The sequence below is a fragment of the Shewanella morhuae genome (assembly GCF_900156405.1).
In the GTDB taxonomy this organism is placed as follows: Bacteria; Pseudomonadota; Gammaproteobacteria; order Enterobacterales; family Shewanellaceae; genus Shewanella; species Shewanella morhuae.
The window spans coordinates 173015-230685 of record NZ_FTNN01000006.1; the positions used below are offsets into that span (position 1 = coordinate 173015).

Annotated in this window: 59 protein-coding genes, 1 other RNA gene and 1 pseudogene (2 of these 61 running past the window's edge); 19 read left to right on the top strand and 42 right to left on the bottom strand. The window is 43.7% G+C overall.

The genetic code is table 11. The features are described 5' to 3' along the window. The 3 genes from BW947_RS09360 to BW947_RS09370 form a co-directional block, all read right to left on the bottom strand. On the bottom strand, positions 1-401 hold the 5' portion of the coding sequence (locus tag BW947_RS09360; RefSeq protein WP_076498856.1) for a cyclophilin-like fold protein. Its footprint begins 79 nt before the window's first position; 401 of the gene's 480 nt are visible here — the first part of the coding sequence; the start codon lies at positions 399-401; the stop codon falls past the left edge of the window. A gap of 67 nt (positions 402-468) precedes the next feature. Then, positions 469-1518, bottom strand: a complete 1050-nt coding sequence (locus tag BW947_RS09365; protein WP_076498859.1) for an NAD(P)-dependent alcohol dehydrogenase — start codon at positions 1516-1518, stop codon at positions 469-471. Between the two features lie 15 nt (positions 1519-1533). After that, complete coding sequence (locus tag BW947_RS09370) at positions 1534-2766, bottom strand: MFS transporter (RefSeq protein WP_076498862.1); 1233 nt, start codon at positions 2764-2766, stop codon at positions 1534-1536. 138 nt (positions 2767-2904) lie between these two features. Between BW947_RS09370 and BW947_RS09375 the strand changes: the two genes are divergently transcribed. From BW947_RS09375 to BW947_RS09390, 4 genes are all read left to right on the top strand, one after another. Then, a complete protein-coding gene (locus BW947_RS09375) occupies positions 2905-3795 on the top strand; it encodes a LysR family transcriptional regulator (protein WP_076498865.1) in 891 nt (296 codons plus the stop codon). Positions 3796-4910: 1115 nt separating this feature from the next. Next, on the top strand, positions 4911-6083 hold the full coding sequence (locus BW947_RS09380) for a dsDNA nuclease domain-containing protein (protein ID WP_076498868.1): 1173 nt from the start codon (positions 4911-4913) through the stop codon (positions 6081-6083). Next, the gene (locus BW947_RS09385) at positions 6080-6559 is read left to right on the top strand and encodes a hypothetical protein (RefSeq protein ID WP_143562224.1); all 480 of its coding nucleotides are present in this window, start codon (positions 6080-6082) and stop codon (positions 6557-6559) included. Before BW947_RS09380 ends, BW947_RS09385 begins: the two co-directional genes overlap by 4 nt. Continuing rightward, positions 6556-8316: an ATP-binding protein gene (locus BW947_RS09390; protein WP_076498871.1), complete on the top strand. Its 1761-nt coding sequence runs from the start codon at positions 6556-6558 to the stop codon at positions 8314-8316. The genes BW947_RS09385 and BW947_RS09390 overlap by 4 nt, the downstream gene beginning before the upstream one ends. A gap of 318 nt (positions 8317-8634) precedes the next feature. Here BW947_RS09390 and gcvP read toward each other — a convergent pair whose 3' ends face one another. The 6 genes from gcvP to BW947_RS09420 all read right to left on the bottom strand — a co-directional run bounded on the left by gcvP (position 8635) and on the right by BW947_RS09420 (position 16776). Next, on the bottom strand, positions 8635-11523 hold the full coding sequence (gcvP, locus tag BW947_RS09395) for an aminomethyl-transferring glycine dehydrogenase (protein ID WP_076498874.1): 2889 nt from the start codon (positions 11521-11523) through the stop codon (positions 8635-8637). 122 nt (positions 11524-11645) lie between these two features. Next, positions 11646-12035, bottom strand: coding sequence for a glycine cleavage system protein GcvH (gene gcvH, locus BW947_RS09400; protein WP_076498877.1), 390 nt, complete (start codon positions 12033-12035; stop codon positions 11646-11648). A gap of 32 nt (positions 12036-12067) precedes the next feature. Beyond that, the gene (gene gcvT, locus BW947_RS09405; RefSeq protein WP_076498880.1) at positions 12068-13162 is read right to left on the bottom strand and encodes a glycine cleavage system aminomethyltransferase GcvT; all 1095 of its coding nucleotides are present in this window, start codon (positions 13160-13162) and stop codon (positions 12068-12070) included. A 276-nt stretch (positions 13163-13438) separates the two neighbouring features. Beyond that, a complete protein-coding gene (locus tag BW947_RS09410) occupies positions 13439-14662 on the bottom strand; it encodes an FAD-dependent oxidoreductase (RefSeq protein WP_076498883.1) in 1224 nt (407 codons plus the stop codon). A gap of 99 nt (positions 14663-14761) precedes the next feature. After that, entirely contained in the window at positions 14762-16021 is a 1260-nt protein-coding gene (gene ubiH, locus BW947_RS09415; protein WP_076498886.1) for a 2-octaprenyl-6-methoxyphenyl hydroxylase, read from the bottom strand. A gap of 179 nt (positions 16022-16200) precedes the next feature. Further along, positions 16201-16776: a UPF0149 family protein gene (locus BW947_RS09420; RefSeq protein ID WP_076499054.1), complete on the bottom strand. Its 576-nt coding sequence runs from the start codon at positions 16774-16776 to the stop codon at positions 16201-16203. A gap of 234 nt (positions 16777-17010) precedes the next feature. Here BW947_RS09420 and BW947_RS09425 point away from each other — a divergent pair, with 234 nt between their 5' ends. The 3 genes from BW947_RS09425 to BW947_RS09435 all read left to right on the top strand — a co-directional run bounded on the left by BW947_RS09425 (position 17011) and on the right by BW947_RS09435 (position 18294). After that, the gene (locus tag BW947_RS09425; protein WP_076498889.1) at positions 17011-17313 is read left to right on the top strand and encodes a cell division protein ZapA; all 303 of its coding nucleotides are present in this window, start codon (positions 17011-17013) and stop codon (positions 17311-17313) included. Between the two features lie 128 nt (positions 17314-17441). Further along, positions 17442-17623: non-coding RNA, 6S RNA (gene ssrS / locus BW947_RS09430), on the top strand. A gap of 8 nt (positions 17624-17631) precedes the next feature. Next, positions 17632-18294, top strand: coding sequence for a 5-formyltetrahydrofolate cyclo-ligase (locus BW947_RS09435; RefSeq protein WP_076498891.1), 663 nt, complete (start codon positions 17632-17634; stop codon positions 18292-18294). Positions 18295-18319: 25 nt separating this feature from the next. On the opposite strand, the gene folM is transcribed toward BW947_RS09435, so the two are convergent. Beyond that, positions 18320-19066, bottom strand: a complete 747-nt coding sequence (gene folM / locus BW947_RS09440) for a dihydromonapterin reductase (RefSeq protein WP_076498894.1) — start codon at positions 19064-19066, stop codon at positions 18320-18322. Between the two features lie 271 nt (positions 19067-19337). Between folM and BW947_RS09445 the strand changes: the two genes are divergently transcribed. Then, positions 19338-19736: a thiol-disulfide oxidoreductase DCC family protein gene (locus BW947_RS09445; RefSeq protein WP_076498897.1), complete on the top strand. Its 399-nt coding sequence runs from the start codon at positions 19338-19340 to the stop codon at positions 19734-19736. A gap of 95 nt (positions 19737-19831) precedes the next feature. Here BW947_RS09445 and mdh read toward each other — a convergent pair whose 3' ends face one another. Continuing rightward, entirely contained in the window at positions 19832-20767 is a 936-nt protein-coding gene (gene mdh, locus BW947_RS09450) for a malate dehydrogenase (RefSeq protein WP_076498899.1), read from the bottom strand. 294 nt (positions 20768-21061) lie between these two features. Here mdh and argR point away from each other — a divergent pair, with 294 nt between their 5' ends. After that, positions 21062-21532 (top strand): transcriptional regulator ArgR, encoded by a 471-nt coding sequence (gene argR / locus BW947_RS09455; RefSeq protein ID WP_076498902.1) that lies wholly within the window; start codon positions 21062-21064, stop codon positions 21530-21532. Positions 21533-21622: 90 nt separating this feature from the next. Here argR and BW947_RS09460 read toward each other — a convergent pair whose 3' ends face one another. Both BW947_RS09460 and ggt read right to left on the bottom strand, forming a co-directional pair. Continuing rightward, entirely contained in the window at positions 21623-22558 is a 936-nt protein-coding gene (locus BW947_RS09460) for a Dyp-type peroxidase (RefSeq protein ID WP_076499057.1), read from the bottom strand. Positions 22559-22786: 228 nt separating this feature from the next. Further along, positions 22787-24498: pseudogene (ggt, locus tag BW947_RS09465) on the bottom strand (gamma-glutamyltransferase). Positions 24499-24736: 238 nt separating this feature from the next. Between ggt and prmA the strand changes: the two are divergent. From prmA to ric, 4 genes are all read left to right on the top strand, one after another. Next, positions 24737-25618, top strand: coding sequence for a 50S ribosomal protein L11 methyltransferase (prmA, locus tag BW947_RS09470; protein ID WP_076498904.1), 882 nt, complete (start codon positions 24737-24739; stop codon positions 25616-25618). Positions 25619-25791: 173 nt separating this feature from the next. After that, positions 25792-26760: a tRNA dihydrouridine synthase DusB gene (gene dusB / locus BW947_RS09475; RefSeq protein ID WP_076498907.1), complete on the top strand. Its 969-nt coding sequence runs from the start codon at positions 25792-25794 to the stop codon at positions 26758-26760. 16 nt (positions 26761-26776) lie between these two features. Beyond that, positions 26777-27082 carry a DNA-binding transcriptional regulator Fis gene (gene fis / locus BW947_RS09480; RefSeq protein ID WP_006083371.1) on the top strand — a complete coding sequence of 102 codons (306 nt, stop codon included), beginning with the start codon at positions 26777-26779 and terminating at the stop codon, positions 27080-27082. A 416-nt stretch (positions 27083-27498) separates the two neighbouring features. Further along, positions 27499-28242 carry an iron-sulfur cluster repair di-iron protein gene (gene ric / locus BW947_RS09485; RefSeq protein WP_425272274.1) on the top strand — a complete coding sequence of 248 codons (744 nt, stop codon included), beginning with the start codon at positions 27499-27501 and terminating at the stop codon, positions 28240-28242. A gap of 491 nt (positions 28243-28733) precedes the next feature. Here ric and BW947_RS09495 read toward each other — a convergent pair whose 3' ends face one another. From BW947_RS09495 to flgB, 22 genes are all read right to left on the bottom strand, one after another. After that, positions 28734-29168 carry a pilus assembly protein PilZ gene (locus BW947_RS09495; RefSeq protein WP_076498912.1) on the bottom strand — a complete coding sequence of 145 codons (435 nt, stop codon included), beginning with the start codon at positions 29166-29168 and terminating at the stop codon, positions 28734-28736. 25 nt (positions 29169-29193) lie between these two features. Beyond that, positions 29194-30123 (bottom strand): flagellar motor protein MotB, encoded by a 930-nt coding sequence (locus tag BW947_RS09500; protein WP_076498914.1) that lies wholly within the window; start codon positions 30121-30123, stop codon positions 29194-29196. Next, a complete protein-coding gene (motA, locus tag BW947_RS09505; protein WP_076498917.1) occupies positions 30123-30980 on the bottom strand; it encodes a flagellar motor stator protein MotA in 858 nt (285 codons plus the stop codon). The genes BW947_RS09500 and motA overlap by 1 nt, the downstream gene beginning before the upstream one ends. 23 nt (positions 30981-31003) lie before the next feature. Further along, positions 31004-31720 carry an RNA polymerase sigma factor FliA gene (locus BW947_RS09510; RefSeq protein ID WP_076498919.1) on the bottom strand — a complete coding sequence of 239 codons (717 nt, stop codon included), beginning with the start codon at positions 31718-31720 and terminating at the stop codon, positions 31004-31006. Between the two features lie 5 nt (positions 31721-31725). After that, positions 31726-32193: a flagellar basal body-associated FliL family protein gene (locus BW947_RS09515; protein WP_076498922.1), complete on the bottom strand. Its 468-nt coding sequence runs from the start codon at positions 32191-32193 to the stop codon at positions 31726-31728. 15 nt (positions 32194-32208) lie between these two features. Beyond that, a complete protein-coding gene (locus BW947_RS09520) occupies positions 32209-33453 on the bottom strand; it encodes a flagellar hook-length control protein FliK (RefSeq protein WP_076498925.1) in 1245 nt (414 codons plus the stop codon). Further along, entirely contained in the window at positions 33443-33769 is a 327-nt protein-coding gene (locus BW947_RS09525; RefSeq protein ID WP_076498928.1) for a hypothetical protein, read from the bottom strand. The genes BW947_RS09520 and BW947_RS09525 overlap by 11 nt, the downstream gene beginning before the upstream one ends. Next, positions 33738-34118, bottom strand: a complete 381-nt coding sequence (gene fliS / locus BW947_RS09530) for a flagellar export chaperone FliS (protein WP_076498930.1) — start codon at positions 34116-34118, stop codon at positions 33738-33740. Before fliS ends, BW947_RS09525 begins: the two co-directional genes overlap by 32 nt. A gap of 13 nt (positions 34119-34131) precedes the next feature. After that, a complete protein-coding gene (gene fliD, locus BW947_RS09535; RefSeq protein WP_076498932.1) occupies positions 34132-35478 on the bottom strand; it encodes a flagellar filament capping protein FliD in 1347 nt (448 codons plus the stop codon). 314 nt (positions 35479-35792) lie between these two features. Beyond that, complete coding sequence (locus tag BW947_RS09540; protein WP_076498934.1) at positions 35793-36599, bottom strand: flagellin N-terminal helical domain-containing protein; 807 nt, start codon at positions 36597-36599, stop codon at positions 35793-35795. Between the two features lie 317 nt (positions 36600-36916). Continuing rightward, entirely contained in the window at positions 36917-37930 is a 1014-nt protein-coding gene (locus BW947_RS09545) for a hypothetical protein (protein WP_076498937.1), read from the bottom strand. A gap of 20 nt (positions 37931-37950) precedes the next feature. Further along, the gene (gene flgL / locus BW947_RS09550; RefSeq protein ID WP_076498939.1) at positions 37951-38868 is read right to left on the bottom strand and encodes a flagellar hook-associated protein FlgL; all 918 of its coding nucleotides are present in this window, start codon (positions 38866-38868) and stop codon (positions 37951-37953) included. An 11-nt stretch (positions 38869-38879) separates the two neighbouring features. Beyond that, complete coding sequence (gene flgK, locus BW947_RS09555) at positions 38880-40253, bottom strand: flagellar hook-associated protein FlgK (RefSeq protein ID WP_076498942.1); 1374 nt, start codon at positions 40251-40253, stop codon at positions 38880-38882. Continuing rightward, positions 40250-40657 (bottom strand): rod-binding protein, encoded by a 408-nt coding sequence (locus BW947_RS09560; protein WP_076498945.1) that lies wholly within the window; start codon positions 40655-40657, stop codon positions 40250-40252. The genes flgK and BW947_RS09560 overlap by 4 nt, the downstream gene beginning before the upstream one ends. Continuing rightward, positions 40657-41775: a flagellar basal body P-ring protein FlgI gene (locus BW947_RS09565; RefSeq protein WP_076498948.1), complete on the bottom strand. Its 1119-nt coding sequence runs from the start codon at positions 41773-41775 to the stop codon at positions 40657-40659. Before BW947_RS09565 ends, BW947_RS09560 begins: the two co-directional genes overlap by 1 nt. 14 nt (positions 41776-41789) lie before the next feature. Then, entirely contained in the window at positions 41790-42452 is a 663-nt protein-coding gene (gene flgH, locus BW947_RS09570) for a flagellar basal body L-ring protein FlgH (protein WP_076499058.1), read from the bottom strand. A gap of 10 nt (positions 42453-42462) precedes the next feature. Beyond that, on the bottom strand, positions 42463-43248 hold the full coding sequence (gene flgG / locus BW947_RS09575; protein ID WP_076498951.1) for a flagellar basal-body rod protein FlgG: 786 nt from the start codon (positions 43246-43248) through the stop codon (positions 42463-42465). Between the two features lie 11 nt (positions 43249-43259). Continuing rightward, positions 43260-43994, bottom strand: coding sequence for a flagellar basal body rod protein FlgF (locus BW947_RS09580; protein WP_076498954.1), 735 nt, complete (start codon positions 43992-43994; stop codon positions 43260-43262). A gap of 14 nt (positions 43995-44008) precedes the next feature. Then, positions 44009-45196: a flagellar hook protein FlgE gene (flgE, locus tag BW947_RS09585; RefSeq protein ID WP_076498956.1), complete on the bottom strand. Its 1188-nt coding sequence runs from the start codon at positions 45194-45196 to the stop codon at positions 44009-44011. 21 nt (positions 45197-45217) lie between these two features. Beyond that, positions 45218-45880 (bottom strand): flagellar hook assembly protein FlgD, encoded by a 663-nt coding sequence (locus BW947_RS09590; protein WP_076498959.1) that lies wholly within the window; start codon positions 45878-45880, stop codon positions 45218-45220. 1 nt (position 45881) lies between these two features. Next, a complete protein-coding gene (flgC, locus tag BW947_RS09595) occupies positions 45882-46298 on the bottom strand; it encodes a flagellar basal body rod protein FlgC (protein WP_076498962.1) in 417 nt (138 codons plus the stop codon). Positions 46299-46306: 8 nt separating this feature from the next. Then, positions 46307-46657: a flagellar basal body rod protein FlgB gene (gene flgB / locus BW947_RS09600; protein ID WP_076498965.1), complete on the bottom strand. Its 351-nt coding sequence runs from the start codon at positions 46655-46657 to the stop codon at positions 46307-46309. A gap of 95 nt (positions 46658-46752) precedes the next feature. On the opposite strand from flgB, the gene flgA reads away from it, so the two are divergent. From flgA to BW947_RS09615, 3 genes are all read left to right on the top strand, one after another. Continuing rightward, positions 46753-47490, top strand: a complete 738-nt coding sequence (flgA, locus tag BW947_RS09605; RefSeq protein WP_076498968.1) for a flagellar basal body P-ring formation chaperone FlgA — start codon at positions 46753-46755, stop codon at positions 47488-47490. A gap of 109 nt (positions 47491-47599) precedes the next feature. Continuing rightward, positions 47600-47884, top strand: coding sequence for a flagellar biosynthesis anti-sigma factor FlgM (gene flgM / locus BW947_RS09610; RefSeq protein WP_076498971.1), 285 nt, complete (start codon positions 47600-47602; stop codon positions 47882-47884). Further along, entirely contained in the window at positions 47874-48329 is a 456-nt protein-coding gene (locus BW947_RS09615; protein WP_076498974.1) for a flagellar protein FlgN, read from the top strand. The genes flgM and BW947_RS09615 overlap by 11 nt, the downstream gene beginning before the upstream one ends. A gap of 71 nt (positions 48330-48400) precedes the next feature. On the opposite strand, the gene BW947_RS09620 is transcribed toward BW947_RS09615, so the two are convergent. Genes BW947_RS09620 through BW947_RS09650 form a run of 7 tightly spaced genes read right to left on the bottom strand, consistent with a single transcriptional unit; the run spans position 48401 to position 55198 of the window. Continuing rightward, a complete protein-coding gene (locus BW947_RS09620; RefSeq protein WP_076498976.1) occupies positions 48401-48823 on the bottom strand; it encodes a hypothetical protein in 423 nt (140 codons plus the stop codon). Next, positions 48804-50150: a FliI/YscN family ATPase gene (locus tag BW947_RS09625; RefSeq protein ID WP_076498978.1), complete on the bottom strand. Its 1347-nt coding sequence runs from the start codon at positions 50148-50150 to the stop codon at positions 48804-48806. The genes BW947_RS09620 and BW947_RS09625 overlap by 20 nt, the downstream gene beginning before the upstream one ends. Further along, positions 50128-50838 carry a flagellar assembly protein FliH gene (gene fliH / locus BW947_RS09630; RefSeq protein WP_076498981.1) on the bottom strand — a complete coding sequence of 237 codons (711 nt, stop codon included), beginning with the start codon at positions 50836-50838 and terminating at the stop codon, positions 50128-50130. The genes BW947_RS09625 and fliH overlap by 23 nt, the downstream gene beginning before the upstream one ends. Then, entirely contained in the window at positions 50838-51824 is a 987-nt protein-coding gene (locus tag BW947_RS09635) for a flagellar motor switch protein FliG (RefSeq protein ID WP_244153238.1), read from the bottom strand. The genes fliH and BW947_RS09635 overlap by 1 nt, the downstream gene beginning before the upstream one ends. 16 nt (positions 51825-51840) lie before the next feature. Further along, positions 51841-53508 carry a flagellar basal-body MS-ring/collar protein FliF gene (fliF, locus tag BW947_RS09640; protein WP_076498986.1) on the bottom strand — a complete coding sequence of 556 codons (1668 nt, stop codon included), beginning with the start codon at positions 53506-53508 and terminating at the stop codon, positions 51841-51843. A gap of 12 nt (positions 53509-53520) precedes the next feature. Next, on the bottom strand, positions 53521-53859 hold the full coding sequence (gene fliE, locus BW947_RS09645) for a flagellar hook-basal body complex protein FliE (RefSeq protein ID WP_076498989.1): 339 nt from the start codon (positions 53857-53859) through the stop codon (positions 53521-53523). A gap of 28 nt (positions 53860-53887) precedes the next feature. Then, a complete protein-coding gene (locus BW947_RS09650; RefSeq protein ID WP_076498992.1) occupies positions 53888-55198 on the bottom strand; it encodes a sigma-54 dependent transcriptional regulator in 1311 nt (436 codons plus the stop codon). A 1069-nt stretch (positions 55199-56267) separates the two neighbouring features. Here BW947_RS09650 and BW947_RS09655 point away from each other — a divergent pair. The 3 genes in view from BW947_RS09655 to fliP are tightly spaced (at most 4 nt apart) and all read left to right on the top strand, a layout consistent with a single transcriptional unit that may run on beyond the window. Beyond that, complete coding sequence (locus tag BW947_RS09655) at positions 56268-57137, top strand: FliM/FliN family flagellar motor switch protein (RefSeq protein WP_076498994.1); 870 nt, start codon at positions 56268-56270, stop codon at positions 57135-57137. Between the two features lie 4 nt (positions 57138-57141). Continuing rightward, entirely contained in the window at positions 57142-57501 is a 360-nt protein-coding gene (gene fliN, locus BW947_RS09660) for a flagellar motor switch protein FliN (protein ID WP_076498996.1), read from the top strand. Continuing rightward, positions 57498-57671, top strand: the 5' end (the start) of a protein-coding gene (gene fliP / locus BW947_RS09665) for a flagellar type III secretion system pore protein FliP (RefSeq protein WP_076498998.1). Its footprint extends 558 nt past the window's final position; the window shows 174 of its 732 coding nt (coding positions 1-174); it begins with the start codon at positions 57498-57500; its stop codon lies off the right edge, out of view. Before fliN ends, fliP begins: the two co-directional genes overlap by 4 nt.

Consider the following 57671-nt stretch of genomic DNA (forward strand, 5'->3'; position numbering starts at 1 on the left):
CCATCTATCTGACCAAGGCGGATCAGTCCGCGCGAATAACCAAAGTCTTGATAGAAAAAGGCAAGGTTTCCCCACGGCGCAAAATACGCAATGTCGCCCACTTTGGGGGTATAACCGTCTGGCGCTGCTTTATTCGATAGCTTTGTCGGTAAATCAGCAATTTTCTCGGTGCCGTTATAATCCTCGAGCATAAGATCCAAAGGCAGCTGCTTGACGAAATCCCGAGCCGCCTGCGTGTTTTCAAGCGTTGCGGTTAATGTTGTGTCTGCGATGATAATGCGGATCTTTACTTCACTCTTTTTTGCAATCGGCATAGCCATAGACTCATTGTGTTGACTTGCTGACGCAAAGGTCGCAGCGGATGCGACCTGTATGCCAACCATTAACAGCCATAAAACCATGGGCATCCGTAAGGCCAAAATGCTTAAGCATCGCATACCCATAATTCACACTCAGGTTAAGGTTCAGCTAGCGTGCTAACGTGGCGTTGTCGATAACAAACCGATACTTCACATCGCCCTTCAGCATGCGCTCATAGGCGGTGTTAATCTCGTCGGCGCGGATCAGTTCAATATCCGACACTATGTTGTGCGCAGCACAAAAATCGAGCATCTCTTGGGTTTCACGGATCCCACCTATCATTGAACCCGCAAGGCTGCGGCGTTTCATGATCAGATTAAACGCATTGGGCGAAGGATGGTTTGTTGCTGGCGCGCCAACTAAGGTCATAGTGCCGTCGCGTTTTAATAGGCTTAAAAAAGCGTCCAGATCATGGGGAGCTGCAACGGTATTCACAATCAAATCTAAACTCTGCAGATGCTTGGCCATTTCATCGGCATTTTTAGAAACCACCACTTCGTCAGCACCCAAGGCTTTGGCTGCATCACGTTTAGATTCTGAAGTGGTAAACGCCACAACATGAGCCCCCATTGCATGGGCAAGCTTAATTCCCATGTGACCAAGGCCACCAATGCCAACAATACCGACTTTTTTACCCGGTCCCGCATGCCAATGGCGCAGCGGAGAATAGGTGGTGATACCCGCACACAGAAGCGGAGCCACTGCCGCTAATTGCGCTTGCGGATGACTGATACGCAGCACATAACGTTCATCAACCACGATTTGCTCCGCATAGCCACCGAGCGTATGCCCAGGCGCGTCATGGGTTGGGCCGTTATAAGTACCCACCATGTGATCGCAGTAATTTTCTTGATCATCACTACATTCATGGCAGTGCTTACAGCTATCAACGATGCAACCCACGCCAACCAAGTCACCGACTTTAAATTTTGAGACATGCCCGCCCACGGCGGTTACTCGCCCCACAATCTCATGCCCAGGAACGCAGGGATATAAGGTCCCCGCCCATTCCGAACGTACCTGATGGAGATCTGAGTGACAAACGCCGCAATAGTCGATGCTGATCTGCACATCATCCTCGCCGGGTAGGCGCTGTGTAATCGTCATAGGTTCCAGCGGTAAATGGCTGGCATGAGCGCCAAAGGCATTAATGGTCATAGTAAAAGTCCTTAATTATTGAGTATGAAGCAGTGGCGCTAGCTCTGAACGTTGGGTCCAATAAGCCAATAAAGCTGCCGCTACCAACAAGGTTGCACTCAGCAAAAATGTGCTGTGGTAACCATTAAAATCGAATAGTACACCGCCTAAGGTTGAGCCCAGCCCGATAGCCAATTGGATAACCGCCACCATTAAGCCGCCACCCACTTCGGAGTCTTCCGGCATCGTTCGCGCAAGCCAAGTCCACCATGCAACGGGCGCCGCTGTGGCAACGCCACCCCACAATACAAGCAGCGTTGTTACGGTAATACTGCTATCGCTAAACAGGATTAACGCTAAAGCAATTACCGCCATCACCAACGGAATAAAAATTAACGTACGGTAGAGATTGTTTTTCAAAAATAAACTGACTACAAGCGTCCCCATAAAACCCGCAACGCCCATCATCAGCAAAATTAACGATAAGCTATTGCTCTCTACATGGATAGCGGTTTCCAAAAACGGACGCACATAGGTAAACAGCGCAAACTGCCCCATAAACAACAGCACAATTGCTAACATTCCCAATCGAACCAAAGGTTTGTTTAATAGGGAAAAGACATTCGCTGAGCCAACAACACGTTTTTCAGGTTTCATCGTAGGCAAACTAAACCACATCCACACAAAGGCGATCAGTGCGACGGGCACTAAACCGAAAAAGGCGCCTCGCCAACCGATATGCGCGCCAAGGTAACTGCCCAGCGGCGCTGCAATCACCATAGCCAGCGCATTGCCACCATTGAATATTGCCAAGGCTTTAGGGATCTTTTCCCTTGGCACAAGACGAATTGCCGATGCACCAGACAAAGACCAAAACCCACCAATCACAACGCCAATTAAGCAGCGGCCCAGCATATAAATTGAGTAGTTGGGCGCATAAGCAATCACAATGCCCGATACCAGCATTAACGAGGTGAGCCCAAGTAGAAGTGACCTGCGATCCGTATCTTTAGCAATTGACGCAATACTAAGGCTGGTTAACACGGCAAAAAAACCCGATATTGCAATGCCCTGTCCGACCAATCCTTCGCTGACACTCAAATCAGTGGCAATCGGTGTCAGTAAACTAACAGGCATAAATTCTGAGGCGACCAAGGCAAACACGCATAACGACATCGCCAGTACGCCACTCCAATTTGCCGTTTGTTGTTGACTTGCTTGTTGAATGGCACAGCGTGGTTCTGACGTTTCGCATAGCTGAGTGGTCATTACATACCTATCAATGGTTAAAGTTAAATCTGATTGACTTTGTAGTCGCTATTGTTTCAAATGCACTGGAACCTTACTAGCTAATGAATGCTTATAGAGCTTATTAGCTCAGCTAATTAAACTGGTGTAAAAAACAGTATGATGAAACGGAATCTGAACGATCTTTTATGCTTCGTCACCGTCGCTCGTGAAGGCAGTTTTACCCGAGCCGCCGCCTTGCTCGGTGTCACTCAATCGGCGCTGAGCCAAGCAATAAGTGGTTTAGAAACCCGACTTGAAATCAGGCTGTTAACGCGCACCACTCGCAGCGTATCGGCGACAGAAGCAGGCGAACGCCTGTTAAATGCGATAGGTAATCGATTTGATGAAATTGAATCCGAGCTGGATGCATTAACAGCCATGCGTGACAAACCCGCCGGAACAGTCAGGATCACCTGCGGTGATTTCGTGCTGCGAACCTTACTACTGCCAAAACTGTCGCCGTTACTGCACAATTATCCCGATATCAAAGTAGAATTCGATGTAAATTATGGCTTTAGGGACATAGTGGCGGATCGCTTCGATGCTGGCATCCGTCTAGGCGATACCATAGATAAGGACATGATCGCGATCCCTATCGGCCCGCATCAAACAATGGCAGCCGTGGCGACCCCCGCTTATTTTGCACAGCATCCCATCCCCCAACACCCGCAGGATCTTATCGAGCATAACTGCATTAACATTCGTTTCCCGACCCACGGAGGTTTGTATGTATGGGAGTTTGAAAAAGACGGCAAGCAATTGAATGTGCATGTGGACGGCCAACTTATCTTTAATGCATCGCACCATATCGTCGATGCAGCATTGCAAGGCAACGGTATCGCATACCTACCAGAAGCAGAGTTTGAACCCCATATCAAAGCAGGGCGTTTAGTCAAAGTGCTTGAAGACTGGAGCCTATCTTTTGCCGGATATTACCTGTATTACCCCAGTCGCCGCCAACCCTCCCCCGCTTTTACCTTAGTCGCCGACGCGCTGCGTTTACGCTGAGATTTCCCCCTTCTACAAGTGGTAAATCACAACAGCAAGAACGGTCACTAACATGACCGCTTAGCTTTTGTGTATCTCGACTAAGGACTAATAAGAGTAAAGAGAAGAGATAAAGCTTAAACGACAATTAAGCAAAATATTACTGCACCATTTTTATCTGAGTTCTGAATTAAGCACTGTCACTCCAGTGACTCGCAGCAAGTACGTCCCTGTATGCTCGAACGTGGCATCCCTGCCACGGACGGTCACTTACATGACAGCACTTAATCTTGTTTAACTTCTGTGTATATCTGCGAGCTCGCAAGATCAAAGATAAAGCCTGAATTACTGCTTTCCTAGCTATCATTAAGCACTGTCACTCCAGTGACTCGCAGCAAGTACGTCCTTGTATGCTCGAACGTGGCATCCCTGCCACGGACGGTCACTTACATGACAGTGCTTAATCTTGTTTAACTTCTGTGTATATCTGCGAGCTCGCAAGAACAAAGAAAGAACTTAAAACACGACGCTACAAATAATGCCTGTCAGATCGTTCCTCCCGTGAATAATCTTGCTACAAGTCATTATTTAAAATACGTATTGTGATAAACATCATTGATTAAACCGCATAGAGCAGGTTAAAGTGTGACCGCTCAAGGAAAATGCAGGGCAAACTCGAACTCCATCATCGAGCACGCCATTTAAGGAAGAAGAAGCCAATCAGCTATATGCGCCCAAACTCTTAGCAGTCTACTCTGCCGCAACTTTCCAAAATAATAAGTTAATTTAATTAATAAGTTATGTCATAGAGTTAACTATTGACTCGCATTACTTCAGGGACGTAAATGACTGATTTCAACAACAGCATGTTATCCGTAGCGATAATACTCTCCAGCATGTTTGCCACTGTGGGTGTCATGTATGGTCTTCCTGTAACAAACTTTACTAGTGGGTATATGATAAAGATATGGCTCATCCTACAATACCAGCCAAATTTGGTTATTAGATTAACTTAAGTCATTATAACTTCAGAAATTTAATGCTTAGATTAAAAAAAAATCAGTATTATGGATAGACTTTTTACATCTAATGATGAGTTAGAAAAATATTTCAAAGTTGTAGGATAGGGAGATTCGATGCTTCATCAACACAAACCAAGAGAGCAAAATGGTAGAGATGCTTTTGGACGATTTAGGGCTCAAGCTAGATCCGCTGCAATAGCTTCTCTTTCAATACTAGAAAGAAACGGGATTGACCGTGTTTACTGCGATCTTCATGATGACTTTGTAGTAAGAGAAGTTAATGAACATGGATTTGGTTATATTTTTTATCAAGTAAAAACTAATAGTAAACAGAATCATAATTGGACACTAAATGAGCTTTTTGGTCTTTTAACTCAAAAGTCAAAAATAAACTCACAGAATGAATCGAGTATAAAGAATAGTTTTCTTGGTAAGATGCTATTACATACAATTATGTTTGATAAATACTGTAACGCCATTGTTTTTCAAACAAATATAAACAATCACGATGATGTTAATAGCTTACATCATGATATTTTAAATGGGAAGTTTGAAAATACGTTTTCGAACATTCTTGTTGGTAAATTTAATCAGATATACAGCAAAGAGGTTGGAGGAGATTTAACAGAGGAAAATATTAGAGAGAAATTATCTAAAATCAACTTTGAAACAGATGTTCAATATTTAAAGCTTACTGATGAAACTTTCGAATCTTTAGCTAGAGATAAAATTTACAAATTTAGTGAAATTGATCTTCATTACAATGAATCAAAAGAGATTTTACTTAAATTACTAGATTTGATTGAGAAAAAGTCTTCAGGCATTATTCATGAACTGACCATTGACTCGATTGAAGAAAAAGCAGCTATTTCGATAGATGATCTACTATCTGTTATGAGTATTTCTAAAGATGCATATGATACGTTAGCAGCAGGTGGTGATAATAAAGCGATAAAGAATGCTTCTATTATTCAGCGATTACTTACATCAGCTGGAGCTAGTAGTTTTCAAATTGAGTATTGTAGTCGCTGTAAGACAAATTGGGATCTATGGGTAAGAAATAATAGACATCCCATTCCAGAGTTTGATCTTCAATCAGTATTGAATATTATTCAATCAACTCTATCATCTATTATTAATCATGATAACAATATTAATATAAATCAATTAAGGACATTGGTTGCTAGTGCCAAAAAAAATCTTGAAGCAGAAGACCTACTTTTTGATCTAGATAGAGATCTGATTTTTGGTGCATTTTGGGCTGAAATTGTAAGGATTAAATCATGAACTTTGATGACTTCTTTAATAGTTTTCCCACTGAATCTATAAATCTTAATAGAAATCTATCTGATATTTATCATACTCAACTATTAAGTAATGAAGCCTTATTTCAACTCCCTTTAATCAGTGTAATTATATTACTTCTAGCAAAAGATAAGCGAAAACCTTTAGTATCTGAAATTGGTCAGTTAGTCGGTGAAAGTATCGAATCAAGCATGACTGGATTTAAAGGATCAGCACAACATATTGGTTGGTCGGCCAACTTAAGAATTAGAACAGTGAAAGCGCTGAGCTTTTTAGAGTTAACAAACTTAATTTCAGTTGATAAAGCAACTAATAAAGTTTTGATAACAGAACTTGGGAAAAAAGTGATATCAAAAGCTATTAACAATGATGATACATTATCATTTAACTTATCAAGAATTGCTAATTCATATAGAAATATATGTGTTGCAAAACAGCTAGACTTGGAGCTGGAATGAGATTATTAGACATAAAAATTTATCCCAACAATCAAAATGGCTGGGAATCTGATAAGTTAACTTTCGGTAAACATGTTACACAACTATATGGACCGAATGGTTGTGGTAAAACACCAATTGTACAATCAATCGCATTTTGTTTGGGTTACCCATGTGTTTTCAGAAATGACATTTATAATCATTGTAAGTATGTTGAACTGAACGTTGATTTTGGTCGTGGTGCCATAAAAATAAAGCGAGTTTATAGTCGTGATTTAGATATAACCGTTATTGATGAGTCTGGTCAAACAAAGCACTTTTATAATGAGAAAGATTTTTCAAAATTTATATTTGATAGACTTGGATTAAAAACAGACACATTGGTTTCTAATAGTAATATTGCTGCAAATGCATACATATCTTCATTGCTGCCCATATTCTACCTCGATCAGGATGATGGTTACTCAAAGCTCTATTGCCCGCCAACAAGTTTTATCAAAGATCAATTTTCTGAAATGATGAGAATTATTTTTGAGCTTCCGGTAAAAAATTCATTTAACGTCAAAAAGAAACAGTTAAATGCAAAAAACAATTTAGAATCCCTTGACAGACGAGTAAAAAACTCATTATCAAGACTAGAAATCGCTCAGCAATCCGCTAAAAATATTCTGACAAATTATAAAGAAATCTCACATGAAATATCTACTCTTGAGAATGAGCTAGAAGCACTAAAGTCTTCTGGAGCGACTCATGATGATTCAGTCGTTGCACTTGATCGAATAATATATAGTCATCGAAAAGATATTCGTAAAGTGACTGAAGAAATATATGCCATTCAAAGTAGAACTTCAGGTATTAATCAGATTGTAAATGAAATCAATATCGAAATCGAAACATTAAATATGAATGAAGAAGCTCGAAGAGTATTTCTTTCATTTAATGAGATTTGTGGTTCTGGTTCTTGTCGCTTATTTTCATCTAGCTCTGAATCTTATAGTAAAAACTTACTCTATCTAAAAGATCAAATTAAAGATTTACAACGAAATGCTGATACTGACCTCGTCAGACTTCAAGATCTGGAATTACAAAAAAATCAGTATAACCATACAATTGAAAGCATCACTTATGAAAGAAAGAAGCTCACGGGTAAATCAGAGATGTCAGCTTTAGTTGATTCAATCTCTGAAATTAAGAATCGTATCTTTTCACTTCAGGGACAAAGAGATGAACTCGACTCACTAATCTCATCAGAGAAATATCACATTGAAACACTTAATCAAAGAGATAAAGCTTTAGAAGTCTATCAATCTTATTCAACAGACAGGACTCGCCTATCTTCTATCTTAAAATTAAGATCTCAATTAAGAGAGCTAGTAATAAAATGGCTAAATATTATTCACACAAGTAATATAAGCTTAGATATAACATTTAAAGATGATTTCATTCCTGTGTTAGGTACAGAAAACATTTCACAACTAAAAGGTAGTACTAGAATTCGTGCCGTTTTAGCATATCACGCAGCACTTATAGAGTTGATGGCTATAAATTCTAGATTGTTTTTTAAAATATTAATTTTAGATACACCTAAACAACATGAAATCCATAATGATGATTTAAATAGGTATATGGTGGAATTGAAATCGGTATGCATTCAGTATGATATTCAAGTAGTATTTTCTACAACAGAGTACCACTATGATGGTGATAGTGATGATATTGATTGGACGCCTCAATTTTCAGGAAATGAACAGCTTATGTTCTTAAATCAACAAGGTTAATATTATTAATCAAGATTTTATATTTTTAACTTTGATGTATTCAAAAAAATACAAAAACCGTTACACCAGATTAGGCATTGTTGCACCAGTGACCTTCTAAAACATGGGTGTTTTAGTAGAGCCTACGGCAGGTAACAAAAAAGCGACCTTTCGGTCGCTTTTTAATGCTTCAAATTCGCTGAAGCTAACTACACCATAATTGCGTTGCTGGCGAAGCTAATGCAAGGCGGATTGAAAGCTTTCGCGCGGAGTTGACTCCTGTCAATGAGCACGAAAGCTGAGATTCAACGCCGCAGTAGCTAGCCTAAGCAGCAATTATTACTCGTAGTCTGATAACGGAGCACACGAACACATCAAGTTGCGGTCGCCATACACATCATCAATACGATTCACGGTTGGCCAGAACTTGTTAGTGCGTACTGCTGCACTTGGGAACACGGCAACTTCGCGGCTATATGGACGCGTATCAAACTCAGGATCCATGATATCGGCCATAGTGTGCGGTGCGTTGTGCAGCGGGTTGTTGTCCACTGGCCATTCGCCCGATTCCACTTTGGCGATTTCAGCGCGGATTGACACCATAGCGTCGATAAAGCGGTCAAGCTCCACCTTAGACTCAGATTCCGTCGGCTCAATCATCAGGGTTCCCGCAACAGGGAAACTCATGGTTGGCGCATGGAAACCGTAGTCGTTCAAACGCTTAGCGATATCCATTTCGGTTACGCCTGAGGCTTCTTTCAGTGGACGCAGGTCGATAATACATTCGTGCGCCACGCGATCGTTACGGCCACGGAACAATACTGGGTAGTGTTCTGACAGCTTTTTCATCATGTAGTTAGCATTTAGCAGTGCAGTTTGCGTTGACTGTTTAAGCCCCTGCGTACCTAACAGCTTAATGTACATCCAGCTGATAGGCAGAATGCCAGCACTACCGTAAGGTGCGGCTGATACAGCGCCGTTGTTATCGCTTATCTGACCCGGTTTAACCACCACATGACCCGCCACGAATGGCGCTAAATGGGCTTTTACACCGATTGGGCCCATACCTGGGCCACCGCCGCCGTGAGGAATAGCGAAGGTTTTGTGTAGGTTAAGGTGTGATACGTCAGCACCGATAAAGCCTGGAGTCGTTAAGCCTACCTGCGCGTTCATGTTGGCGCCGTCTAAATACACTTGGCCGCCATGCTGATGCACTATGTCGCAAATTTCGCGGATAGATTCTTCATACACACCGTGGGTCGATGGGTAAGTGATCATGATGCAAGACAGATTTTCAGCCACTTCAGCAGCTTTAGTCCTCAAATCGTCTAAATCGACGTTACCTTGCTTATCACACGCAGTCACAATCACTTGCATACCCGCAAGTTGCGCTGATGCAGGGTTAGTGCCGTGGGCAGATTGTGGGATCAAACAAATGTTTCGGTGCGCATTACCACGTGACTCATGGTATTTTTTGATGGCTAACAAGCCCGCGTATTCACCTTGAGCGCCTGAGTTAGGTTGGATACACACAGCGTCGTAACCTGTGATGTTCACTAACCATGTCGACAATTCTTCAATCAGCTGAGTGTAACCTTTAGCTTGATCCAGCGGGCAGAATGGGTGCATGTTGGCAAATTCTGGCCAGCTCACTGGTATCATTTCAACCGCTGCGTTTAACTTCATGGTGCATGAGCCCAGTGAAATCATCGAGTAGTTAAGTGCTAAGTCTTTGCTTTCGAGACGTTTGATATAACGCATCATCTCGGTTTCACTTTGATAGCGATTAAACGTTGGGTGACTTAAAATCGCATCTTGGCGCACTAATGCAGCAGGAATCGACTGGCTACCTTGGCTAACAATTTGCGCGTCTAACGCGGCTACATCTAAGCCATGGTCAGCGCCTAAAATCACCTCAAACAGTGCTTCGATATCTGAGCGCAGTGTGGTTTCGTCAACACTCACGCCTACAATGCCATCGGCATCGAAACGTAGGTTCATTTCAGCAGCCAGTGCGCGTGCGTTCACGGCAGTAACATCTAAGCCTTTGATGCTGATGGTATCAAACCAAGTGCTGTTGACTAAACTCACGCCCTTAGCTTGTAAACCTGCCGCTAAAATGTCGGCAAAGCGGTTGATGCGTGACGCGATGGTTTTTAAGCCATCTGGGCCGTGGAATACAGCGTAGAAAGACGCCATATTGGCTAACAAAATTTGTGCAGTACAAATATTTGAGTTGGCTTTTTCGCGGCGAATATGTTGCTCGCGAGTTTGCATTGCCATACGCAGGGCGCGGTTACCACGGGCGTCTTTTGACACACCTATGATACGACCCGGCATTGAACGTTTGTGCTCATCACGGGCAACAAAGAAAGCCGCGTGTGGACCACCAAAACCCATTGGCACGCCAAAACGCTGCGCGCTACCAAATACTACATCGGCGCCCATAGAGCCCGGTGATTTCAGTAATACCAACGACATAATGTCGGCGGCTACAGTCACAATCACGTTCTTGGTACGCAAAGTTGCGAATAATTCGGTGAAGTCAGTGATGTGGCCTAAGCGGTTAGTATATTGGAACAAAGCACCAAACAGCTCGTAGTTCACGGCATCCTGCGCTGGGCCCACGATGACATCAAAACCAAAACACTCAGCGCGGGTTTTCACTACGTCTAAGGTTTGCGGGAACACATCATCGGCAACAAAGAAGGTATTCGATTTTTTCGCTTTCGACACCCGCTTTGCCAGCGCCATGGCTTCGGCTGCGGCGGTCGCTTCATCTAACAAAGACGCGGAGGCTAAATCTAAGCCCGTTAAGTCCATCGACACTTGTTGGAAGTTAAGAATGGCTTCTAAACGACCTTGGGCGATTTCAGGCTGGTAAGGCGTATAAGCCGTGTACCAACCGGGGTTTTCAAATACGTTACGCAGGATTACGTTTGGCACTTGGGTGCCGTAGTAACCCATGCCGATATAGCTTTTAAAGACTTGGTTTTTATCTGCTAGACCACGGATATAGGCGATACCTTCGGCTTCACCGCAAGAATCACCAATGCTTAAATCTTGGCTTAAGCGAATCGATTCGGGCACGATTTGCGCGGTGAGGTCTTCGAGAGACTCAGCGCCAACAAAATTGAGCATCGCTTGTTGTTGGTGGCTATCAGGGCCGATGTGACGACGTAGGAATAAATCGTGCTGTTCTAACTGAGTGAGGGTTTGCTTGGTCATGATAAACCTTGTTCCAGATTTGCCGAAACTCAGAACTGTAGGGTACTGATTAACGGACTGTTGTTATGTCAATCTTGTGCTAAAACAAACAAAGCCCCTCAGGGCTTTGTTAACACCGACGATTACTCTTCGTCGATTACCGCTTGGTAGCCTTCGGCATCTAGCAGCGCATCGATGTCTGATTCGTCAGAAGGCATCACGCGGAAAAACCAGCCTTCGCCGTAAGCATCACTGTTAACCAGCTCAGGAGAATCCTCTAGGGCAACGTTTACAGCAATCACTTCGCCAGAAATAGGCGCATAAATGTCAGATGCCGCTTTGACTGATTCCGCTACCGCGCAGTCTTCACCTGCGGTAACAGTATCGCCAACTTCTGGAAGCTCTACGAAAACCATGTCGCCTAACAGCTCTTGGGCATGATCAGAAATACCTACTGTGTAGCTACCGTCGGCTTCTTTACGGATCCATTCGTGTGAAGAGGCGTATTTCAGTTCTGTCGGAATATTGCTCATTGTTATTGTTCCTTGTTCCTTGTTCCGTTTTTTTAAAATGCTGGTTTACCGTTACGCACAAAGCTTGGCGCGACTACTTTAACAGCCACACGCTTTTTACGCATTTCAACTTCTGCCGTATCCCCAATTGCATTAGGGACGCGCGCCAACGCAATAGAATAGCCCAAGGTTGGCGAGAAAGTACCGCTGGTGATCACGCCTTGGTGCTCAATACCGGCAGCATCAGTGAAAAATACAGGCATATCATGGCGTAGCACGCCTTTTTCTTCCATCACTAGGCCGACTAATTTGTCGGTACCCGCCGCGCGCAGTGCTTCTAAGGCGCTACGGCCAATAAAGTCACGCTCGATAGGTTCCCATGCAATGGTCCAGCCCATGTTGGCGGCCAATGGGTTGATGGTTTCGTCCATATCTAAGCCGTAAAGATTCATACCGGCTTCAAGACGCAGAGTGTCACGCGCACCCAGACCACAAGGTTTAACCCCTTGCTCTAACAGTGCTTGCCACAAGGCCTCTGCTTCATCTTCTGGGACAATAATTTCGTAACCCGCTTCGCCGGTATAACCCGTAGTGGCAATAAACAGCGAACCCGCTTGCTTACCGAAGAAAGGTTTCATACCTTCGATAGCGGCGTTTTGCTCGGTGCTAAACACGGCAGCGGCTTTCGCTTTAGCGTTAGGGCCTTGTACGGCGATCATTGATAATTCAGGACGTTCAGTCACAGTGACATCAAAACCTTGGGCTTGTTTAGCAATCCAAGCGAGATCTTTTTCACGGGTGCCTGAGTTAACGACTACGCGGTAATGCGTATCGGTAAGATAATAGGTGATGAGATCATCTATAATGCCCGCATTTTCATCTAACATGCCGGCGTATAAGGCTTTACCTGGAACTTTAAGCTTAGCCACATCGTTTGCGAGCAACTTACGCAAAAATGCACCAGCATCATTGCCCATCACATCAACCACTGTCATGTGGGAAACGTCGAACATACCCGCGTCTTGACGCACGGCGTGATGTTCTTCGATTTGTGAGCCATAGTTGAGCGGCATGTCCCAACCGTGGAAATCAACCATCTTAGCGTTTGATTCTATGTGCTTGTTAAACAGAATAGTTTTGTTAGCCATTGCTATCCCTTTTTGCGGCCTTTTTCAGGTCTCTGCCTAGTGTAGGGTGTATCTCTTGAAGCTCTTTGGGTACAGACACTAGGGTCTAAAATGCGGCGAAATTATACCTTGCGTCACAAATTTGTATACAGGATATTTTTCTAATCCGAAGTCACTGCCATTAGATTTTCTTATCTTAAACCTGTAATTTTTTTACATGCGAACGGCGGATTTGCGCAGCTTGCAAACAAATCGCTGATATTAGCAGCAATTCTGATCACATTAGCGCAACCGCGGCTAACGACATAACTTAGGCAGCGCCGACTTATTGCCCATGGCCTGTTGTATGAACACTGTTTTCAGCCCAGCGACATTATCAACCAGATTTAACCCCAAATCGCGGATCGCTTTTTTAAGTGGGTTGCTGCCTTCAAAGAGTCGTTTAAAGCCTTCCATTGCGGCAATCATCTCCATGGCATCGGCTTTGCGCCAACGCTCAAGGGCGCGCAAATTGGCATAATCGCCGATATCTTTACCCGCTTGCTGTAATTCATTGACCACTTCGATAATGCTGGCCGCATCTAAAAAGCCGAGGTTAACCCCTTGTCCAGCCAGTGGATGAATGGTGTGCGCCGCATCACCGGCTAACACTAAGCGATGGCGGGCAAAATGGCGGGCATAACGCATTCGCAGTGGAAAAGCTTGGCGCTCGCTTTCAAGCTGACATAAGCCTAAACGGCCATCAAAGGCGGCGGTTAAGTGGCGCTCAAATTGAACGTTATCCATGGCTAATAATTCGTTGGCGCGCTCTGGCGGCACAGACCACACAATAGAGCACAGATTATCTTCATACAGAGGTAAAAATGCCAACGGCCCGTCCTGTAAAAATACTTGGCGAGCGGTAGCAAGGTGCGGTAATTCAGTACGAATAGTGGCGACTAACGCATGGTGGCCGTAATCCCAAAAGGTCAGCGGTATTTTACACTGCTCACGCACCCAAGAGTTGGCACCATCGGCGGCGATTACCAACGCAGCACTGACACTTTCTATTCCAGACTCGGCGCCATTAGCGAGGGTCAGCCAAGCTTCGCGCTCACCAAAGGCAATGCGTTCAATACGTTGGTTTTCGATATGGGTGATGTTGTCAAACTCACTGACACGTTTGGCGAGGGCGTAGCTGATGGCATCGTTTTCGATAATAGTGCCAAGGCTTGCTTCGCTGATGCTGTTGGCGTCAAAGGCAATTTTGCCAAAGCCGTCTTTATCCCACACGGCCATTTTTTGGTAAGGCGTAGCACGGGCTGTCTCTACATAAGCCCAAGCACCTAAATGTTCTAACAAACGCTGGCTTGCCTTATTGATAGCACTCACGCGTAAACGCGCTGAGCCGCTGACGGCTTCTGTCTGCCCTGCATCAATAACAACAACATTAAGATTAGCCTGTGCCAATCCAATCGCGGTGGCGAGTCCCACCATGCCACCGCCCACAATAGCAATGTCATAGGTTTGCGAACTTAACATGGGTACATCCTTTTCGCGTTGCGATACCAGTGAATAGCGTTGCTTTGCCGTCATTGCCTTACGGGCGATAGACGTTAGCGATATCAACGCATTCGAGTGTTATTTCCAGCCCATCGCTTTTTGGGCTACAGGCGTTTTAAATGGCACAAACCAAGATAATGACCGCAAGCCTAAATTACGACCGAGCACCAAGGGCCAATACTGGTTTGAAAAACCACGGACTAAAAACTCAATATTACGGATAGTGCTGTTTCTGTCATGCTCACGAACTTTTAGATATGCATGGGTTACGGCAACACTGCCGATATCATCGCCCTGCTCTAGCGCCGTTTTGAGCACCTCAAGCAAACTCACCACATCGCGAAGACCTAAGTTAAATCCTTGTCCTGCAATAGGATGCACCGTCTGCGCCGCATTGCCGATAAACACACATCTATGGTGGATAGGCCTTGGCATATACGACAAATCAAGCGGATACGCATGGCGCGTACTCACATCAACAAATTTGCCTGCGCGATAACCAAAAGCTTGCTGCAGCGCCGCTAAAAACTCAGCTTTAGGCGCGGCTTGCATTTGCTTGGCACCTTCGGCATCGAGCGCCCACACCATTGATAATCGCGGCTGGCCTTGAATGTCGCCCATAGGTAACAGCGCTAAAGGGCCTGTTTGGGTAAAGCGCTCATAGGCCCAATGTTGGTGGGGTTTGTCGGTTTGAATATTGGCGATAATCGCCGTTTGTGCAAAAGCCACTTGGGTAATGGGCAAATTAAAACTGCTGCGAACTTTAGATTGCAAACCATCGGCGGCGACCACCAGCTTAGCTTGAATGCGCTCACCGGTATCGAGTAGCAATGTGTGGCTATCGATAGCGGCGTCGATTTGCACAAGTTTGGCGGGGCAAAACAGTTTTACATCGCTTTTAGTTAACTCGCTAAATAGCACTTGGCCGACACGTTCAAGCTCGACCACTTGGCCTAACGCATCTAAATGAAACTGCGCCGCATTGAGCTCTGTCATGCCAAAATGGCCACGATCCGACACATGGATATTTTCAATCGCCGTGCCCAAATGGGCGAGCTTAGGCCATAAACCTAAGCGAGATAATTCGAAAATAGAGCCGTGGGCGATAGCGATAGAGCGCGCATCAAACCCGGGATGTTGTTTATCAGGGACATGCGCCTCAATTAACGCAATGGAAAGTGGTCTAGCTAATTTATGTGCGAAGGACTGTGCAGATAAGGACTGTGCCGATGATAAACGCGCTAGCGCTAACGCTAAGGTCGCGCCCGCCATGGCGCCGCCAACAATAGCGATGTCGACGTTTTGAACTGAAGTATCCATGTGCATCGTGGTCGTCATGGGGATCTCATTCAAGCTATGGCATGGCGCACCTGCTATATCAACAGTTGCGACAATGCAATTAACAATACTGGTGTCATGGACGAAAAGGCCAGATAAACCAGCCTTTTATATCAAATTAAATAACCATTATAAAAACTTAAACAATAGCGATTAGATTAACTTAATAATTGCGATGATTAGTGCACCGCTGCAATGTCGTCGCTTTCGCCATGGGGAAGTTCGGGGCCAAATTCGGCGTAACACATAATCGCAGCTATCCGCACAAACTCGAGCAGTTCAGTGTATGCCGCCTCGGACTCTTCATCGTCGGCAACATCAAATTCAACTTGGGCAATTTCGGCTAAGTCTTTAATGACTTCACGCACCTCAGTCGAAGCCTGATTAAGTTTGGGCTGAATAATCGCCATACCAGTCAAAAAGCTTTGCGCCCACAAAGATAAAGCCTCAACACGCTGGCTAAGCGGTTCTTCTTCCTCTGGCAACAGCGGCATAAAGCCAAATTCAAACTCGGCTAAACGCGTTACTGAATCTTGGAACAAATCACACACCAGTTGATGTAACTGCGCTGGCAATGGCTGGCCGTCGTTCATCAGATCAAATAAAGGCTTGATCCAAGTGTCGCCAGTTTGCTCTACACCACCGCAAATTAAACCGACTAAAGCGCCGTGAACTTCAACCGGATGCTGACCAATTTCGGCCGCATCTAAGGCAATTTTTAAGCTATCGATTCGTAACGAAGGGGGGGTGGCCATATCAGATCCCAATAAGATTTTTTCAGCTGCAATGCTAGCAGAGATAAAGACTTGAACCAATACTGAATCCCGATAATGCGCAAATCCACAGGACTTAAGTTAATAATTTCAACAACTGCTCACACAAGCAGCAAACAAAACTATCCCGACAAATCCATTGGCGGCTTACCTTGCACTTTTAATTTTAGCCCTATATAGTCCGCTTCAGAGGTTAACGAAAGGATCCCCCGTTATATGAGTAACAGTGCAGTTGAAATTACCCTACTTGGGCGCACCTACTCTATCGCTTGCCCGAAAGGCCAAGAGGATGCCCTACGTACGGTGGCACTAGGTGTTGAACAACAACTTATTGCGTTAAAAAGCCGAACCAATAGCCTTAGTCGTGAAGAAATCGCAATTATGGCAGCGCTCAATATTGGACACGAGTTGTTCCAAGAAAAGCAAAAGAACAAGCATTACATGCAACAGATGGACGACCGAATCAGCTTGCTGCAGTCGACCCTCGAAAATGCCTTAGTTGAGCGTTCAACTAAATAGCATTAAAGTTTAACTGTGAAGCACGAGGGTTTAGCGCGATAACGCCGCTAAGTTAACTCTTTTGATACACAGAGAATGGCTAAACTGGCTTAAATACTAAGACAATTTTTAGCGATTCAGTACCGTTTTGCTCCCTGGGATGCATGCCAACTGGTAATGTCCCTGTGCCGATAATTTTGATCTTAGGGTGAATGCTTTACTGACATTGTGCATGCTCGGCTCGTACCGAGAAGCCTTAGGAGGTAATCATTTTCCCGCCTTGAACCTACGGTTCAAGGGCTACACCGGGTAGCGGCATTCTGGGGAGCATCTTAATTTATGTCTACATCTTCTACACTCAGCGACAATCTTCCTGCTAAAAGTAAAGCACCGCAAGCTGCGGCGCGCATCGATATCAACGCAAAAGAAAGTCGCCAGCAATTACGTAAAACCATCCGCAGTGCGCGTAAATCGCTAACACCAGCTGAGCAAACCTTGGCAAGCCTTAATGCCTGCCACAAAATGATTGATGAGCTACAAGCTCAAAAAGCACAGCATGTAGCATTGTACTTAACCCATGATGGTGAACTTGCGACCGCGCCGCTTATCAATGCACTGTGGCAATTAGGCATTAATACCTACTTACCCAGATTGCACCCCTTCAATGCCGGACAACTACTTTTTTTGCGTTACACCGCTGACACGCCGATGCAGCCCAATCAATTTGGCATCTTAGAACCTAAATTAGCTGTGCGCGCCATCATCCCCGTGACTGAGTTAGATATTGTCATCACTCCCTTGGTCGCTTTTGATGCTGTGGGTAATCGCATGGGGATGGGCGGCGGCTATTACGATAGGACTCTGGCGAACTGGCAGCTTCAGGGCAAACCTTTACCTATGGGTTACGCCCATGACTGCCAACAAGTGCCGAGCTTACCCTGTGAGCATTGGGATGTGCCTTTACCGATGATCATCACCCCAAGCCGCGTGTTGACGTTCTAAACGATTGGATTTACGCATCAAAGCACTACTTTAACTGGCGACCGCCATCGACATTATGGCAACGACCCGTAACGTAGCGACTATTCAGTAGATATTGCACTAAATCGATAATTTCCTCATTGCCGGCCTCTTTTGGTAATAACGCTTTGGCTAAGGTTTTTTGTTGATAGGCAATATCATCTTCTGCATTAAATAAAATCATCGCTGGCGCGATGGAATTAACTTTCACCTCGGGAGCAAATTTAGCAGCAAAGGATAATGTCATATTGTGCAGCGCAGCTTTACTGGCAGCGTAGGCAATATGCTTCTGACTGCCCTTTTCGGCCACATAATCGGTAATATCGATAATATCACTCGCACCAATATTACCATCCGCTCCAGCGCGTAGCTGCGCTTCTAAGGCCAAGTTTAATTGATAGGGCACGCTCACATGCACTTGCATCATCCGCTGCAACACTTCGCTCGGCGCAAAAGTGGCGCTTTTTGCAGGCTCATTCCTTGTCAGCACAGGATCAGGCAGCCAATCGGACGCATTGTGAATAATAGCGCGAATTTGAGGCAGCTTAGCGAGCTCATCGATTAAGGATTGCACTTGGATATCATCGTAAAAATCACAGGGATACAAAGTCGCGCCTAAAGTTTTTAGCTCATCAATACTCGCATAGTGGCTACGATAGGTACCAATCACACTCAGGCCTTGGGCGAGAAAATGTTTGGCTAAGGCGTAACCAATACGCTTACCTACGCCAGTGATGATGATGGGAGATGTCATACTAATCCTGTTATTTTTAAAGCGATTATGGCTCGTTTATGATTCATTGAATGGTAAATACACCTAAGACTCAAGCAAAACGAATCAACATCCAAAATCCTAGCGTATTTTTTTAGATTTAATCTAACTGGAAGGCTAATTAATAATGCTGATCACGTCTAAAATTAGATCCAATCTCGCATCAACTGCGATCTAAAATCATTGCTGCAGCGTATAGGATAAGCTAAAGCTAAGCTCACGCATTAAGATTAAATTATCTGAGGTATCCCCGATGGAACTGCGAATTTTTTATGATGGAAACTGTCCATTATGTAGCGCCGAAATGCGTCAACTGAAAGCGCGCGATCCCGATAACTTAATTGCGCTAGAAAATTTAAATGCGCCAGACTTTAGCCAGCGTTTCAGTTATATCGATAAAAACTACGCTAATACTATTCTGCATGGCGAAACCGCAACCGGCGAAATATTACTCGGCTTAGATGTCACCTGCAAAGCGTGGGCACTTACGGGAACCCGTTCTTGGATACAATTATTACGCTTACCTATTATTAAACCCGTTGCCGATTGGCTTTACTTACGCTTTGCTAAAAATCGCTATCGCATTTCTTATTTACTGACAGGTAAAGCCCGCTGCGACGATAATTGCCAATTGCCCACTAAGCGCCGCTGATTTAGGTTTAGAAAGCGTAAAACGCAGACATAAAAAAACGGAGCTCAAGGGCTCCGCTTTTAACTCGTTATAATCTAAAAAGATTATTCGAATAATTATTTAACGAAATCAACGCCTAGTTTGATATCGCCTTTTAGCGTATCTAACATAGAATCACGGGCGTTAGCTTCAAATGCACTCACTTCACCGTAAGGCAGTACTTTTTCAATACCGTTTTTGCCTAACAATACAGGTTGTGCGAAGAACTGGGCATGTTCACTACCACCGTCAACGTAAGCACATTCAACGACGTTAGCTTCGCCTTGCAGACCACGAACCAAAGACAGACCGAAACGGCAAGCCGCTTGACCCATAGACAATGTCGCGCTGCCGCCACCGGCTTTAGCTTCAACCACTTCTGTACCCGCGTTTTGAATGCGAGTTGTCATGGTTGCCACTTCTTCATCAGTGAACGTCACGCCTTCAACTTGAGAAAGTAATGGCAAAATGGTCACGCCGCTATGGCCGCCAATCACATTCACTTTAACATCAGCAACGTTTAAGCCTTTTAATTCGGCAATAAAGGTTTCAGAGCGGATCACGTCCAGCGTGGTAATACCGAATAGACGGTTTTTATCGTAAACACCGGCTTTTTTCATCACTTCGGCTGCAATAGCCACAGTGGTGTTAACTGGGTTGGTGATAATACCGACTAAAGCAGTAGGACAAGTCGCAGCCACTTTTTCCATCAGGTTACGCACGATACCAGCGTTGATGTTAAACAGATCAGAACGATCCATGCCTGGTTTACGCGCAACACCAGCAGAAATCAGCACTACGTCTGCATCTACCAGCGCAGGCGTTGGATCTTCACCGGCAAAACCTTTGATTTCAACAGCAGTCGGGATGTGGCTCAAGTCAACCGCAACACCCGGAGTAACCGGTGCGATATCATATAGAGACAGCTTTGAGCCCGCAGGCAGTTGAGTTTTTAACAGTAAGGCAAGAGCCTGGCCGATACCGCCAGCAGCACCAAGTACAGCAACTTTCATAATGAACTCCGTTATTTCTCGGATATGTGTGACATGGATCTAATTTGCGTGTGCGTCACATTACTGGAATGTCGCAACAATTTCAATTATCCCTTAGTCGTGGAACAAAAGAATTTCGAAATAACTGATAGCTCACAAAAGAACAATGACTCGATTGCACATTTTAAGCCGATGATAATGACGCTAAGCCTGCTGCTTAGTGAATGTTTATTCAGCCAATTTGATTGTATGTTGACAATTTGTTTAAAAATATTCAAAATGGGCCTGTTTTTTTGAATAAAGAATAATAATATTATGCAGACGACCAAGAATCAGGATGACCTTGTTAGAGTTTTTAAGTCGATTTTAAAAGAAGAGCGCTTTGGCTCTCAAAGTGAAATCGTCATCGCCTTGCAAGCTGAAGGCTTTGGTAATATTAACCAATCAAAAGTATCACGCATGCTCAGCAAGTTCGGCGCTGTTCGAACTCGCAACGCTAAACAAGAGATGGTGTATTGCTTACCCGCCGAATTAGGCGTGCCAACCGCAGGCAGCCCATTAAAAAACTTAGTGCTGGATGTTGACCATAACCAAGCCATGATCGTGGTGCGAACCAGCCCTGGCGCAGCACAACTGATTGCCCGCTTATTGGATTCTATCGGTAAGCCAGAAGGGATTTTGGGAACGATTGCAGGTGATGATACGATTTTTATTTGCCCATCAAGCATCCAAGATATCGCCGACACCTTAGAAACCATCAAATCTTTATTCAATTATGCCGAATAAAAAAAGCACTTAATGCCTTGGCATTAAGTGCTTTATCAAAATGTAACTCTTACAACTCAACTACAACTCAACTTGGTCAGTCACAACAATTTACTCATCGAACTGCAGCATAAAATCTAAAGCGGGTACGAAGAAAGATGAACCCGTTAATGCCTTAGTGAAATACATTAAATGATCATGATTACCTTCGCCATCACCAAATATCATACTGTGTAGCATTTTTTCAAAATGTTCGGGTGTACGACAGCAAGCAATAAACATCAACCCCTGCTCTTTAAGCGATCCGTAGGGCATGCTCTGACGTAGGATTTCCATTGAGTTTCCGTCAGCATCTTTAAGATTCACCCGTTTTATATGGCTGGTGAGTGGCTTATCCTTGGATTCATATTCGATATTATCTTGTTTAGTGCGCGCGAATATATCTTCTTGTTTTTTAATCGGTAAGCGGTTCCACTTACTTAAGTTATGGGCATATTTTTGTACGTGAACATAACTGCCGCCCTTAAATCCAGCATCCTCATCACCAACCAGTGTGACTTCTTGACGATGGCGTCCCTTTGGGTTTTCAGTACCATCGACAAAACCGGTCAGATCGCGACTATCCATAAATCTAAAGCCGCGCTCTTCGTCCACTAATTCCACCAAATCTTCAAACATTTGGCTAATTTCATTGGCGACTAAATGCAGAATATCGTAACGGTCACAGCGAATATGTACATACAAATCATATTCGATTGCAGGTGCATCAAGACTCCCAGCTTGTATCGCAGGGAAAGGCCTTAACATTTTAGGGCGGGCATCGGTATAGAGGCTATCCCAGTAATTAGCGCCGATACCGACAAAACCATTGAATGCACTGTCAGAATACTGATCTGTCAGTTCGTAAATATACTGCGCTACGTTGGCAAGGCAGGGACGTAACTGCGACTCCACATTATCATTTGCATTAAACATCAAGTAGATACTATGTAAGTTTCCCTCTGCACACACACCTAACTGTTCACGCGGCATATTTTGAATATCCATTTGGTTGTGACCCTGTTCTAAATTCATTTTCGGTAATATTATCCGCAACTTTCCCTAAAAATGACATTAACTAACGCACACTTTACTCGAGTTTATTAATGATAATGCCTATAACGAAGCGTTGTTGTGCTCAAGCTCATTGAAAAATGATGCAACGCATAAATTTCGCTAGCGAGTCTACCCCAATACAGTAGGCAAAGCTCACTAACACCATGATATTTATTTAAACTAATACCCTGCAGCATGACCATCTTTACGACTCTCAATGCACCGCGGTAAACGCCAGTTTCTGCATTAAAGCCAATCGCTTGATAACCACCAAAATCCCCTAAAGCATCACGCAATATATGCCCTTTTTTAATGAGCTCACGGCGCGTTTCAACAGGAAAGCCTGACTCTAGGCTCACATAACCGCCATCGGTCATCACCTCGCCAGTAGGCTCAGTAGAACCGCTATGTAAAATCCGAGGCGCATCGCCCGCTTCTTGTAGGTTCATTTTAAAATCAATGAGATTCATTAAAATTTGTGCATGCATTTGCGGCTGCGTTGCACCGCCCATGACCCCAAAACTAAGCCAAGGCTTACCTGCTTTAGTCACAAACGCGGGAATAATCGTTTGAAAAGGTCGCTTACCTGGCGCATAGGTATTGAAACGTCCCTCAGTTAAATCAAACATTTGCCCACGATCTTGCAACACAAAACCCAGATCGGCCGGCGTCATTCCCGAGCCCATACCACGGTAATTACTCTGGATAAGTGACACCATATTGCCGTCTTTATCTGCCGTTGTGAGGTAAACCGTATCACCGTGCTGTAGGGCAGGATTACCTGCATCAACACTTTTGGCGGCTTTATTCGTGTCAATTAATTTAGCGCGCTCATAGTTGTAGTGTTGTGATATCAACTCGGTAACAGGGACGTTATTAAAGGCCATATCGGCATAAAATTTAGCTCTGTCGGCAAAAGCCAGTTTTTTAGCCTCTACAAATAAATGCACATATTCAGGGCTGTTAAAGCCCATAGCAGCGACATCAAAGGGTTCCATGGTTTTTAAAATTTGCAGTGCGGCAATGCCTTGTCCATTGGGCGGTAATTCCCACACATCATAACCACGATAATTGACCGAAACAGGCTCAACCCATTCGCTGGTATGACTGGCTAAATCTTCATAGCTTAAATAGCCCCCTTGGGACGCCATATATTTATCAATACTTTTAGCGATATTACCTTTATAAAATGCATCACGCCCACCCTTAGCAATTTTCTCATAGGTGTTTGCTAGGGCGGGGTTTTTAAAGATTTCACCTACCGCAGGTACCTTACCCGTTGGCATATAGGTTTCTTTAAACCCTGGGAATTTAGCCAGTTTTTTAGCACTGCTATCAAGATAATAAGCAATCAGCTCAGAGACCGGAAAACCATTGCGGGCGTAACCAATCGCGGGGGCAAGATTATCCGCCATCGGTAATTTGCCAAACTTATTATGCAACTCATACCAACCATCAACCGCGCCGGGAACCGACACAGGCAAAGGGCCAAGTGGCGGTAAATAGTCTAGCCCAAGGGATTTAAGCTTTTCTAAGCTCAATGATTTGGGACTACGGCCTGAAGCATTAAGACCATAAAGACGCTTATCTTTCGCGCTCCAAACGATGGCAAATAAATCACCACCGACACCCGAGCCTGTGGGCTCAACCAAGCCTAACATGGCATTAGCGGCAATCGCGGCATCTACCGCACTGCCACCTTGCTTGAGTATATCAATCGCGACTTGAGTTGCTAATGGCTGGCTCGTCGCCGCCATTCCGTGTGTTGCATACACTTCTGAGCGGGTTGCAAAGGCTTTACCCGTAATTCTATCCATGGCCATAACTCCTGCAGACGATACCGCGGTTGCAACAATAACGAGGGTATAAATTGAATTTATTATTTTTAACATAACACCTCCTAAATAAGAGAGTTAACGTAACAAGGCTGAGCAAAGATATCACCAAGCAATAGCACTTAAACTCAAGTTAAACGTAAGTAAAAATGTCTTACTCTCGCTCACGTATCCGATGCTGGAGCGATCTATAGCCTTGCCTAACATAGGTTAAATTACTGCTGGGCTCTGCATTTTAAGCAAGTTTACGTATACAATAGCGCGATATTTTGAACCCTTAGCCACAGGATGCCCCATGCCTTGGATCCAACTCCGTGTAAATACCAATAGCGATGATGCTGAAACCATTAGTGATTTACTTATGGAAGCCGGCTCAGTCTCGATAACCTTCGAGGATGGTAAAGATACACCTATTTTTGAACCTAAACTGGGTGAAACCCCGCTATGGCGTGATACCGTTGTCGTGGCGTTATTTGATGCCGAAACCGATCTAACGCCAACCATCGCGATGCTGAAAACCTTGCCATTTCTCGGTGAAAACTTCAGCCACAAGGTAGAACAAATCGAAGATAAAGACTGGGTGCGCGAATGGATGGATAATTTTCACCCTATCCTCTTTGGCACACGTTTATGGATCTGCCCAAGCTGGCGCGAAATTCCTGATCCAACCGCAGTAAATGTGATCCTCGATCCCGGCCTTGCCTTTGGCACGGGCACACATCCCACCACAGCGCTGTGTTTAGAGTGGTTAGATAGCTTAGATTTACGTGATGAAGAAGTCATCGATTTTGGCTGCGGCTCTGGCATTTTAGCTGTAGCTGCGCTGAAGCTAGGCGCGAAAAAAGTTACCGGTATTGATATCGATTATCAAGCTATTGACGCCTCACGTGCTAATGCTGAGCGTAATGATGTCGCCGACAAGTTGGCACTCTACTTACCAGAAGATCAGCCCGCTGATCTTAAGGCCGATGTACTGGTGGCGAACATACTGGCAGGCCCACTGCGCGAATTGGCGCCTTTAATCGCCGAACGCGTTAAAAGCGGTGGTAAATTGGCCCTTTCTGGTCTACTAAAAGAACAGGCCCAAGAAGTCTCTGACTTTTATAGTCAATGGTTCGATATGGACGAAGCGGCTCACAAAGAAGATTGGAGTCGCTTGACAGGCACACGCAAATAGCGCTAAAGGGTGGCGCAACGTGCGCCACCGTTGACTTCTCACAATATAGCCTCTGACTTCTTGACGATTAAATGTCAAGAAATAAAATTGCCTCTAGGTCATTTATTGACCTTTGCATCGCCAACAAAAAGGGCTACTATAGCGCCCCTTTGAAGAGCAAGGTGAAACATAAAATGCAGATTGGACCCTATCAACTGAAAAATCAGCTGATCGTGGCACCAATGGCAGGTGTCACCGACCAAGCCTTCCGTAATCTTTGTCTTCGTTATGGCGCTGCCTTAGCGGTTTCCGAGATGCTTTCATCCAATCCTGAGGTTTGGGATACAGATAAAAGCCGCCAGCGCATGACGCATTCTGGTGAAGAAGGTATTCGCTCAGTGCAAATAGCCGGAGCCGATCCTGATTTAATGGCGCAAGCCGCGTTGTTCAATGTTGAACAAGGCGCTCACATCATTGATATCAATATGGGTTGTCCCGCAAAAAAAGTGAATAAAAAGCTGGCTGGCTCAGCGCTGATGCAAAACCCGCCGCTGGTAAAAGAAATTTTACAAGCCGTGGTCGCCGCAGTGAATGTGCCTGTCACGTTAAAGATTCGCACCGGTTGGGAGCCAGAACACAAGAATGGTGTTCAAATCGCCCAGATTGCAGAGAATTGTGGCATAGCTTCGCTCGCCGTTCACGGCCGCACGAGGCAATGTATGTACAGAGGCAATGCCGAGTACGACACGATTAAAGCAATCAAACAGAATGTCTCGATTCCTGTCGTCGCCAATGGGGATATCGACAGTCCGGAGAAAGCCCGCTTTGTGCTGGAATACACCGGTGCCGATGCCTTGATGATAGGACGGGGTGCTCAAGGACGACCTTGGATTTTCAGAGAAATCCAGCACTACTTGGAAACGGGTAATAAGCTAGCGCCCATTGAGGTTGCCGAACAGCGTCAAGTGATGCTGGAACACCTCACCAAACTGTATGATTTGTATGGTGAATATAAGGGTATCCGCTTTGCCAGAAAACATATGGGATGGTACCTAGACCAAGAAGCTCAGCGCCAATTTAGGGCTGACTTTAATCGGCTGGAAACCACTGCAGAACAGTATTCCCTCGTGGAATGTTATTTTGATGAATTAGTACAGAATTAATAAAGAGCAGAATAGAATGTTTGATCAGACAACTAACACAGAAGTTCACCAGCTTACCGTTGGCAAAATTGAAACCGCAAACGGCACTATCAAGCCCCAGTTATTACGTGATGCGGTCAAACGTGCCGTAACTAACTTCTTCGCACAGTTGGACGGTCAGGAAGCACAAGAAGTTTATGAAATGGTATTAAGCGAAGTGGAAGCACCTCTGCTCGACATCATCATGCAACACACTCGTGGCAACCAAACCCGCGCAGCAAACATGCTAGGTATCAACCGTGGTACTCTGCGTAAAAAATTAAAGAAATACGGCATGAATTAATCCGTAAGGATTAAGCTGTTGTATTGAAAAAGAAAAAGCCTGAAGTTATTCAGGCTTTTTTACGATTGAATACGCGCATAGTTACACAACTATTTACACCGTCATCTACATCAGCAATGCCCTACTCAATTACGCCATCAGTTATACCACCAATAACACTCACTAGATTAAGCTGTTATCTACGCCATCAAAATATCGCTGTTAAATACCACTTTACCGTGCCGCTTAAAAGAGGCCCATCAACTCATCTACAAATAGCGATTACCTTACGATTGCTACAACACCTAACTGATGGTGGCTAAATATCAAATTGCGACCTAATTAACACTTTTAGAGATAAAAATACGCTTTGCTTGCTTACTCATTAAGATGCAAATAACATGCATGTAAATAAATTGCCGTATTGGAGCGTTTCCGTGTCATCAGCTAATGCATCATCTGAATTATTTGCCCATGAAGAATCATCTCAATCTTGGTTGGATAGAAAAGTCGGAGAGCTAGTCGTCGAAGATTTCCGTCGTGCCCATGTATTTAGTCAATTTGGTATCGATTTTTGTTGCGGCGGTGGCAAACTATTATCTGTCGCCTGTGAACGCGCTGGCGCTGATACTGGAGCGGTTGTGGCGGCATTAAACTCAGCATCCCTAGCTAACGGCAAAGAGGATGAATCGAATCATTTACCGCTTGCAGAGTTGATTGATTTTATCGAATCTACCCATCATCAATATATACGCGCCAAAGGGCCTTTATTGATTGAATACTCAGTAAAAATGGTAAGAGCTCACGGTAAAGAACATGACGAAATCATTCCTTTTGCAGGTTTAGTACGTGCGCTAGTTGAAGACTTAATGCCGCATTTAATGAAGGAAGAAAAAATATTATTTCCAGCCATTCGCTCACTCAGTCAAGGTGAGCAAGTGAATGGTTGTTTTGGGCATATCAGCAACCCAATTAATGCTATGCAACATGAGCATGAAGAAGCAGGGGCCATTTTGGAGCAGCTACACCAATTAACCAACGACTTTACGCCACCACCGCATGCTTGCACTACCTGGCGCGTTTGTTATGCGACACTTGCAGAATTTGAGGCTGACTTACACAGACATATCCATTTAGAAAGTAATATTTTATTCCCTAAAGCACTCGTTTTAGCACAATAAGATTGATAACGAAAAAGGGATAAGCACATAGTTGTGCTTATCCCTGTTCTTAACTTTAGATGATCACTAAAAAATAATGCGGATTTAGCCTGTAGATTTAATAATAACCTCAACAAGACTTATCGACACAACTCCCTCTAATTTATGACTCTAAAACATTAGCCCTAATACATAAATAATGATATTTGAAGCGCTTAATGTAAAAAGAAAAAATACACTACTAAGAAAAAAGAACTGAGTGCTCCAATAACAACGGGGTAAATAAGATAGGCATCCTGCGACCTTGCTGCACGTATATAACATAAATGCACAAGAAAATAATTGTAGATAAACATCATTATTAAAACAATAACACCATGACTAAAACGTAATGTATTTATATTAATAGAAACAACGGTAAGTAACAGCAAATTAAGCAGGATTAAATAAAGAAAGACTTTCTGCAGTTTATCTGAACCGTTACGATTAACAGATGAAGCCATTGCATGCCCCTATGTTTTCGCCCGTAATTTAATCGCATCAACCAGCCGTTGGATGTCAATATTGTTATCTGATATCCAGCGAGCACCTAAAAACTTTAAAAGCCCTTTAACCGGTTGTTCTCGAGTCACTTCACATAACACACGAATATCATCAAGCTCGATATAAAATGTCATTCCAATTGAGAGTGCTTCGTTGCTCAAAATACCTACACCACTAATACTTACATCTTTTATATTAGCCGTACCAAATGAAGTAAAAACGAACCAACGAGTCGTGGATAAATTAACGGTTAAGCCGTCACAAGCTAGCGCTAATGGCGACCTTTTATTGTTCCGCAGACTAAATCGCTGGTGAATTCGACGATTATCAAATTCAATATGTTGGTACTCTGCAGCAAATTCATCCTCACCATTTGAATGCAAAAACTCTTCATGCAGATTCATAGTCATCCCTAACAAATGAGTTTAACTAATTTAACGAGTTAGTTGTGGCTTGCTGCTTAACTTCATTGATTGTAATGCCCTTTGGCACAGCATGCTCTGACGAACCAATCATACCTCTTAATAGCTGCTCAGCGGAAGATGTTAAAATTAATGCTTCTATGCGCCTGTTTGCCGCCGCTGCCGTATCATTGGTTATATAAGGTATTTGATCTGCCATTCCCGTTACCTGAATAACTTGGTTACGCTTTACACCGCCGCGTTCAAGCATTCTACGCGCTAATAAAGCCCTTTCACTTGATAACTCCCAATTGGTAAATAAATCTCCCGCATAAGGCGTTGAATCAGTATGCCCAGTAATAACCATACTATTAGTAATACGCTTTAAAATGGGTCCCAAAGATAACAGTAAGTCTTCGAAATAAGGCTGCATTTTTGCACTGCCACGCGTAAACATAAACTGGTTCACATTATCATGAATCAAAATACGGATCCCTTGTGGGACAATCGTTACAGCGATATTATCGGCCATACTTGAGCTCTGCACGACCCTATCTAACTCTCGGGCTAATGCTGTTAATTGAGCTTGAGTATCGAACTGCCCAGGGATTAATGTCCCTTCTTCTTGCCCCTCAGACTCCCCACCTCGAAATGTCGGTTGAGAGGGAATAATGGGAGGAGCAAGAGATGCATTAGTCTCAAAGTCAATCATCGAAGATGATTGACTTAACTCAAATGGATTTATGGGTCCAGAAGGATTCATATCGCCACGCAAATATTGCACTATCATGGTGCGTTCTTTTTGGTCAGCAATCTGCATAATCCACAGCACCATAAACAATGCCATCATCGCGAGGGTAAAGTCAGCAAAAGCAACTTTCCACGCCCCACCATGGCCATGATTACGCTTACCTCGTTTACGCCGCTTAATAATAACTGGCTCATTTTTTTGGAGCATCAGCTTTTTGGTCCTTCCATCCAACGTTCTAATTCGATAAATGAAGGTCTATTTTCACTTTGTATTTGTTTTCGCCCTGCATCAATCGCCATCATTGGGGGCTTTCCTTTTGAAAAGGTCACCAATATTGCTGCGATGCAGCGTAGCTGTGCCGACTTACGGTCAACCAGATGCTCTAACGCCTTTGACATTGGGTCAAAAAAACAATAACAGGCAAAAATACCAATAAATGTTCCCACTAATGCTGCGGCAACTTTAACGCCAATCATAGTAATTGGACCGTCTATATTAGACATAGTGATAATAATACCGAGTACTGCAGCTAAAATACCAAAACCTGGCATAGCTTCGCCCACTTTACTGAACGCTTCAGATGGCCGTAATCGGTCTTCTTCAATTCGATGAATTTCTTCTTCTAATATGTGTTCTAAATCATGGGGGGATATTTTACCTATAGATTGCACGCGCAAATTATCAATTAAAAATTGTAAGACATGTGGTTGTTCAAGCATTGCTGGATACATGAGAAAAATAGAGCTCTGTGTCGGATTCTCTAAATGTTCATCAAGTACTTTTAGGCCCTGTGATTGGATCTGCGACATTAACATTCCCATTAAAGGAAATAGTTGGGGATAGAATTCAGGATCTTCCTTGCCTTTCTGAAATAACTCTTTCAGTTGCTCAAACATTTCTTTCAAAACGGATTGTGGGTTAGCAATAATTAATGCTCCAACCCCTGCACCAGAAATAATTAAAATTTCAGCAGGCTGCCATAGTGCCGCTAAAGCACCGCCAGCCCACATATATCCACCAAATACAGATGCTAAAATAATTAACAGCCCAACTAGTTTACTCATTACGATCTTCTCACTTTTAAACTTTAGCGCTGCAATATTGTTTTTAACTGTGAAATAGCTGATTTATGCAATTGGCAAATACGCGTTTCTGTTAATCCCAATGCCATCGCAATCTCTTTTAAATTCAGTTCATGATGATAGTAAAGCGACAGAATTAGCTGTTCTCTTTCATTTAATTTCGAAATAACTTTCATCAGGGTTTTTTTGATGAGTAATTGTTCAACATCATTACTTCTATCTACGGGCTGCTCGCCACCTAACAACAGCTCGTCTAAACTTTTCATCGACTCAGATTGTGTTGAATATAACCGTTCTCGATATTCTTCGGCGCCCAGCCCTAACGCACTAGCAACCTCAGCGTCACTCGGTTCACGGCCCATTTCTCGACTCAAACGTCTAACAACATCATTAAGCTCGTGGGCTTGTTGCCTTACGGGCCTTGGACGCCAATCTTGGCGTCTGAGCTCATCCAATATCGCGCCGCGAATACGCTGCCCTGCAAAAGAAATAAAGCCATTATCCAGCTCACCAGGATAACGGCGAGACGATTCGAGCAAGGCCATCATGCCAATTTGCTCCATATCCTCAAGCGCTAACATAACGCCACAATGACTGCGCATTTGCGATACGACACGTTTAATCAATGGTAAATATTGCCGAATAATCTGTTGCTCAGATTGGCGTTCATCGACTGGATAGTCAGAGGCTTGTTGGTATGCCAGTTGGCCAGCTGTCGTCATGATAGTTACTGAATGACCATACGGGTGAAGAGTACTTCGTCGATATCCGATGGTAACTGATTATCTGATAGCACTTTTATCATTAATATCAATGCCTCGGATTGCAGACTATCGAGTTGGTCGAGGCTATTTAACTCTGTAAATGTTTTACGTGAAAACATTTTCATCATGGTGTTACGCAGCAATGCATCTGATTCAACTAAAACCGTTTGCATATTGGGATTATGGCTTTTTAATGACATTTCGAGCAGCATGTAATGCGGATATTTATCACCAGGGATCGAGATAACAAACTTTTCCAGTGGATAATATTTCGCCACAGGTACAGGCTCGACTTCCGGCTCAGAAGTGAACATTTCTGTTAACTTCCAATCAGCACTATTATTGCCAACCCAAAAGGCGCCCGCGGTAGAACTAATCAGTACCAGTACAGCAACGATAATTTTTACTAACTGAGATTTTGCAATTGCCATGAAACGACTCCGGCGTTAAGCCAACAAATCTAATTGAGATTTCTCTCTATGTGCTGTATCCACTACTTGTTCAGCTGTAGTTTCTGCTGCAATTGATGAGGGAAATAGCGCAGTTTCCTGCTGCTGTTGTTGTGCATCCCCTTGGCCAACATCAACGTCTATTTGGCCGCCATGATCCATCGCTAAATCAACTCTAAGGCGTTCTAATCCGTTGAGTAAAGCATCACGAATGGCTGGGTTTACCGCATGCATTTGTACCTGTAAACGATCGCCCTCTAGGCGAATATTAAGCTCTATCTTCCCTAACTCGGGCGGATCTAGTCTTAATTCAGCCCGTTTAATATGCTGATCGACTTGAAAACGAAGGTGCTCTCTTAAGGGCGTTAAAATCTCCTGCGTTTGCTGTGCCAAAGGAGCTGCAGGCGTTAACGATACCGGGCCCCATTGCGTTGCGCTTGCTGCTTGCGGCGCCGCAGTTTGGGATAATCCCATGGCATTAATATCCTTCACTTCATGTCCTCTAAATTCGGAGAAGACACGTTGGAATAACGAGGGATCTGATTTAAGCAGCGGTGCATCGTCATTAAAAGAAGCCAACATAAAGTCGGGTGAAAATGTACTACTGGTTTTTGATGACGCGGTATTAATGCTAGTAGTCTGAGGAATTTCTCCCGTTAGCATTGTCGATGAAGTCATAGCTGATGTTTGCCCTAAAGCAAATCCTACACCCAAGGCTTCTCTTTGGGTCTCAGTGCTTGTAGGCAACATAAAAGACGTAAAATTTTGTGCCGTAGGCACTAAATTAACCGTTTCAGTTGCAGTAATAGCGGCAGCCGTCAAAGGCAACGTTCCTGTGGAGTGACTTGTTGCAGTTAAGCTGCTTGCGGTAGCCAAGCCACTGATCGTAGTTAAGCTATTTTCCACATCAAGGTTAATACTATCAACACCCATAACGGCGCTATTCAATAACGACAACGGCAGGCTTTGCGATGCTGTGACAAAAGATATACCACCTAACATATCAGCTGTAACCGCTTGGTTTAGAAGGGTGTCGTTGTCGCCAGCACTATCAAAAATACAGTGTTCAGCCGTTGGGCTACACTGTGATTCCTCTAAAGGTTTTTGAGTCGAAGCCGAATCAACGGCGAGTGCGACAGAGGTAAATGACGCAGATTTATCCTGATCAACTGCACTTGTTACTTTAGCTGTCGAGTGGGTATTTGCCCCCACTGGACGAGTTGAAAGAAGATCAGCGATCATCCAAAGCTCCACTCACTTGCGTTAATTGATAGGCTGCTAAGCCTGCTTGTTGTTCCTTAAAACGGCTCATCTCTGTCGCTAATTCATCACGAGCTAATATCAACTCTTGTAGCACTTGAGCATGAATACACTTTAATGCGTCGCGGGCAGATTGCTGCTCAGTATCGTTAGTTTTGCCTGCTTGTTGCAGCGCTTTAACTATCGCGACATTCACTTTTCGGACATTATCCCAATCTTGAGTATCTGCGTATTGGCGCAAAGCAGTACCAAAACGCGCCCACTGTTTAATTGAGATTTGTCCATCCTTCTCTGACATTAGTCATCACCTGAGTTACGGGTACCAAAGCTTCAGCACTATTTTCAACACTGGCGCTCACCAGTTGTCGGCTACAAAAGTCATAAAGGCGATGTAAACTCAGCGCCACTTCACCACCATTTTCAAGATCGAGCATCGAATCCAAGCCATGCACTATGTTAAGGCACTTATGAATACTCATACCTTTGGCTTCATAGCGTTGATGTTCCATATGGCCAGCGGCGCGTTCTAGCTCTTCCAATAAGCCTTCAAGTAACATGCGCACCATATCGTGCGGCGTTGCCGCTGCAACTTGCGCATCTAACGCCGTTTGTTTATAAGCATTAAATGGATCGTACTCGTTTAACATTGATAATAATTTCCTAGTTAAATAACCCGCTCGCAGCACTAAATTGATTAATCGTCGCTTCCATTGCCGTAAATTGTGTCAAATAAATCTGATATCGCTGAGTCATTTGATAATTGTGACGGTCCATACTGTCATTCACACTTTTAATCTGTTTGTTTATGGTTTCTTGTTTGGTATCAATATAGCCATTGAACTGTGTAAACGGTTTTAAAGTTTTTTCTATGTTACTGATATAACTATCCTTACCGGTAAACATAGCTTGTACTTTTTCGGGATCCGCTTTAAAACTATCAGTCAGTTTCGCATCGTCAATTTTAAGCTTGCCATCACGGCCCATCTCAATACCAATATCAGATAAACGCATGCCGTTTGGTGCACTGGCAAATACTGAATCACGCAACTTAGTCTGTAATAAACGAATCGAGGTATCACCTTTCAACACGCCAATCTGTGCTTGACTGACTGCGGGTGTTTTATCGTCTTTATCTTTATCCGCGGTGTCACTGCCAGAGGTGCTCACGCCTACAGAGCGAGTCAATTGATTGATTTGTGTCATTAAAGAATTAAAAGAATCAACAAAATCTTTAACCGCTTTCTTATTGGCTTCAAAATCTTCAGTCACTTTAATCATGCTGCTTTCGCCAGCTGCATGTACTTTGACTAATTCAAGACTCACGCCATCAACTACGTTTTCTAGGTAGTTGCTACTGCTGGTAATACTAATACCGTTTAACGTTAACTCTGCATCTTGCGCGGCGCGGCGTTCTGTCATGCCCCAATCGGCACCATCAAACTGCACTTCCAGCTTATTCGCTACGCCAGATTCCTTTGACGACAGCATAAATTCGATTTGATTACCGGTGCGCACCAATGATGCTTGTACGCCAGTATCACCCGCTTGCTTATTGATAACATCGCGTAGCTGCGACACTGAAATAGCCGCGCCACCATTAATCGTTGCTAAATCAATTTCCAAACGCTTTGCTGGGTCACTGCCCACTTGAATACTAATGACGCCAGTTGCGGGTAGCATTTCGTTTTCAGTGGCGTAGGTTTTAGTCAGCTGATGCGCTTGTGCCAATTTCTGCACACTTAAATCGTAGTTACCTTTAGGCGCATCAGATTTCACTGTGGCAGTGGCATTATCACCCGACACAGTCGCCATTTTACCTTTTGCCGCATCGCCGCCCATTTCACTGAGCTTAGTGGCCATCTTTTTCATAGTGGTTTCAAGCAACGTATAGGCATCTAGCTGTGCTTTGCTGGTCGTTAGTTTGCCTTTATAAAGCGTATCTTTACCCGCACGGTCTGCGCCAACCAATTGCTGAGCAAATTGTGCCGCACTCATACCTGAAATCATAACTACCTCCAATAAATTGAAAAGCAAAACACATGCCAAAATTAGTTGCCTGTTTTTAAACAACATTTAATCTGCGACATGGTTAGCGTGAGCAATGCGCTTCCGTAGAAAGCTGTTAAACGGAAACCTGCCTTCCACTGTGAAATGCTAAATCACAACGTAGAGCTGCTGAGCTTAAGTGTTTTTAAAGCGATGTAATAAAAATGCCAGTCAGCTTAGCTCACTGGCATTCACACTCATATTGGCTAGCTTAATAAGCGGCATTAATAAAGCGGTATCAGCTTAGTGAAGGCCACTGCTAACATGAGCTTTAATTAACGTAACAGACCCATGACTAAACCAGTATTTTGGTTAGCAGAAGACAGTACTGTCGTACCCGCTTGAACCAGTAATTGGTTACGTGTCATGTTGGCAGACTCAACAGCAAAATCAGCATCCATAATACGGCCAGCTGCGGCTTTAGTGTTTTCGGTCACGCTAGCAAGGTTAGATGCGGTATGACCAAGACGGTTAATGTTGGCACCCAGAGTTGAACGTGCAGTACCCACATCATTAATAAACTTATCAACAGCTGTAATCCCGGTGGTTGCCCCGCCTGCTACAGAGAGATCGTCAGCAGCGCCAACTAAATCGGCCTTCTCAACAGTAACGCTTAAAATTTCAGTGATTCCTGTGCCTATTTGGAAGTCAACACCTCCACTTAATTTATCAAATAAGTTATTACCCGCATAAGTCGTATTCTCAATGATACGTTCTATTTCTGAAGTCAACTCTTTAAATTCGTCATTCAGCGCTGTTAAGTCAGCACTTGAGTTAACACCGTTGGCTGCTTGCGTGGCTAGCTCTTTCTGACGGTTACCAATGGTAGTTAATTCTTCTAAGGCGCCATCTGCCGTTTGCAACATAGATGTGGCATCAGAAATGTTACGTGAGGCTGTTTCCATGCCACGCACGTTAGCATTCATACGGTTAGCAATTTGTAGGCCAGCAGCATCATCAGCAGCGCTATTGATACGCAGACCTGTAGATAAACGCTCCATAGCGTTAGTCAGTAGGTTATTGCTTTTGTTAACGGCACCTTGTGCAACGATTGACGCGTAGTTTGTGTGAACACCTAACATATCGATTCTCCAAAAATATTAAATAACTTGATTAGACCTGATTACAGGGATAACTAATTAAAGCGGCAGCTTCTGCTGATAACTGAAACGATATTTGAAAAAATATGTCATTTGCTCGACTAAATATAAAACTGAGCATAAAGCTTTAAAGTAAAAAGTTAAATAAGTTCGTAAAAACAGCTACTAAGGTTTTTAAATACTCGTTTAATAACCGATACAAAAATGCCAGTGGACTTAGCCCACTGGCATCAAGATGCAATATGCCACTTCAATAATAACAATGCGCTTAGATTATTGCGCAGTCGCGCAATGACCACTCACACCAACAGGGCGCTTACCTGTTCACGGTTTGCATTGCTTTGTGCTAGTAGCGAAATCATTTGGTAAGCAAAAGGCGTAGGTTGCATAAATTTATGCAAATACTGCAAATCTTCTTTCGGCAGACTGACCGTATTTAATTGCTTAGCCTTTGCGAGCAACAATCGATGCGAGGCTTGAATAGCTTCGATTTGCAGTGCAATTTTTTTAGCCACTTTGGCTATTTTAGCCAGCGTCACTTTTAACATATCAATATCAGTAAAGCGCCACTCGCGCGGATCTTGCCAGCTAAAGATTTCTTCTAGATGAATATTTCGCGGCTCACCTGCGGGCAAGCGTTGCCCTTCACCCACCATTAATATGCCTTTATTAAGCACTAACCAGCGCTCTGATGTCACGCTGAATACTGTTTCTTGGCTAATGGAGTGATCAATACTTATCTCTAACTGCGCTAAAACTGGCTCAATAATCTGCTGTAGGGCTAAGCGGTCATGATTAGCAGGTAAGTATAAATGCAGTGTTTTTCTAGCTCCATAGAGGGTGATATGTTCATCGCGGTTTTTACTGGCAGTTAAATCAACCCGCCTAAATCTGAACTGATGCGTGGTAGCTGGTTGCGACACTGAAACCAAGTTAAAATGATGGTCTAATAATAGTTTACCTTGGTAAGTCGGTTGAATTTGCAGTAGCTGTTGTCGATATTGCTCCGCCTGTTCAATCGCTTCTGTTGGCGTAGCCGTTTTATTAAACAGGCAGCTTTGCAGCTGTCGATGCAACAAACTCAGCAACTCTTTCGCACTGAGTAAACTCTTTAATACGACTTGTGAGGCACTGATATTGTGCTGTTCTTGCGTCACTTTAGCCCAACGCCCATAGGTTTCTAATCTATGTTTTGGGATGGGCCGCGCTTTTGCGTCGCCACGGGGTGAAGCAGCAAGTGGCGCCACATAATGTGATGTGACGGTTTGGCTTTGACGTAATTGAGTGAGTGACTCTCCAATCCCTTTAATCATTTTACTGCTACCTAGATGACTTACATATGATTAAAAAGGGACAGCTGGCTAATCTGTACAAATGTTTGTTGGGTGATCTTTAAGGCGGTTAACTTGACATTAAACTCAGCAGTCGCCGCGGCATAATCCAACTCCTGCGTTTCACCAATCACTTGCTTACTAAAAAGTATCATTTCTTCATGGGAGCTTTTTACTAATGACAGGTTATTTTGTTTACCACCAAAATCCGTAATAGCAGCACCGATACTGTCTAAGGTCTCGTTCAAAGTCGCTTGCATTGCCGTAGCCGCAGTACTAAAAGCGTTGTCAGTAGGTGATAAACTTGGATCTTTTAATACGGCAATATAATCCATCGCTTGATTTAAAATATCTTGGCTCGCATTGGAAAATAGCACAGCTTCAGCAGTCACATTAGCCGTCGTCCACGAAGAACTAGAGGTTTGTACACTGCGTTGACTGGCGTCACCTTGGTAAATATATTTGCCGCTAGCATCTTTAACTACTGGTGCTTTATCAACGGCATTTCCTGAAAATAGATAATTACCCGATTCATCTTGGGCATTAATATTATCGACCAGCCCCTTTAATAGCTCTTCCATTTCAGAGGCATAGGCTTTTCTATCCTCGGAAGAAAGATTTGAGCTATTGGTTGCAATACTGATTTCTCGCATCCGGTGCTGAGTCTCAACCATGCTAGATAAATAAGTTTCAGAGCGCCCCATGCTGGTGCTCAACGCATCAATATTTTTAACATATTGATTAACTAGCGCCAGATCTCGCTGATTATCCATCACCCTAACCACACCAATAGGGTCATCTGATGGGGCTAGGATTGATACTCCTTTTGACATCATTTGATTCAAACGTGCCACATCATAGGTAGTATTTTGTAAGCTATTTAAATTATTGGTATATAAATTTTGCATGGTAACGCGCATAAATAAAATCCTTAAAAGCTACTTAGCATAACTTGAAACAGCTGATCCGCAGTAGAAATCACTTTGGCATTTGCCATATATGACTGCTGATAAATAATCAGGTTAATCCCCTCTTCATCGGGGCTAACGCCACTGGTACTGGCCCATTGGGATTGCGCATCATTTTGTAAATCAATACTGGTTTTAGCAAAAGAAATAGCTTGGCGTGATGCTGAACCTAATTGACCTACCTTGCTCGAAAACGATTCAGAGAAACTAGTGTTGCTACCTAAGCTGGTAAAATTAAGTTCTTTACTCGCCAGTTGGACTAAATCTTTAAGATTCGTGTTATCCCCTTGGCTACCATCTTTACCAAAGGCCAATTTGTCAGGCGTAAACCCAGCCGTTATAGATAAACTTCCGCCAGGATTATTTGCATCAAAAGTAAATAAATCTTGCGTAGGTGCAGCCCCATTTAAATCCGTACCGGCAGCCAGAATAGTATTAAACTCAGTCGCAAGCATAACGGCTAGCTCATCAATATAGGCTTGAGAGCCTTCCAGTTGAGTATCACGATAGTTAAGCAGTGCACCCAAACTTCCACCCGCTGCCATATCAACATTAAATTGACTCTGACCAAAGGTAATCGATACCAGATTATTTTTAGGATTGGTAGGATCGGGAGCGCTGGTAAGCTTAGCCGCTGTATTGCCGGTTAATAATGGTTCGCCCCTAGCCAAAGAGATATTCACCATACCCTGACTATCTTCAACCACGCGAATATCGACAATGGCAGCTAAGGCATCAATGGCCGCATCTCGGCCATCTTGTAGCGCTGGCGGGATAGTCCCTGTGACACTTGCCGCTTGAATATCGCGGTTAAAGTTGGCGATAATCGCCAGCTGCGAGGTCACTTCTTTTGCAGACGCGCCTAATTGGCCATTAATTTGGCTACGTTGTGAGTCGATGTTGTCGTTAATGGCATTCACTCTTTGCGTGAGCGCTTTAGCCTCATTAAGCACACCTTGTCGATAGGCAATAAGGTTTGGTTGCTCCATGGAGGAGTTTAATGCCGCAAATAATTGATCTAACCCTTGTGATACATTATTGCCTTCGGCGCCAAATACCTGCTCAGCTTGACGTAAATAACTGCTCTGCACTTTAGAAAAACCAACCGCACTCGTGGTTTGCCATAATTGAGCGACTTCATACTGATCAGAAATTCGGCGTACGCCATCAACAAAAACGCCTGCGCCACCACCGTAAGCTCCGCCACCGACCGAACTTAACATCACTTGTTGGCGTGAATAGCCATCAACCATAGCATTAGCAACATTATTTGAAGTCGCATTCAATGCGGCCATACTTGCCAGCAGGCCAGACTTACCAATGTTCAACATGCTCATTTAAAATCCTTGCCGATGGGCCGCAAAATAAGTGCTGGCTGCATCGCTGTAGTTGTCATCTGTTGAGGATCAAAGGCGACCGGATCTTTAGCTGACTGAAATGAGCGTGATAATTGCTTAGTCATTACCTCAGCTAAACCCATGCCGTTGACTTTACTCAATCGACTCGCGAGCTCTGCATCGTGAAGGTCTTGGTATATGCCGTCATTACTTTTAGAGGTTAAAGGGCTATCTTCATCGGACATAGCGTCGGTGGCCGAGCGCATTTGTTTCAGTACCGTCTGTAAGAATTGTGCCTCAAACTGTTGGCTCACTAATTTAAGTGCGCCCTGCTCGCCGTTGGCTTTAATCAGATCTTCGGCGTTAAGTTTATTTAAATAGCCGCCAGTATTTTCAACTTTCATTAGATCACCACCAAGTCAGCTTCTAAGGAACCCGCTTCTGCTAACGCTTCTAGAATCGCCATCAAATCCATTGGGGTTGCGCCTAAACTATTTACCGCCCTCACAATGGCTTCTATTGAGGTCCCTTCTGGCCAAACAAACATACGTTTATTACCTTGTTCAACCATGACTTGACTGTCATTTGTTACTACGGTTTGACCTGCGGCATTGCCTAAATAAGCCCCATTTGGTTGGCTTACATTTTGCTGTTCTACGATTGTGACCGTCAAATTGCCGTGGCTCACAGCAGCTTTACGTACAACCACATCGCCACCCAGTACAACGGTTCCAGTACGGCTATTAAACACAATCCGAGGTGAGCGGCGGCCTTGATCGATTTTAAGCTCTTCAAGCATCGACATAAACGTCACACGCTCACGATTTGATTTTGGTGCATGGACCAATACCTTGGCATGGTCTTGCGCACGGGCAATATCTGGCCCAAATAACTCATTTACGGCTCGTTCTATGTTGCGGGCGGTTTTAAAGTTAGGATCTTTGAGGTTTAAAATAATGTCTTCGTTGTCACTAAAGTTACTTTTGATGTGGGCTTCGAGTAGAGCTCCATTAGGAATAGTGCCTACCGTGGGGACATTGACTGTGACTGACGAGCCATTACGCCCCGCCGCTGAAATACCACCCACAACTAGGTTTCCCTGTGCAACGGCGTAAACTTCGCCATCAACTGCACGTAAAGGGGTCATCAATAAAGTACCGCCCTGCAAGCTTTTAGCATCACCCAGTGACGACACTGTCACATCTAAAGACTGCCCAGGACTTGCCAGTGAGGTAATCGTGGCATGCACAGCAACAGCTGCAACGTTCTTTAGCTTAGGGTCGGTTTTATCATCAATTTGCACGCCAAATTGCTTAAGCATGTTAACCACTGACTGGCTGGTAAATTTAACTTGAGAGCGATCCCCTGTACCATTTAAGCCCACAACTAAGCCATAACCCACGAGCTGGTTGTCTCGTAGACCTTGCACATCAACAATATCCATTAAATAACGGCTTTGATTTTGCTCTTGGGCTTGTAGGGAACAGCTAGCCAAAAGTAACAATAATAAACAACGTAGCATCAAAAAATCCTTGGCTAAAGCGGGAACCATGGGCTATTAAAATAACGAGAAGCCCATCCCATAGCGTTACTGTCGGCAATAGCGCCTTGTCCACCGTAAATAATTCTGGCATCGGCAATACGTTGAGATGAGATAGTGTTGTCGTTACCAATATCATCGGTACGTATTATCCCAAGCAGACGTAAATACTCATCACCTTGATTTAAGCGCAACCACTTTTCACCACGGATCAAAACCGTACCATTAGGTAGTACCTTAGAAACCGTGACCGTAATTGAGCCTGATAACTGGTTTTGCTGAGTACTTGAGCCAGCACCGTTAAACCCACGAGAAAAAGAGGTTTTACCATCAGCTTTAGTACTATTGTCACCAAAGTTGCCCGCAAGACCCAAACCCATATCACTCTCTTTATTGGTTTTGGTGTCAGCTTTTTTGCTCGAGTAGGTTTTTTCATCTAATGCGACAGTTAAAATATCGCCTTCACGGTAAGCACGTTTATCCTTAAATAACGTCAGCATAAAACCCGGACGATACACGCTGCCGTCTTTCGCATCTGGCAAACTGTAGTCAATCTCAGGTGGTGCCCATTCTTTAGTTCCAGGCCTAGTCTCTGAAGGTGGAATATGAGACATACAACCGGATAAAAATGCAAAACATAAAAGCCATAACCAATGCATCATTGCCTCTCTATAACGATTGATTAAGGAATTTGAGCATGTCATCGGAGGCTGAAACGACTTTTGCATTCATCTCGTACGCTCTTTGCGTAGAAATCATTTCAACCATTTCTTCAACCACGTTCACGTTTGCGCCTTCAAGCGCGCCTTGGCGTAAAGCGCCTAAGGCTTGATCGCCTGCCACACCTTCAACCGCCACGCCCGAGGCTGCTGTTTCACGATAAAGGTTATCACCGCGCGCTTCCAATCCGGCTGGGTTGGTAAAGTTAATCAGTGTAATTTGACCTAGATCTTGAGGTTCTGCCTCACCTGCCATTTGTGCAGTTACCACACCGTCATTCGCAATCGTCACTGTTAATGCATCTTCAGGGATGACAATATTAGGTACTAAAGGCAGGCCCTGAGACGTCACCATCATACCTTCGCTACTGCGATAGAACTGGCCATCACGGGTATAAGCTAGATCGCCATTTGGCTCTTCTACTTGAAAGAAACCCTGTCCTTCAATCGCTAAATCCAATTGCTGACTGGTATTTTGCATATCGCCAGTGGTGAATATTTTCTGCGTGCCAACAACACGAGTACCGGCACCTAGCTGTAATCCAGATGGCAGATTATTTAAGGCGTCAACCTGACCACCTGGCTGGCGTTGGACCTGATAAAACAGATCGTTAAACGCAACGCGGTCACGCTTAAAACCAGTGGTATTAACGTTTGCCAAGTTGTTGGCAATGGTCGTCATTTTCGTATCTTGTGCTGTGAGACCTGTTTTACTCACCCATAAAGCTGATTGCATACCAATAATCCTTAAACGTTACTCAGCAGACGATTACCAGACTCAGCTAATTTTTCTGCACTTTTCATTAATTTAACTTGAATTTCAAATTGACGACTTAAATCCATAGATGCAATAAGCTCAGATACCGCTTGCACGTTACTCGACTCAAGGAAACCACTATCAACTAAAACATCTTCATTCTGCGCCATGACTTGACCATCACGGCTATAGAGCAAGCCGTCGGGGCCTTTTTGCATTAATGCTAAATCTGGATTGACCAGTTTTAATCGACCCACTTCCTCAATAATTCCACCTTCTGAAGGTAAAATACTGACGGTACCGTCCTCACCAATAAAGAGATCTTTATGCTCAGGCAACTGCATAGGGCCATCGATACCTAATACCTGCCGACCATCAACCGTTAACATCCCTTCGGCATTGGCGACCATAGCACCTGAACGGGTATACGCCTCACCGCCATCAACTGTGACGCTAAATAACCCACGATCTCGAATCGCTAAATCTAAGGTGCGGCCAGTAGGGTTAAGCACCCCACTTTGATGACTGAAGCCACTGTTTTCTGTCTGCGCCATGACCCGTGTATTCAAGCTATTACCCTGAGCGGCTAAAGGCACCGCATTCACGCGCTCAAGATCGGCTTTAAAGCCGGCTGTATCAGCATTGGCTAAGTTGTTAGCCCGAATACTTTGCGCTTCAAGAATACGAACAGCTCCGCTAGCGGCGGTATAAAGCATCTTATCCATATTAATGCCCCTGCTTAAATCGCATTCAGTAGTGCTTGCTGCATGGTAGAGTTAACATCAAGCACTTTGGCGTTAGATTGATAATTACGCTGTGCTGTCATGAGGTTAACCATTTCGGCCGTTGTATCCACGTTCGAGCCTTCTAAATATCCGCCCGTAACTGTGCCCATAGTGCCGGTTGCTGGTGCGCCCGTAATTGCTTGACCAGCGGTATTAGTGGCAACCCACGCATTATTACTCACCGCTGATAAACCGTTTGGATTACTGAAGTTTGCAAGCACTACCTGACCTTGTAATTGGTCTTGGCCGTTAGTATATGTGCCATAAAGCATGCCGTTATCATCTAAACGCACACCTTTTAACTCACCAGAGGTGTAACCATCTTGAGATAAACTAGAGTTGTTATATTTAGCCGCATACTGGGTGCTTTTATCAAAATCGATATCAAATTTCAGATTAGTGGCACCATTTGACAACGTGAGGTCGAGTGATTGCTTCGTGGTAGCTGGATTTAACACACCATTGGTATCGAATGTCAGTTGAGTGGTATCTGGCAGGACAGCACCATCAAGGGTGTAATTTACCGTCCATTCATTAGCCGCTGTTTTGACATAATATTGAGTCACAACGTGTTCTGCACCCAATGAGTCATACACGCTACTGGTTCCAATAGAATGGTAAGTATTAATATCTTTAGGATCAAAAGCGACGGCGATAGGTTCAACTCTCGCATCTAAGTTTGAAACCAAGCCGACTTTAGTGGTTGATTTAGCAGGCAGTGAACCCGTCTGCACCTGTAAATCACCCACATTACCTGCTTGTAATTGTCCCGTTGCATTAACAGAATAGCCCTGTAGACGACTACCGACTGGGTCAGTAATAAAGCCTTCGCTGTCTTTGTGGAACATCCCTGCTCTGGCGTACATAGCACCGCCATCCGATCCTTTTAGCACAAAAAAGCCTTCGCCTTGAATACCCATATCCAGCTGACGGCCGGTATAAGTTAAGCTGCCACCTTGCGAGAAGTTCTGTGTTGTTGACATCACGCCAACACCACCGGCCTGGCCACCGTTGTAGATAGAAGCGAACTCACTGCGGCCACCACGAAAACCATTGGTTGATGCGTTGGCAATGTTATTACTAATGGTATTGAGGTCTTGGGTTGTCGCCTGCAATCCACTTAAAGCTATGTTAAATGACATGTTAATATCCTATAAAATAAGTTACGAAACTTCAGAAATATTCAGTACCGAGATAACGCCAACGCCATGACCCATTTCGGCCATCATCATGCCTGATGCGCTCGAAAAGTGGATTTTCTCTATGGGGGCCTTGATATATGTAGGCGCAACGAGTGTATTCTCACCCACTGTTGCTTTGGCTTTTAGCTCATATTTCCCAGCCGTTAAGCCAAATGCTTGCGGGTCAACGGTAAAGCGAATATCACCCACACCTTGAGCGCCCAGTTGTATTGTGTGAACCACTTGACCTTGTGCATCCACAATGTCCAAATCTAATGCTTCTACGGCGTTTTCTAGATAAATCTTTCCGTCGACGGCTTCATTATCGAGCTGAAGTTCAGACACTGGCACCATAGCGTTCTTACCGATTAACGATGCCGATTGTACGATCCCCAAATTCTCCATCATGATCATTTGGTTTGATTGGTTTTTACGCATCCCTTCTAAGCTTTCGACCTGTGAGAATTGCGCTAACTGTGAAATATACTCGGCACTATTAAGCGGTTTAGTGGGATCTTGATTCTTAATTTGCGCAATCATTAACGTCATAAATTCGTTCTTTAATGATGCGGCATCATTCGCGGGAGCATTTAATGCACCCGCTGGATTTTGAACGGTATTAGTACCAGTGCGAGGCAATTCCATGCTATTTATTTCCTAGTTGCAATAAACCTTGCTGCATAGAACGCGCACGATTCATAATTTCTACACTGGTGTCAAATGAACGACTGGCGGCCATCATGTCAGCCATTTCTTCAATCGTATTGACGTTAGAATAAGCAACATAACCTTGCTCATTAGCGAAGGGATGATTCGGCTCATAACGCATATCTAATGGGGCATCGGCCTGCACTATGTCGCTCACTTCAACAGAAGCGCCAATCGCGCCTTCTTGTGTTGAATCATAAATCGTTGCAAATACCGGCTTTAGTGCTCGGTATGCATCTTCTGGAGTGGCTGCGGCTGTGCCTGCGTTTGCAAGATTACTGGCAACAGTATTCAAACGAATGGTTTGGGCGTTCATACCTGCGCCCGCGATTTGATAGATATCACCAAATGACATATAAGCTCCTAACGTCCTTCAATAGCAGACTTTAAACCTGCTATTTTCATATTTAAAAATGTCAAACTCGTTTGATAATCCATCGCATTTTGTGAATATCTCGCCTGCTCTTTACCAAGCTCTACGGTATTATCATCCGCAGAATTTTGATAAGGCATACGATAGGCAAGGTTGTACTGTTGATCCATCGGCATGCCAGCTTCGACGTGCTGCATCGCAGCTTTAAAATCTAGGTCTCTGGCTTTATATCCAGGAGTTTCAGCGTTAACTAGATTGCTCGCTAATACCTTGCTTCTCTCCACTCTAAAATCGAGCGCTTGAGGATGTATTCCTAATGCTTTATCAAGGTTGATAGCCATCTCAACTCCTAGTAATGTATATCCAATAAAATCGATGGCTTACACGCTTACAATTAGCATGCCAATATATTTATCAATATAAAACAGTTGGTTAAATGAAAACGCTATTTATGAACGGAAAGGCATTTTCCCTCACCCTCTTTTTGAGCATAGGGTTACTTCCGCTCAATGTGCAGGCAAAAGGGCAGATCGCGGCCACCGATCAAATATCTCAACAAATGACCAGCGCGCTTACCGCTGAAATCAGTCAGTGGCAACAGTCGCAACAAATTAAAAAAATCAGTAAAAAAATCTCATTACAAGTCCCTTCAAATGCTGGTAAATTCAAGGCCTGCAGCACAAAACTAGCCATTGATTCGGCGAAAGGACTCCCATTTGGCAGAGTTCAACGTAAGGTCAGTTGCACGTCAGAAGGTTGGTCGCTCTATGTCCGCGCAAAAGTTGCCTTGAGTGCCTACATACCAGTAGCCAATAAAACGCTCGATCGAGATGACATTGTTACAGCAGAAAATCTGCAGTGGAAAATGCTACCATTGACCGCTTCCGATCAAGATATCATTACCGATGATAAGCATATTTTAGGGCAGGCTGTTGCTCGAAAAATCAGAAAAAACAAACCAATAAGAACACAAAACTTAAGCATTCCTTTGTTAGTTAACATAGGAGATCAGGTGATTATTGAGGCGGTAAGTAATACTTTTTATGCCAATATGATCGGTATTGCGATGGATGCTGGTAAAAAAGGCGAGGCAATAAGGGTAAAAAATAGCAGTTCAGGCAAAATTATTACGGCTTATCCTATTGCTAAAGGTCGAGTTGAAACGCGTTTTTAAATGAAAACAGATGTTTCTGAAATAAATGAAAAATTTATTTCAGAAACATCTCATTTGAGTCGCTTTTATCTAGTATCAAACCATTTATGGCTTATGGCGGTGAACATCTATGGAAATCAATAAAATTAGTAGTGCTGTGAACACTGAGTTCAATACCAACAAAGGTGTGACTACGCACAAAAAAAACAGTGAAGTGGAAACGCAATCCTTATCAAAACAGCAAGATATAAGTAATGATTGGAAACTGTTAGCGCAAGCTCAACAAACATTACAGAGTGTTTCTGACGTTGATATGGACAAAGTAGCCAATATTCGCAATGCGCTAAGCAATGGCAGTTTTGAAATCATGTTAGATAAAATAGCGGATAAAATACTGGCGCAGCATGGAAAATAATCAAATTAATAAACGCGAACTGGTTCAAAGTTTGATTCGTGATATTCGTCAAGATTTGGATGGTTACAGCCAGCTAAAAACAATGCTCAAATACCAACGCGAACTCATGCAACGTCGGGATAATGATGCACTTATTGTCCATAACGAACGTCAAACTGCGCTGTGCGACAAATTATCTTTAAGAGCTAAACAGCGCAGCGAAAATCTTGCTACTCTGGGTTTCAATAATGACAATAGTGGCATGAAACGTTTAATTACCGCGCTGCCAGATCACCTAAGGCCGCAAATAAAAATCTCATGGGATAATTTGCAGCTATTAGTTAAAGATAGCCAAGCGGCTAATGAAACCAATGGTAAACTGCTGGTATTACAGCAAGAAACCATTAACCGCATTCTGAATAACGATGTGCAGCATACTGAAATTGATTATGGTGCTGGTCGGTAATTCGCTCGCATGATGTCGTCTTATAGAATCACGTCATCAGTGTGAGCGCAGTCAAAGTGGGCGCTCAGTATTTATACATTTTTCTTTTTGTAATAAAAACCTGCCATATCATCAAGAACTGATTGGTCTCGCCGGGCCACTCGCGCTTCATTCTGCAAATGAGTTTGTTTTTCAAACCATCTTAAACCTTGCTGGCGCCCTAATTGCTTTTGCCACAACCTATCAATACGTAATTGCTCTTGCTGAAGAAATTCGCTTTTTTGAGCTAATTTAAGCTGCATAGGCTCTAGCACCTGCACCATACCGCAAGCATTTTTCCAGAGTAAAACATTTGTGCCTTCTTTAGTGCCACGATAAGCGGAAATCATCTGCGATAATGCTTGATGCTGCTGCTGATTGAGCTGCACACTTAGGTGGGAGTCTTGTCGCTTTTGCCCTAATTGCGCTAATTTTTTTTCGGCTTGAATGCATAATTTAGACAGATGCTGACTCATATCCCATCACTCCCATCAATTGCTCTAATTGAGTTAGGCTCTCGGCAAGATTAATTTTGCTTTGGGTCGTTTGGCGTAAAAACTTAGCCATTTCAGGATATACCCGCACCGCAAGATCCATTTCTGGATCTTGACCCGCTTGATAGCCTCCCAGAGGCAATAAATCCCTGACTTCATTATAACGGCTTAAAATATGTCTAAAAATCTGGCTTTGTTCAATGCTGCTAGAACTTGCGACCTGCATAGCTAAACGGCTCACGGAGGCATTAATATCAATAGCTGGGAAATGTCCCTGCTCAGCTAATTTACGGCTGAGAACAATGTGTCCGTCTAAAATTGCTCTGGCGGCATCAGCCACAGGATCCTGTTGATCATCGCCCTCGGCTAGTACGGTATAAAAAGCGGTGAGTGTTCCCGTGGGATGCTCACCATTACCAGCCATCTCGACGAGTCTAGGCAGTTGTGCAAATGCTGAAGGTGGATACCCTTTGGTCGCGGGTGGTTCGCCTAAGCTCAACGCTATCTCACGCTGCGCCTGGGCATAACGAGTCAATGAATCAACCAATAACAACACTTGTTTACCTTGGTCTCTAAACGCGCACGCAATTGCGTGTGAAAGTCGCATTGCACGTAATCGCATTAACGGTGTGGTATCTGCTGGAGCAGCAATAATCACGGCACGCTTACGCCCTTCTTCACCGAGAGTTTCTTCAATAAATTCACGAACTTCACGGCCACGTTCGCCAATCAAACCAACGACGACGACATCCGCCTCAGTAAAGCGAGTCATCATGCCGAGCAATACGCTTTTACCCACTCCAGAACCGGCAAATAATCCGAGTCGTTGCCCTCTGCCAATCGGCAGTAAGCTATTAATAGCACGAATTCCCACATCCAGTGGCTGACGAATAGGTTGGCGTAACAGAGGGTTATAACTGGTGTGGGATTGCTGAACCAATGAAACATCGGTTAACTCGCCTAATGAATCCAATGGCTGCCCAAGCCCATCAAGCACACGACCAAGCAAACCATTACCAATAGCAATAGTCTGTTCTGCCGTGATGGGCAGTACCCTTGCTCCAGGCATTAAGCCTTGAGTCGGCTCAATCGGCATTAAGCACAGTACGTCTTTATAAAAACCAACGACTTCCGCTTCAATTAAACGACCATTCCGCCCTTCAATTTGGCAACGGTCGCCCATACCAAGTTGGCATCCGACGGCTTCAAGTAAGAGGCCATTAACCCTGATAAGTCGTCCGTATACCCGAGCAACCGGAACTTGCGGCCAATCGTCTTGAAATAAATCAGGCTCCAATATCAGCCTCATTCAATTTTGTTTCCACCATCGTCATACAAGCATCGAGCCGAGTCTCAATTGAAGCATCAGCATCAGACTTGTCGCTCACAATGCGGCAACTACCCGCTGAGATACTACTGTCTGCAATAAGGTTCCAACCTCGAATTTTGTCCTCAGAAAGCTCTTTCAATTTAACCACGGCGCTCGGTTCTAAATGGATTTTTACATCCTTTTGGTCATCGGGTAGCGCACTGAGTGTTTCTTCGACTAATTTTAAAATTTGTTGCGGTTGGAGTGTTAACTCACAACGGATCACTTGCTGTGAGACGCGGCGCACTAAATCTAGGATCAAGCTTTGCTGCTCACGAACCTGCTTCGTATGCCCTTCTTCTAATAGCTCTCTTAATGCACCGAGCGGTACAATCAAGCTATTAAGTTGTTCATCAATAGAGGTTTTACCCGCTGATTGTCCATCGAGCTTACCTTGATGAAAACCGGCAGCATGTCCCGCTATACGCCCTTCCTCGATACCCGCTTGATAACCCGCACTTTTACCTTGAAGCACACCTTCGTCGTAGCCTTCATCAAATGCTTGCTGATAACTTTGAAAATCACTGCCAGCATTGATGCTTGAGTCAACCGCCTCATGTAAAGTCGGAAAACGATAGCGACGAGCAAGATGCGGATTTAGGCGCCAACGAGAATATTTGTTTTCCATTAGACAACAACCTGCTCTTCAAATAACTGCAATTCAATTTCACCTTCTTGCATTAATTGCTTAGCCAGTTCCATGATTTCTTTACGCGCGCCACTTGCGCGGCTCACTGGAACCCCGCCTAGTGCATCAATTTGGGTTTCAATGGCTGATGACATCCGCTTAGGCAGTGCTTTTAACAGTGAATCTTTGAGCTCAAGATCAATGCCTTTTAATGCAAGCGATAAGGTTTCTGGCGGCACTTGTCCTAACAGCGTTTGCAAGGTCTCTTGCTTTTGACGTCCAAGAATAATGAAATCGAACATATTGTCAGTCACATCAATAGCCATTTGCTTGTCATGCAGCTTGATCATTTCCATCAACTGCTCACGATCACCCTCAAAACGGTTAAGAATATCTGCAACCTGTTTTATACCAGCGACTTGGGTGTGGCTTTTTTCCATGGCCATCAGCATGCAGCGTTCAACCAACTGTCTTAACTCTTCAACGACATGACGATCTAATTCGCCAAGTTGAGCAATACGTACCAGTACATCGTCTTGGCTTTCAAGTGGTAGCATTTTCAGTATTTTTGCCGCACTTTCTGGAGGTAATAATCCCAACAAGACCGCTTGTAACTGACAATGTTCGTGAGTTATTTCGCGGGCGAGTAATTGGGGGTCAACCCACTCGAGGCGCTTAACCAGCACAATTATCTCATCACCATAAATGCTGTCGATAAGGCTTTTAGAAACGCGATCTCCCAATGCAATATCAAGCGTCTTTTGTAAGTAAGATCTCGAGGCTCTAGCAATACCAGACTGTTCTTTATAACGCTGAAAAAATCGACTCAATACCGCTTCTGCTTCTTGCTGGGTAATACTCGATAAGCGAGCCATTTTATGACTTAAGTGCTGCACATCGTTACGATCCAGATGCGCCATAACCATAGCAGCACCTTCCTCGCCCATACTCAACAACAACATGGCCGCTTGGGCATAATTGTCCATTTTAATTTCGATTGAATTATTCACCGTCTTTATCGCCTATCCAATGTGCTATTACTTCTGCAACGCGCGCGGGTTCTTTATTTGCCAACATAGCCAAATGCTCCATTTTCACCGTCAATGGTGATCCTGGTTCAGGTAAGCCTTGGCTACCTAACCAATCAGCATTTGGCAGTTGTTGTGTCTCAGTTGCCGCATGGACAGGCCCTTCGACAGCGCCAATAGCATTTGGACTTAACGCGACAGGTTCAATCCGCGGCGCCATGACCTGAGCAGTACGAGTCAAGTGTTTAACCAGCGGACGCAATACAAATAGGATCAGACCTATGCCTAAAATGCCACCGATGAGATAGCGTAAATAGGATTGATAGTGCTCTGCTTGCCACCAAGGAGACGGTGTGATTTCGGGGATGACGGTAGGTGTAAATTCAAACGCATTAATGGTGAAAGAGTCTCCTCTTGCTGCCGAGAAACCAATGGCATCTTTCACCATATTGCCAAACTTAACCAGTTGAGCTTCATCATTAAAACCACCTTGACCAGCAGCACTGTTAATCAGTACCGACACCGACAGGTTTTCGAGCTGCATTTGTTGGTAGCGTACGTGACGAACAGAGCGACCGACGTCATATTGACGACTCTCTTCTTGCTTCAGATTACGTGTTTTATCATCAGCTGCTGCAGGACCAGCTTGAGGAGGCTTATTGCTTAACGCACCTGGGATGCCCGCGGCAATGCTATTACTTGAGTCATCGACACTTGTACGCTCTTGAGTCACAACACTTTGCGGATCGAGTGATTCCTTGGTTTCTTCAACCTGATTAAAATTCACTTTGGCAGTGACTCGGACTTGAAAGTTTTCTTGTCCCAGAACAGGCTCAAGCATAGAGGACGCATTGGTCACTAAATTATGCTCAAGTTCCCGAGTGTATTGTAATTGCTTATTTCTGGACTGGCTCAGATCTTGATTGCCAGAGATGTTCTCACTTAAATAATGACCATCTTGGTCGACGACTTTAATATTACCGACCGAGAGTCCCGTTACACTACCAGCCACCAAATTAACAATCGCTTCTACCTGTGATTCTGTAAGGCTCGTATTGGGATCTAACTGCAGCATCACCGAAGCGGTTGGTAACTCAGGTTCCTGACGAATAAATAAACTTTTTTTCGGTATCGCTAAATGAACTCTCGCGGCACGAACCGACTTTAATGACATAATGGTTCTAGCAAGTTCACCCTCTAAACTGTGGCGATACTTAGCTTGTTCCATAAATTGGCTAGTACCAAGGGCGGTATTCTCTAGATCCTCCATGCCAGAAGGCACTTTCGCTTTAACTCCCTTTGCTGCTAACAGCATGCGGGCGCTGCCCACTTGCTCTTCGGCAACTAATACCGCACCACTATTGGCATCAAGACGATAATTAATCCCTTCTGCGTCTAACACTGCAAGCACCTGAGAAGTATCAACATTCTCTTGGTTACCATACAAAGGACGATAACCAGCTGTTGAGGTCCACAACATCAATACAATGACACTCGCAACTATCACTGCCAGTAGTGCTAACGCAATGACTTGGCGATCTCCACGGGTAAACTGATGCCATTTTTGAGTCATACCCGCCATAAACCCTGACGAAGACTCGGTCCTAATACCCTGACCAGATTGAACAAAAGTGGTAGACATTCACACTATTCCTTACACAGGCATCTTTATTACATCGTCAAATGCTTGCACAAGACGATTACGGATTTGAAGCATAGTTGCGAATGACAAACTGGCCTTTTGCGAAGCCACCATAGCACCCACAAGATCATCACTCTTGCCACTATCGACAGCAGCCATCAACATAGAAGATTGATTTTGATCTTGGTTAACTGCCGATACTTTACTTTTAATCAGGGCAGTAAATGACCCATAAGCCATACCGTTATCAGTAGGGTTTGGCGTAATGTTAATTGCTCCTTTAGCCACTTCTCGATGAAGACTTAAGGTTTCCATTAACATATTTGAGCTAACAATCGCTCCATTAGACATATAAAATTCCTGTTACTTGCAGTATTTTCTAAGCAGCACGACCCGCTTGTTGTAATAACATTTCAATATCGATACCCGCATCCCGCATTTGCACCAATCGATATCTTAAAGCTCTAGTTGTCATGCCTAACGCTTCAGCGCTCAATGTTCGCTGGCCATTAAAACGCTTAAGAACATCAATGATATATTGGAATTCAGCATGTTGTTTCGAAGCCTTTAGCCCTTCAGTTGCGCTCACACTCTCTATCTCAAGGATTTCTTCTCGGGGGGTCAACCCAAGCTCAACCGCTTGAATAGCCAGCCCCCGACGCATCACTAAAGCACGCTGAATACAATTCTCCAGTTCTCGCACATTGCCAGGCCAATCATGGGAAACAAGTGCTTGCTCTGCATGATCACTAAAATAGCATTCACTCTGGCTATCGGACTGACGGTATACATTTAAGAAATGTTCAGCTAGCGGTAAAATATCCGCTTTACGGTCTCTTAAAGGTGAAATTTTTAACGGTAGAACATCTAAGCGATAAAATAAATCCTCTCGAAAATGTCCAAGTTCAACAGCCTGTCTTAAATCGCGATTAGTCGATGCTATAATCCTTATATCTAAACAGATCATATTATTACCGCCCAACCGTTCAACCTCGCGCTCTTGTAAAACACGCAGTAATTTAGCCTGTAACGGCAGCGGCATCTCACCTATTTCATCCAACAATAGAGTGCCACCATTAGCTTGTTCAAACTTCCCAGCTTTATCACAAGTAGCCCCCGTAAAGGCACCTTTTACATGACCAAATAAGACTGATTCAAGAATACTTTCAGGAATAGCGGCACAGTTGATAGCAATAAACGGCTTATGCGCTCGTGAAGAATGGCGATGAATATAGCGAGCTAATGGCTCTTTACCTGTTCCACTTTCACCAAGCAGCAGAACGCTGGCTTCAGTTGTTGCCGCGCGATGAGCCAGCATTAATAATTGCCGACTAACCGATGCTGATACGATCAAACTGGAATCGGGTAACTCTAACCGATGCAATCGTTGAATAGAGGCCAGTAACTGCTCGGTTTCAACCGGAATGAGTAAATAATCCTGCACACCGGCGCGCATTGCTGCAGCAGCCAACTCGCCCTGTTCCGGCGCTAATAATGCGAGGATATTGCGACAAGAAAAACGAGCAAGATAAGATTTTACATCGCTAGGATTACAATTGGATAAGTTAACAATCGTGAGCCAAGGAGATCCCATCGTATCGTTCCACAGACAAAAATCGTCACGTGTAATGATACATCCAAGCTCAGCAGATATGTTTAACCCTTCAATCCGAATACTTAAACCACTCACGCACCTATTTCCTTTCGTTGCCCACGCATAACATCACGCCTTTATTTAATTAATTGATTTATTGATTCGAATAAATATCAATATTCATTTAAATCAATGAACCCCATTTACTACCACTAAATAAATAGAGGCCATTGTGAAAACAACAAACGCGGAAACGGCCGCAGGAAGTAATGCTTCCGCGACAACATTCAAGCTAGAATGGAGTTCCATCTTAATTTAAACAGGCGTTTAATTATTACAATAAACTGAGAGCGGCTATTTTAACCATATATAAGCGACCCATTAAAATAATAGACGCTCAAATGTGATCTAGCGCTAATTTTAAATAAAAATAAAGTTACAATATCAAAATAGCGTAAAGTGGAAAAAGTAGCACTTCAAAAAATAGGTGCCAACCGCTAATTAAAAACGGTGCCAACCGCTAATTAAAAATATTGCTGATTTAATGCAGACTTATACCAAATATAATTACACAATAATATATACCAATGATAAAAATAAAAAATCACCAAATTCATATAACGTATTGTTTTAAAAAGGCTTTGTTTAGCAACGGCTAAATAATCAAGTACTAACCACAATAAAATCAATACATTACAGTTAGCAAAGTAAATGTAACTTTAGGTTTCTTTTGCTGAATTCCGGTTTGTCAAAAATAAATCATCCGTCAAAATAATATCAAAACAACTATTTATTGACGCCTTTCTTTGTGCAGAATTATATTTTTAATTATAGTTATTCAAAATAAAGCAACATTTCCCATACAACAAAATCTATTTACAATTTAATTAGTCGGTATCCGCGCATTTATGATAATTATTATTGAACATTTGATACTTATTACCTTATCATTCCCACCGTTTTAAACTAGGCAATTTCTATTAGTCATTACAGAGAAAGTATTCACAGCCTTAACTTGACCTAATAATACTTCTGAATAAGTAAAATGCCGGTATAACAACGCGTACTTAATCTGCGACGTTGGCATACATATGTATTGTTTCACCTCACAATACATTACTTGCAACTTACGATGATAAGACAAATGCCTTAATAGGAAAATCAAATGAAAATAACCGCTAAAGCTAGGCTTATAAAATCCAGTTCTAATGAACAAATTAGGCCTATAATGCTGGTACAAGAAAAACTAGCAAGAACACGGTTATTACAGCAACTTGCTTTATTACATCGTCCATTAATTGATGCAATTAATCACATTCTGGCGCCGCTTTTAAGACAAGGGCATCCTGCTATTTATACCTCGAGCTTAGCTGAAGCTAGACAACCTATTACCCCTGAACATCATTATTCATGGTTCATTTTAAAGCATCAGCAAACGATATTAGGGTATTGGCGCATTGACCGTTGTACGCTCGATCAATTGGCCAGTTACTACTATGGCAGTCAATCAACCCCATTAAGCTCACCTTTAAGAGGCCCAAGTCAGTCTGAATTTAGGCTTGCTAAAAAACTATTACTTTCTGTCGTCAATGAGCTTCCTAGCAGTGCCATCGATAGCAGCAACCTTGAAGTAGAGCTAGTAAAAAGTCAGATGGAGCTCAATGCATCTGCTGTGTGGTCGTTTAATTTTACCAATGAGCCACAAACGCCTCCTATGCAGTTTTGTTTGACAGAACAATTACTAGGGTATTTGGCTGAACAACCTAAAGCATCCGAAGTCAGTGCTGATTTACCCGCTAAATTAGCTATCTGGCTCAAAAATCTTCCCGTTAAAATTCAACTGACGTTAGGCCAACATAGCATTCCGGTGCAGTGTTTAAGCCAATTGAAAGTGGGAGATATTTTACCGATTAACTTATACCCCAAAACACAACTCTCCATAGGCAACACACCTCTGTTTCATGCATCTGTGCATACTCATGAGGGGCAGATGGTCGCAAAATTAACTCAAGATATATATCAACTCGAGGACTAGAACATTGGCTGAGCAACCTATTTTATCGGATAACGATTTTTTATTAGACGACGATATTTTCTCTGAAGAGAATTTTTCAAAACCCGATACCCATAATCATAAACTGAAAAATAATAACTTTTTTCAGCAACTCCCTGTCCAAGTCACCTTAGAACTTGCCAGCGCAGAAATGTCTTTAGGCGAGTTGAATCGCATGGGCGAGGGCGATGTTATCGCATTAGATCGTATGGTCGGTGAACCGCTTGATATCAGAGTCAATGGCGCATTATTGGGCCGAGGTGAAGTTGTTGAAGTGGCTGGGCGATATGGCGTGCGTTTATTAGAAATAGAAAACGTCAACTTAGGTGGGGCAAGCCACGAATGATCTTTCGGCTATTGTTACTGTCGCTATTATTAATGACTCCTCAGGCACTCGCATCAGAAGGGCTAACCCTATTTACGCTCGATGGTGCTCAAGATAGTCAAGCAGTTAACATTAAGCTCGAAATTTTAGCCCTCATGACCGCCATAGGTTTTCTACCTGTGATGTTGATG

Excerpts from the sequence above, each read along its gene's own strand:
- folM (WP_076498894.1), bottom strand. The coding sequence starts at position 19,066 with ATGACATCTCCCATCATCATCACTGGCGTAGGTAAGCGTATTGGTTAC.
- BW947_RS09525 (WP_076498928.1), bottom strand. The coding sequence starts at position 33,769 with ATGTCAGAGAAGGATGGACAAATCTCAATTAAACAGTGGGCGCGTTTT.
- BW947_RS09380 (WP_076498868.1), top strand. The coding sequence starts at position 4,911 with ATGCTTCATCAACACAAACCAAGAGAGCAAAATGGTAGAGATGCTTTT.
- BW947_RS09495 (WP_076498912.1), bottom strand. The coding sequence starts at position 29,168 with ATGAATCTGCATGAAGAGTTTTTGCATTCAAATGGTGAGGATGAATTT.
- BW947_RS09500 (WP_076498914.1), bottom strand. The coding sequence starts at position 30,123 with ATGCTCCAAAAAAATGAGCCAGTTATTATTAAGCGGCGTAAACGAGGT.
- ubiH (WP_076498886.1), bottom strand. The coding sequence starts at position 16,021 with ATGACGACCACGATGCACATGGATACTTCAGTTCAAAACGTCGACATC.
- fliH (WP_076498981.1), bottom strand. The coding sequence starts at position 50,838 with ATGGAAAACAAATATTCTCGTTGGCGCCTAAATCCGCATCTTGCTCGT.
- flgC (WP_076498962.1), bottom strand. The coding sequence starts at position 46,298 with ATGTCATTTGGTGATATCTATCAAATCGCGGGCGCAGGTATGAACGCC.
- flgH (WP_076499058.1), bottom strand. The coding sequence starts at position 42,452 with ATGCATTGGTTATGGCTTTTATGTTTTGCATTTTTATCCGGTTGTATG.
- BW947_RS09620 (WP_076498976.1), bottom strand. The coding sequence starts at position 48,823 with ATGAGTCAGCATCTGTCTAAATTATGCATTCAAGCCGAAAAAAAATTA.
- BW947_RS09540 (WP_076498934.1), bottom strand. The coding sequence starts at position 36,599 with ATGTTAGGTGTTCACACAAACTACGCGTCAATCGTTGCACAAGGTGCC.
- BW947_RS09580 (WP_076498954.1), bottom strand. The coding sequence starts at position 43,994 with ATGGATAAGATGCTTTATACCGCCGCTAGCGGAGCTGTTCGTATTCTT.
- flgG (WP_076498951.1), bottom strand. The coding sequence starts at position 43,248 with ATGCAATCAGCTTTATGGGTGAGTAAAACAGGTCTCACAGCACAAGAT.
- BW947_RS09385 (WP_143562224.1), top strand. The coding sequence starts at position 6,080 with ATGAACTTTGATGACTTCTTTAATAGTTTTCCCACTGAATCTATAAAT.
- dusB (WP_076498907.1), top strand. The coding sequence starts at position 25,792 with ATGCAGATTGGACCCTATCAACTGAAAAATCAGCTGATCGTGGCACCA.
- BW947_RS09545 (WP_076498937.1), bottom strand. The coding sequence starts at position 37,930 with ATGATTAAAGGGATTGGAGAGTCACTCACTCAATTACGTCAAAGCCAA.
- fliS (WP_076498930.1), bottom strand. The coding sequence starts at position 34,118 with ATGTTAAACGAGTACGATCCATTTAATGCTTATAAACAAACGGCGTTA.
- fliD (WP_076498932.1), bottom strand. The coding sequence starts at position 35,478 with ATGATTTCAGGTATGAGTGCGGCACAATTTGCTCAGCAATTGGTTGGC.
- BW947_RS09410 (WP_076498883.1), bottom strand. The coding sequence starts at position 14,662 with ATGTTAAGTTCGCAAACCTATGACATTGCTATTGTGGGCGGTGGCATG.
- flgM (WP_076498971.1), top strand. The coding sequence starts at position 47,600 with ATGGAAATCAATAAAATTAGTAGTGCTGTGAACACTGAGTTCAATACC.
- BW947_RS09520 (WP_076498925.1), bottom strand. The coding sequence starts at position 33,453 with ATGATCGCTGATCTTCTTTCAACTCGTCCAGTGGGGGCAAATACCCAC.
- BW947_RS09420 (WP_076499054.1), bottom strand. The coding sequence starts at position 16,776 with ATGGCCACCCCCCCTTCGTTACGAATCGATAGCTTAAAAATTGCCTTA.
- gcvP (WP_076498874.1), bottom strand. The coding sequence starts at position 11,523 with ATGACCAAGCAAACCCTCACTCAGTTAGAACAGCACGATTTATTCCTA.
- flgB (WP_076498965.1), bottom strand. The coding sequence starts at position 46,657 with ATGGCTATCAACCTTGATAAAGCATTAGGAATACATCCTCAAGCGCTC.
- gcvT (WP_076498880.1), bottom strand. The coding sequence starts at position 13,162 with ATGGCTAACAAAACTATTCTGTTTAACAAGCACATAGAATCAAACGCT.
- flgE (WP_076498956.1), bottom strand. The coding sequence starts at position 45,196 with ATGTCATTTAACATAGCTTTAAGTGGATTGCAGGCGACAACCCAAGAC.
- BW947_RS09425 (WP_076498889.1), top strand. The coding sequence starts at position 17,011 with ATGAGTAACAGTGCAGTTGAAATTACCCTACTTGGGCGCACCTACTCT.
- BW947_RS09565 (WP_076498948.1), bottom strand. The coding sequence starts at position 41,775 with ATGCTACGTTGTTTATTATTGTTACTTTTGGCTAGCTGTTCCCTACAA.
- BW947_RS09370 (WP_076498862.1), bottom strand. The coding sequence starts at position 2,766 with ATGACCACTCAGCTATGCGAAACGTCAGAACCACGCTGTGCCATTCAA.
- BW947_RS09560 (WP_076498945.1), bottom strand. The coding sequence starts at position 40,657 with ATGAAAGTTGAAAATACTGGCGGCTATTTAAATAAACTTAACGCCGAA.
- flgL (WP_076498939.1), bottom strand. The coding sequence starts at position 38,868 with ATGCGCGTTACCATGCAAAATTTATATACCAATAATTTAAATAGCTTA.
- BW947_RS09635 (WP_244153238.1), bottom strand. The coding sequence starts at position 51,824 with ATGGACAATTATGCCCAAGCGGCCATGTTGTTGTTGAGTATGGGCGAG.
- BW947_RS09445 (WP_076498897.1), top strand. The coding sequence starts at position 19,338 with ATGGAACTGCGAATTTTTTATGATGGAAACTGTCCATTATGTAGCGCC.
- BW947_RS09625 (WP_076498978.1), bottom strand. The coding sequence starts at position 50,150 with ATGAGGCTGATATTGGAGCCTGATTTATTTCAAGACGATTGGCCGCAA.
- gcvH (WP_076498877.1), bottom strand. The coding sequence starts at position 12,035 with ATGAGCAATATTCCGACAGAACTGAAATACGCCTCTTCACACGAATGG.
- BW947_RS09460 (WP_076499057.1), bottom strand. The coding sequence starts at position 22,558 with ATGGATATTCAAAATATGCCGCGTGAACAGTTAGGTGTGTGTGCAGAG.
- argR (WP_076498902.1), top strand. The coding sequence starts at position 21,062 with ATGCAGACGACCAAGAATCAGGATGACCTTGTTAGAGTTTTTAAGTCG.
- fis (WP_006083371.1), top strand. The coding sequence starts at position 26,777 with ATGTTTGATCAGACAACTAACACAGAAGTTCACCAGCTTACCGTTGGC.
- BW947_RS09510 (WP_076498919.1), bottom strand. The coding sequence starts at position 31,720 with ATGACGACAGCTGGCCAACTGGCATACCAACAAGCCTCTGACTATCCA.
- BW947_RS09390 (WP_076498871.1), top strand. The coding sequence starts at position 6,556 with ATGAGATTATTAGACATAAAAATTTATCCCAACAATCAAAATGGCTGG.
- flgA (WP_076498968.1), top strand. The coding sequence starts at position 46,753 with ATGAAAACGCTATTTATGAACGGAAAGGCATTTTCCCTCACCCTCTTT.
- motA (WP_076498917.1), bottom strand. The coding sequence starts at position 30,980 with ATGAGTAAACTAGTTGGGCTGTTAATTATTTTAGCATCTGTATTTGGT.
- BW947_RS09375 (WP_076498865.1), top strand. The coding sequence starts at position 2,905 with ATGATGAAACGGAATCTGAACGATCTTTTATGCTTCGTCACCGTCGCT.
- fliE (WP_076498989.1), bottom strand. The coding sequence starts at position 53,859 with ATGTCTAATGGAGCGATTGTTAGCTCAAATATGTTAATGGAAACCTTA.
- BW947_RS09615 (WP_076498974.1), top strand. The coding sequence starts at position 47,874 with ATGGAAAATAATCAAATTAATAAACGCGAACTGGTTCAAAGTTTGATT.
- BW947_RS09590 (WP_076498959.1), bottom strand. The coding sequence starts at position 45,880 with ATGGAATTGCCTCGCACTGGTACTAATACCGTTCAAAATCCAGCGGGT.
- BW947_RS09515 (WP_076498922.1), bottom strand. The coding sequence starts at position 32,193 with ATGGCAATTGCAAAATCTCAGTTAGTAAAAATTATCGTTGCTGTACTG.
- fliF (WP_076498986.1), bottom strand. The coding sequence starts at position 53,508 with ATGTCTACCACTTTTGTTCAATCTGGTCAGGGTATTAGGACCGAGTCT.
- BW947_RS09435 (WP_076498891.1), top strand. The coding sequence starts at position 17,632 with ATGTCTACATCTTCTACACTCAGCGACAATCTTCCTGCTAAAAGTAAA.
- mdh (WP_076498899.1), bottom strand. The coding sequence starts at position 20,767 with ATGAAAGTTGCTGTACTTGGTGCTGCTGGCGGTATCGGCCAGGCTCTT.
- flgK (WP_076498942.1), bottom strand. The coding sequence starts at position 40,253 with ATGAGCATGTTGAACATTGGTAAGTCTGGCCTGCTGGCAAGTATGGCC.
- BW947_RS09365 (WP_076498859.1), bottom strand. The coding sequence starts at position 1,518 with ATGACCATTAATGCCTTTGGCGCTCATGCCAGCCATTTACCGCTGGAA.
- BW947_RS09655 (WP_076498994.1), top strand. The coding sequence starts at position 56,268 with ATGAAAATAACCGCTAAAGCTAGGCTTATAAAATCCAGTTCTAATGAA.
- prmA (WP_076498904.1), top strand. The coding sequence starts at position 24,737 with ATGCCTTGGATCCAACTCCGTGTAAATACCAATAGCGATGATGCTGAA.